The organism is Halorubrum sp. SD683 (assembly GCF_002135045.1).
GTDB classification, from domain to species: domain Archaea; phylum Halobacteriota; class Halobacteria; order Halobacteriales; family Haloferacaceae; genus Halorubrum; species Halorubrum ezzemoulense.
This window is the reverse complement of the sequence record NZ_NEWJ01000012.1, coordinates 1-54,213: the sequence shown is the minus strand read 5'-3', so window position 1 is coordinate 54,213 and position 54,213 is coordinate 1. Positions and strand designations below refer to the sequence as shown.

Sequence of the window (54,213 nt, the reverse complement as noted above, 5' to 3'; positions counted from 1 at the left end):
ACAGGCCGAGCGAGTCCACCTCGCCGCGGAGCTCGCGGCTGCGCGAGATCACGCCCTGGTAGATGTCGCCGTCGAGGACGTGTCGCTTGGCCGTGCGGACGGCCTCCTCGTACTCCCCGCGCGGGTCCGCGGACTCCTCGCGGACGCGCACGCCGTCGGGGTCCGGCGGCGCGGCCTCGCGCAGTTCGGTCGCGACGCGCTCGGCCTCCGCGGCGAGGTCGTCGTACACCGCGGCCGGGTCGTCGTCGACGCCGATCACCGGGGTGAACACGAGTTCGGCGCCGCCCTCCCGCTCGTCGAAGACGACGGTCCGGGTCGTGAGGGCGAACTCCGCGTCCGGGAACTCGGTCTCGGGGCGGTCGACACCGACCTCCTCTAACCAGAGGTCGTAGACCGCCTCGTACGCGAGGAAGCCGACGAACCCGCCCGAGAGGATCTGGCGGTCGGTGTCGGGGAAGCCGCGCAGGGCCACGTCGGGGAACGCGGCGCGGACGCGGTCGACCGCGTCGCCTTCGTCCGGGCCGAGGCCGGGCGCGGTCGTCGCGGCCCCCGCGTCGCCGTCGAGCCCGTCGCCGAGGAACTCGGCCGCCGGGCCGAGCTCGGTCACCTCCGTGCGATCCGGGTGGACGGAGACGACCGCCTCCGGGTCGTAGCCGACGAACGAGTAGCGGGCGTGCCGGTCCGCCTTCCCGCCGTTCGTGAACGCGCCGTCAGGGTCGCTGGAGGCGACCTTCTCGCCGGACTCCAGGAGGAACCCGTACGGCCCCTCGCCGACGAGGGTCGCGTACGCGCCGAGCGGGGTCACGTCGGCGTCGAGCGACGCGGACGCGCGGACGACGACCGGCTTCTCGGCGTCGGCGGCCAGATCGACGAACTCGGCCTTCGAGCGGTCGAGCGAGGGGGCCGCGTCGCTCATGCCAGCTCCATCTCCCGGCCCGCGTTGGCGACGAAGCGGGCCACCGCGTTGTGGTCCTTCCGGCCGCCCTCGATCTCGACGCCCGAGGCGACGTCGACCGCGAAGGGGTCGGCGACGCGGACCGCCTCGGGGACGGTGTCTGCCGTGAGCCCGCCAGCGAGCACGACGGGCGTGGTGAGTCGCTCGGCGAGCTCGCCGGTCGCGCGCCAGTCGTGCGTCTCGCCGGTGCCGCCCGCGCCCGAGTCGTCCGTGGAGTCGACGACGAAGGCGTCGACCGCGCCGTCGAACTCCTCGGCGCGGGCCGGGTCGTCGGCGTCGATCGTGAGCAGCACCTTGCGCTCCGTCTCCGCGCGGATGTAGCGGAGCTCGTCGACGGTCCACTCGCCGTGGAGCTGGATCGCGTCGGGCGCGGTCGTGCGGGCGAGCTCGACCGCGCGCTCGGCGGACTCGGGCATCGTCACGAGCGTCGCGGTGACGAACGCGGGCACGTCCGCGAGCAGCTCCGCCGCCTCGGCGGGGTCGACCTCGCGCGGCGAGTCGACCGGCACCTCCGTGATCACGCCCACCGCGTCGGCCCCCGCGTCGACCGCGGCGCGGAGGTCGGCCTCGCGCGTGATCCCGCAGATCTTCACCCGCGCCATCAGTCGTCGTCCTCCGCGGTCGTCGCGCCGTCCGCCGCTCCGCTCGTCCCCGCGTCAGCCGGGGGCGCCTCGTCGCCGTCGCAGAGGGCCGCGAACTTCTCGGCGGCCGCGCCGGAGTCGATCGCCTCCGCGGCGCGCTCGACGCCCGCGGCGAGGGTCTCGGCCTCGCCAGCGACGTAGACGGCCGCGCCCGCGTTCGCGAGGATCAGGTCGCGCTTCGGACCGGTGACCGAGCCGTCGACGATCCCGCGCAGGTCCGCGGCGTTCTCCGCGGGCGTCCCGCCGGCGACCGCCTCGATCGGGGCGCGGTCGAGCCCGAGGTCGGCGGGCTCGATCGTGAACTCCGTCACGTCCTCGCCGTCGACCTCGGCCGCGACCGTCTCGGAATGGATTCCGATCTCGTCCATGCCCGCGCCGTGGACGACGAGCGCGCGCTCGACGGGCATGTGCGCCAGCGACCGCGCGATGACGGGGACGAGGTCGGGGTCGTACACGCCGAGCACCTGCGCGTCGGCGCCGGCGGGATTGGTGAGCGGGCCGAGGACGTTGAAGATCGTCCGCATCCCCAGTTCCTTGCGCGGACCGATGACGGCCTTCATCGCCGGGTGGAAGACGGGCGCGAGCATGAAGCCGATCCCGTCGTCCTCGATCGCCGCCTCGACGGCTGGCGGCTCCGCCTCGACGTCGGCCCCCGCGACCTCCAGCACGTCCGCGCTGCCCGAGGAGGAGGAGACCGAGTAGTTGCCGTGCTTGGCGATCGGGACGCCCGCGCCCGCGGCGACGACGGCGGCGGTCGTCGACACGTTGATCGTGTCGTGGTCGTCGCCGCCGGTGCCGCAGGTGTCGACGAGCGGCTCGCGGTCGGGCTCGATCGTGCGCGCCGCGTCGCGCATCCCCTGCGCGAACCCGGCGATCTCGGCCTCGGTCTCGCCCTTCGCCCGGAGCGCGGCGAGCAGCGCCCCGATCTGGGCCTCCGTCGCCTCCTCGAAGACGAGCCGCGCGGCCTCGCGCGCCTCCTCTACGGTCAGATCCTCCCCGTCCGTCACGCGCTCGACCGTGTCGTTGAGATTCATTGTGTCCACCGATGTAGTATTCCGCGTTATGATGTACAAGTATGTACACTGTTTTAACGCTGTCGCCGAGACGTGAGACGGTAACACGCAGTCAACGGGGCCGAGAACGGCGAAAACGGGCCTTTGTCGTAGCAGCGACGGCGGTCGGCGCCTACTCGGCGTCGAGGGCGGTCGACCCGTCGGCCTCGACGACGACGACGGGGACCTCGGCGTCGCCGACGACCGTGTCGGTCGTGGAGCCGAACACGAACCGGCCGACGGTACCCGTCGTCGGCGCGCCCACGACGACCAGGTCGTAGTACGCGGACTGCTCGACGACCGCGCCCGCCGCGGTCCGGTCCTCGACGAGCCACCGGTCGGCGCGGTCGAACCCGGTGAGCCGGTCCTCGGCCGCGTCGAGGAGTCGTTCCCCCGCCGCGGCGTAGTCGGCGTCGGCCGCGCCGGCGGGGGCGACGGTCCCGGAGGCGTCGTCGTCGGGTGCCGCGTCGGCGAGCGCCGCGTCGGAGGGCACGACGTGGAACAGTTCGAGCCACGCGTCCGTGGCGTCCGCGATCTCCCGGGCGACGTCGACGGTGGCTCCGGAGTGCGGCCCGGCCCCGACGGCGACGAGGACCGAAGAGACCCGGTCGGGTCGCTCCGCGCGGTCGGCACCGTTCAGTGATACGTCGGCGGCGGTCGGAACCGCCCCCGCGTCGTCGACGGCGGGGCGGATCACGGGGTCGCCCACCGCGGGCGAGCCCGCGCGACCGGCGTCGCCGGCCGCGGTCGAACCGTTCGACTCGCCGCCGGAGGCGCCGTTTCGGGTGCCACCCTCTCGGGCGTTTCCGCCGTCGGCGTCGCTCCCGTTCATATTCGAACGTCTGACGCTCGTCAGATAAATCCCGTTGATTCCGCGTCCGCGGCCGGCTCGGTACGGTGCGTCGGGGCCCCCGACCGGAGCGGGCGGCGCCGGATCGGATCGACCGGACCGGACGAGATGCGACGGCATCGGCTGGGCCTCGGAGCGCGCTACTCCCGGAAGAACTCGTCGCGCTCGAACGGCTCGTCTTCGCCCTCCACCGCGAGGACGTCGAGCGCGGTCACCTCGGCGCCGACGCCGAGCAGGCCCGCGAGGCTCGGCTCGGTCCGGCCCTCGTCGCCGGAGATCAGCTCCTTGATGTAGAGGCCCCCCTCGCCGCGGATCTCGACGGTCGCGTGACGCGCGTCGTCGAGATCGGCCGTCGCTTCGTACACGTCGCGCTCGCGCGTGATGCTCGCGCGGCGGTGGTCGACCCGGTTCGGCGTGTACTGCTCGACGGTCGCCCCCTCCAGCGTGGCGACCGCGTCCGCGAGGGCGTCGGCGTCCACGTCGGCGTCGAACGTCACCGCGGCGCAGTACCGCTTCGCGGCGTCGTGCTCCTTGACGCGCTCGACCATCTCGTAGGTCGCGAGGCGGAGCCCCTCCACCTCGACCGCGCCGTCGGCGAAGGCGTTGATGTCCGACTGGAGGCGGTCGGTGTCGACCCGGCGACGGCGCGGCTCCTCCACTTCGACCACGAACGGGCGGCCGGTGCCGAGCATGAGCGCGTCGACGTCCTCGCGGCCCGCGCCGTGGAACGTCGCCTCCGTCCCGTCCATCACGTCCTCGACGACCGGCGCGGTGTACTCCTCGACGCTGTCGTCGTACAGGTAGCCGGAGCCGCCGCAGTGGTCGCAGGGGTCGGCCCCTTGCCGCCCGGAGCCCTTACACTCGCGACAGGGCCACTCGGTCTGGGGGATGTCCCGCTCCAGTTTCCTGTAGCGGCCGTAGACGAACGTGGAGTTCACCTTCGCGTCGATCTCGTCTTCGGCCAAGTCGATCGTGAACTGGACGTCGGGGCGGTCGAAGGAGACCTCGACGCCCGTGAGCCGCCCGAACCGCTTGCCGACCTCGCGGTTGAACTCCGACTTGAACGGCTCGCCCGCGTCCTCGTCGAGGCCGGCGTCGGCGCGGAGCAGCGCCTCGTTCTCCTCGATCAGCGGTGGCGGGCGCGTGCCGACGTTGTAGGTGGCGAACTCGACGCCCTCGACCGCCTCGGCGGCGCGGTCGGCCCAGTCGTCGAACGCGGCGCAGCGACCCTCGCACACCCAGCAGTCCGCGGTGTCGACCGCTTCGTGGTCCTCGTCGTCGCGCAACGCCAGCGACACGCGGAGCGCCGAGCCCCGGTCGGCGTTCGACAACCCGAAGCTCCGGTCGGCGACGAGCCGGCCGAGGCAGGCGTCGCACACCGGCCCGGTCTCTGTCGCGCGGGCCGCGACGTCGAGTACGTCCATACGCTCACCAGCGCGCCGCGTGGTAACTGTCTTACTACTCGGCGGGGCGGGCGGCGTGCCGATCCGTCGCGGCGGGGCGCACAGTCGGATCGTTCAATGTCGCCCGGACGGAGGGATTCGTATGGGAACGCCACTCGATCCGCGTGAGGAGCAGGTCGCCGAGGTCCTCGACCGGCTGTACGAGGAGTACCCCGACTCGACAATCTCGCTCAACTACTCGAATCGGCTGGAGCTGCTCATCGCGGTGATCCTCTCCGCGCAGTGTACGGACGAGCGCGTGAACAAGGTGTGCGCAGACCTGTTCGAGACGTACGAGACGCCCGAGGAGTACGCGAACGCGCCCCAAGAGGAGATGGCCGAGGCGATCAACTCGATCACCTACTACAACAACAAGGCGAAGTACATCCGCTCCGCGTGCGCGGACATCGCGGAGGAGCACGACGGCGAAGTGCCGGACGCGATGTCCGAGCTGACGGACCTCGCGGGCGTGGGTCGCAAGACCGCGAACGTCGTCCTCCAGCACGGCCACGACGTGGTCGAGGGGATCGTCGTCGACACCCACGTCCAGCGGCTCACGCGGCGGCTGGGGGTCACCGAGGAGGAACGGCCAGAGGCGATCGAACAGGACCTGCTGGACGTCGTCCCCGAGAGCGACTGGCAGCAGTTCACTCACCTCATGATCGACCACGGGCGCGCGACCTGTACCGCGATCAACCCCGACTGCGCCGACTGCGTGCTCGCCGACATCTGTCCCTCAGAGAAGGGGGACGCCGAGGTCGACCTCGCCAGCGGCGAGGCGTGGTGAGCCCGGAGAAGCGGTCCGATCGGATGACGTTCGGGGATTATATTTAAAGACCCGACAGATAGGGGGCCAGGTCGAATTCGTCTCGGCGAAGGGGAACCCGCTTTCCGGTTTATATACTCGTCCGGCGTATTCGCAAGTGAGGAGAGACACAATGTCCACGAAGACCACAAACGAGTTCGGCGGCGAGTTCGGCGGAATCACGTTATTGGGGAAGGCGCACTCGCTGTCGGCGCTGTTCATCGTCCTGCTGCGGGCGACCATCGGCGGGATGATCCTGTTCGCGGGCCTCGGAAAGGTCTCGGAGTGGCCGTTCGACGCCAGCGGCTACCTCATCCACGCGCCCGACGCGGCGAGCCCGGTCAGCGGCCTGTACGCCGCGATGGGGTCGACGCCGTGGTTCGTCGAGTTCGCGAACGTGTTCGTGCCCGCGACGCAGCTGCTGATCGGCACGGCGCTGATCCTCGGCGCGTTCGTCCGCCTGGCCGCGCTGGGCGGGGCAATACAGATGACGCTGTTCTACCTCGGCGGGTGGAGCGGCGACTTCCTCGCCCTGTTCGACTCGACGCTAGTGTACGCGATGGTGTTCCTCACCGTGGCCGCGTTCGGCGCGGGCCGCGTCCTCGGCCTCGACGCCTACATCGAGCAGATTCAGGTCGGCGGGCAGGCGCTCGTCGAGAAGGTCCCGGCGCTCCGGTACGTCCTCGGCTGAACGGGACGCGGGACCGAGCGTCGCAGCCCCCGGCGCGCGAACGCGCGCCGCCGACTCGTTTTCGATGCGCGGAGTGCGGTTCGGCCGATTCGATCTTCCCACTCGATTCACCTGCCCGAGCGCTCGTCGGAGAGCGACGGCGCCGCGCCTTCCGCCTTCCAATCCTTATAAGAGCGAGCGACCGGTACGGAGGGGTAATGGAACTCGGTTCGCGGGACGCGTTCTCCCGGATGGGGACGCTCGGCATCGAGGAGGAGTTCTACATCGTCGATGCCGAGGGCCGCCCGACGTCCGGGACCGACGACCTCGTGTACGGTCGCGACCCGCCCGCGGCGGTGCCGGAGGGGTTCGACCACGAGCTGTTCGAGTGTACGATAGAGGCCCAGACCGAAACGATCGAGGAGGGTGACGACCCCGCCGAGGCGCTCGCGACGGTCCGCGAGGCGCTCGTCGACCACGCCGCCGCCGACGGCTACCAGATCGCGGCCGCGGGGCTCCACCCGACGGCGAAGTGGCGCGAGCTCGACCACGTCCAGAAGCCGCGGTATCAGGCGCAGCTGGACCGCATCCAGTACCCCCAGCACCGCAACGTGACCGCGGGGCTCCACGTCCACGTCGGCGTCGACGACGCGGACAAGGCGGTCTGGGTCGCGAACCGGCTACGGTGGCACTGCCCGGTGCTGCTCGCGCTGTCGGCCAACTCCCCGTTCTGGAACGGGTCCGACACCGGGCTCGCCTCGGCCCGCGCCAAGGTGTTCGAGAACCTCCCGAACACCGGGATCCCCTCCGCCTTCGAGGACTTCGACGCCTTCCAGCGGTACGAGCGCCGGATGGTCGAGACGGAGTCCATCGCGGACCGCGGCGAGCTGTGGTTCGACGTGCGCCCCCACACCGGGCACGGGACCGTGGAGGTCCGCGCGCCCGATGTACAACGCGACCCGGCGATCACCCTCGCGCTCGCGGAGTACGTCCGTGCGCTGGTCGTCGACTACGCCGAGCGGTACGAGGACGGTGAGTCGCCCCGCTCCCTGCGCCGCGAACTCCTCGACGAGAACAAGTGGCGCGCGATCCGTCACGGCCACGACGCCGCGTTCGTCGACCGTGACGGCGAGGAAACGACCGCGCTCGGCGAGGTCGTCGACGCCGAGTGCGACCGGCTCGGGATTTCGGGGATCCGCGAGGTGTACGAGGCGGAGAGCGGCGCCGCGCGCCAGCGCCGGATCCGCGAGGAGTCGGGCGTGGACGCGCTGTGTTCGGACCTCCTCGTGAGACCCTGACGACGCTCAGGACGATCGGCGTCGAAGCGTTTCGTCGGAACGAAAGCGACGAGAAACCCTTTTGCCCGCGTGGCCCCCTGTTTCGGATATGACCACGGACGACACAGCCGCCGAGCCGGTCGACGACCCGGAGGAGTCGCCGACGGACCGGACGCGGGAGGAGCTTCGGAAGACGAAAGAGCGGCTCAGCGAGGGCGCCGACCAGGCGGTGAAGGGGTTCGACGACAACGTCGTCGACCTGCTCGCGTGGCTGCTCGACACCGAGACCCGAGCGCGCATCTACGTCTACCTGCGCGATAACCCCCACAGCACGAGCGACGAGGTCGCGGACGGGACCGGCCTCTACCCCAGCACCGTCCGCGAGGCGCTCGCCGAACTCCACGACGAGGGGACCGTCGAGCGCGGCAAGCGGAAGGCGGAGGGGGCGGGCAACAACCCCTACGAGTACGAGGCCATCGCGCCGAGCGAGCTGGTCCGCGGCGTCGTCGGCGACGTTCAGGCGGAGCTGAACGCCGTCTTCAATCTCGACCGGCGGCTCGGCGGCGAGTCGCCCGACGGCGACACCGAACCCGTCCAGATATCCGTCGACGCCGAGAGCGACGGCGGGGACGAGGGCGGCGACGCCAGCGTGGGCGAAGCCGACGACGGCGCGGAGGGCGACGGAGCGGACGACGAGACGGAGAACTGAGCCGGTCGACGACTCGGCCCCGCCGCCCGACTTCACCGGGCCGGGACGCGGTTCGGGACGTTTTAAGTTTGACCCGCGCAACGGAGAGGCATGAACGTCGCGCTGGGAGGTACGTTCGACCCCGTTCACGACGGCCACCGCAAGCTGTTCGAGCGGGCGTTCGAGCTGGGTGACGTCACCGTCGGTCTCACCTCCGACGAGCTGGCGCCGGAGACCCGCCACGTCGACCGGTACGTCCGCCCGTTCGACCGGCGCGAGCGCGACCTCGAAGCGGAGTTGGCGCCGCTGGCCGAGTCGCACGGGCGCGACTACGAGGTCCGCGAGCTGACGGAGCCGACCGGCATCGCGGTCGAGCCGGAGTTCGACGCGCTGATCGTCTCCCCGGAGACGAAGGCGGGCGGCGAGCGGATCAACGAGATCCGTCGCGAGCGCGGGCGCGATCCCCTCGACTTGGTCGTCGTCGACCACGTCGCGGCCGAGGACGGCGAGCGCATCTCCTCGACGCGGATCGTCGCGGGCGAGATAGACGAACACGGCAACCTCACCCCGGACCGCGAGGGGCGGGGGGCGACGCGACCGGAATGACCGACGCGAACGCGACCGAGGGCGACGCGGGCGGGGCCGATGGTGCCGCTGCCGGTCGCGCGGCGCTCCGGCGGATCGCGCTCGGCGAGACGGGCTTCGAGCGAGCGACGGTGTGGAGCGCGGTCGGGCTCGCGCTGTCGTACGTCGCCTTCGACGCGACGGCGGCGGTCGGCGTCGGCGCCCCGGCGACCACCGGCGTCCTCGCCGCGGTAGCGGCGGTCGGCGCGGTCGCGTTCGCCGCGACCGGAGGCGGCGCCCTCCCGACGGCCCTCCTCGCGTACGGGCCCTTCGCAGGGACCCTGCTGCGGGGGCTCGGACCGACGCCGTACGCGGTCCCGGGCGGCCTCGGCGGCCCGCCCCTCTCGGCGGTCACCGCGCCGCTCGCGCTCGCCGCCGCCGCTGCGGTCGCGGTCGGCTTCGCGGCGGCGGTGGTCGGGTTCCTCGTCGGTCGGATACGGGAGTGAGCGACTTCGTCCGGGCCGCACCGCTGTCGCCGCCGTTCAGTCCTCGATTTTTCCGTTCAACACCTTCGCGGCGACCAGTATCGGGTCCCACACCGGACTGAACGGCGGCGCGTACGCGAGGTCGAGGCGCTCTACCTCGGGAACGGTCATGTCCGCCTCGATCGCGGTCGCGAGCGTGTCGATCCGGATCGCCGCGCGGTCGGTGCCGACGACGCTCCCGCCGAGGAGTCGCCTCGTGTCGCGGTCGGCGACGAGCGTCACGTCGGTCTCGGCCGCACCGGGGTAGTAGCCGGAGCGCGACCCCGCGGTCACCGTCTCGCTGACCGGGTCGAACCCGGCCGCCTCGGCCGCCTCGGGGTCGAGGATCCCGACCCGGGCCCCCTCGGTGTCGAACGCCTTCACCGCCGCCGTGCCCGCGATGTCCCCGACCGGCGCGGGATCCCCCGCGACCGTCGCACCGATCGCGCGACCGGCGCGGTTCGCGGTGAGTCCGAGGGGCATCCAGTCGGGCTCGCCCGTCACCGCGTGGCGCGCGGTCGCGCAGTCGCCCGCCGCGTACACGTCCGGGAGGCTAGTCCGGCCGTGGTCGTCCACCCGGACCGCGCCGCCCGGTCCGAGGTCGACCCCGGTGCCGTCGAGCAGTTCGGTGTTCGGTCGAATCCCGACCCCGACGACGGCCATGTCGACCGGAACGCGGTCGCCGCCGACGTCGATCGCCTCGATCCGCTCGTCGCCGACGAGCGCCTCGACCGGGGCGTCGGTGCGAACGCTGACGCCCTCGGCCTCGAGCGCGGTTTCGACGCGGTTCCCGACCACCTCGCCGAACGGCGAGAGGAGGTGCCCGGACCGGTGGAAGACGCGGACGTCGACCCCGCGCTCCGAGAGCGCCTCGGCGACCTCGACGCCGACGTACCCGCCGCCGACGACCGCGGCGGTCTCGGGGGCCGGCATCGCCGCGTTGCGCTCGACGCGGTCGCGGTCGACCGCGCTCACGTCGACGCGGTCCGAGTCGTAGTCGTCGGGGTCCGCGACGTACGCGTCGATGGCGGCCGCCGCGTCCATGTCGTGAAGCGTGAACGCGCCGTCGAGGCCGCGCACGTCGAAGGGGCCGGAGTCGGCGCGCGCGCCGGTGGCGACGAGGAGGTCGCCGTACGCCTGCTCGACTCGATCACCGTCGGCCGTCTCGACCGTGACGCGCTTCGCGTCGGGGTCGACGGCGACCACCTCGCTGCCGCGTCGGAGGTCGATCCCCCGCTCGTCGACCTCGCTCGGCGACAGCGACAGGAGGTCCGACATGCGGTCGACGTAGCGGGCGATGAAGTACGGCATCCCGCAGTAGGCGTACGAGATCCAGCGACCCTTCTCGAAAACGACGATCTCTCGGTCGGGCGCCTCGCGACGGAACTTGCTGGCCGCGCTCAATCCAGCCGCGTCGGCGCCGACGACCACGAACGGATCGGTCATGACGTGACATCGACGGGACGGGTGAAAAAGTCACGCCGCGGGTGCGGCCGGGGCACGCGACCGGGAGAGCGCGGCTCGATCGCGCGGCCGTCGTCGATCAGTTGTCGCCGAGCAGTAATCTGTCAGTCGTCGTTGGCCAGCCGCGAGAGCGTCTCGCGGGCGTTCGCGACCGCCTTCTCCTTCTTCGCCGGGTACGCCTCGACTTTCGTGCGGACGGTGAGACCCGGGCCGAGGCGGACCTCGTCGCGGAACGCCGCCTGTTTGTCGAGGCGGAGGAACAGCGCGCAGTTGTCGTCGACCCGCTCGTCGAGCTCGTCGAGGACGCGGTCGAGGTCCTCCAGCTCGGCGAGCCGGTCTAACACGTGTCGCATCTCGTCGGCCCGCTCGACCCGCGCCGAGAGCACGACGATGCGGTCCCCGTGGTGCCCCACGTTCTCGACGCGGTCGAGTTCGACCTCGTCGGGGAGGAGGGAGTACAGCGCCTGCTCGACCCGTTTGACGTCTTCGGTGGCGTACGAGAACGCGCGGAGGTCGACGTAGTGGAAGGGGACTTTCGGCATGCGGGACGGGTGGGGGCGGCGTTACTCCTCGCTCTCGACGGCGTCGAGCGCGTCCTCGGGGACGCCCGTCTCCTGGCCGTCCTCGAAGCTGACCGTGTACGTCGCGTCGCCGAACATGGTCTCCATCACCTGCGTGATCGTGCCCGACTCGCCGTCGTACTCGCTGTGTTTGTCGTGGAGCACGACTTCGTCTTCCTTCTCGAAGCTCATGGCGTTTCGTTCCGCCGGGACGGTTAAAAGCGCGCGGATCCCGACTGAGAGGACGCGGACCGCGCGCGGGGGAACGGGCGGGACGGCGACCCGCGTCGCCTCACGTCACCGCGAGCAGCACCGCGCCGAACGCGGTCATCAGCGCGACCCCCACCGCGAGCCAGACGACGGCGCTGTCGGCGGCGAGCGCGACCCCCACTGCGGCGACGACCGCGATCAGCCCGAACGCCGCGCCCGCGACCCCGCCGCGCCGAACGAGTCGGCCGAGCGCGTTCACCGCGCGCTGCCCGGGCGGCACCTCCGGGGTCTGCTCCGGGGGGGCGGAGAGCGTCTCGTCGACGGCGACGGGCTCGCTCGGGGAGTCGGGCGACGGATCGACCCGCACATCGACGTAGCGCGTGTTCGACCCGTACCCGGTGACGATCTTCAGCTTGCCGCGGACCCGCTCGTCGACGTCGGCGGTCGACACGTGGACGTGACGGGTGGCCTCGTCGGCGACGAAGTGGTTCCCCTCGTCGAGCGTCGCCACCCGGTCCAGCTCGTCGTCGAAGTGAAGGTGGACGTGCGTCGAGCGGCCGCTGTTCTCGAGCACGACCGGGAACGGCCCGTCGGTGACGAACGAGTCCGGCGCGTCGATGTCGTGGACCGCCTCCCCGTTCAGTTCGACGTCGAGTGTCGGCACGGGTGGAACCACGACCCCGCACTAAAAAAAGATTCACACGAGCGAGGAGTTCGGGCGGCGGCGTCGACCGCCGGAGGCCGTCGTCGCGGTCGGCGCCTCGGGGCGGATCCGCTCCCGCCGCTCCGGAGCGGAACCCCCTACGCAGCCGCCTCCTCGCGCATGTCCGGCGGGAGGAGGTTCGGGATCCCGTCTTCGATGGGGTACGTCTCGCCGCACTCCGTACAGGTGAGCGTCCCGGCGAGGACCTCCTCGTCGTCCGCGTCGTCGACGTCGAGTTCGAGAGTCGCCTTGTCGAGCGGACAGCAGATCACGTCCATCAGGGATTCTTTCATATCGCTCGGTTGGGTCGGACCGATAAAAAAGCGTGCGGGTCCCGGCCGGCGCCCCGCGTCCGGAGCGTCGGCACGGTCCGGGCGGCCGCCCCGCCCGACCCGGATAACAACCTCTTTGGCGCCGCGCGCCGCCCTCGGTGACATGGGCATCCCGGCGGAGCGGATCGAGCGGCTGTTCGCGCTCGCTCGCGAGGCCGTCGTCGACGATGAATACGACCGCGCCCGCGGGTACGTCGCCCGCGCCCGCCGGATCGCCGAGCGCAACCGCTGCGGCGTTCCCGCCGAGCTCTCACGGCGCGCCTGCGACGACTGCGCCGTCTACCTCCGCCCCGGCAAGACGAGCCGCGTCCGGACGCGACCCGGGCGCGTGGTCGTCCGGTGTACGGAATGCGGGTCGACGGCGCGGTATCCGTACGGAGAAAGTGAGACGTGAGCAGTGGACGGCCGGATCGGAGGGGAGACGAGATGGAAACGACAGGACTGGCACTGGTCTGCTGGTACTCGGTTTGTGTCGTTCCCCCCTCGCCTACTTTTTTATCCAATAGAATAGACTTTCGCGACATGAGTCACAGCGTCGGACCAACCCGACACGTCCGTACTGGAATCCGGTACGCGGCGGTAGGGGTGGTGGTACTGGCGGCGTGGAACTTCTTCGCACCGTACGTGGGGGCGCCCTCGTGGGCACCGTACTTGGATATACTCCCAGTAGTGCTCGGACTAACCGAAGCGAACGGGGTCGTCAACGCAACGCACATCCTTGTCCTCGCCGTCGGCGCGGTAGTAATAATGAAGATATAGCCACCTCAGCGAAGGCCGGAGTTCCGGCCGTATGGACAGATTCAGCCCCGAGTCTCACGATTTTCCCGGGCGAGTGCGACGCTGTCGCGCGTAACCACCCTCGATATCTACTCCGCGCGCCCGCGGAGTTCGTCGAGCACCGAGATCGTTCCGTCCATGTACCCGTCGTCCACCACCTCGTCGGCGGCGTCGCGGGCGGCGGCGTCTGCGTTGGCGACCGCGTACGACTCGCCGGCGACGCCGAACGTCGACGCGTCGTTCTCGCTGTCGCCGATCGCGACGAACGCGGCGGGGTCGACGCCGAGCGCGTCGGCGACGACGCGGAGCGTGCGACCCTTGCTGACCCCCACCGACTTCACGTGGTAGGCGTAGCCGGTGTCGACGATCTCCACGTCGTCGCCCGCGGCCGCGGCGACCTCGCGGAGCAGCCCCACGTCGACGTCGGGTCCGAGCGCGACCTCCGTCTCGCGCCAGCGGTTCACCGTGTCGCCGTCGCCCCAGCCGATCGCTCCGCCGCGCTCGCGGAACGCCTCGACGACGGCCCACGCCGCGTCCGGGTCGCCGACGAGCGTCGTCTCGCCGCCGACGTACGCGACGCCGCCGTTCTCCGCGATCACGGTCTCCTCGCGGCCGAGGAAGTGCGCGAGCGCCACCGGGTACGGGAACGCCTTGCCGGTGGCGAACACGACCGGCGCGTCCCACCCGGGCAACAACTCGAAAACTCGCGGATCGATCCGGCCGCTCGGCGTCGTCAGCGTACCGTCGATGTCGAGCGCGAGGGGCGGAACCATACCATCGGGTCGGCGGCACGGCGACAACTGTCTTCCGTTCGAACGGAGGCAGGGCGGACCGGACGGCGGCCGCCCGCGCGGCGCCTACCCGGAGCGGGTGCGACGGTCGAACAGCTCGCTGAAGACGACCGTCGGGAACAGCGGGACGAGCCGGCTCGGCGGTCGGCCCTTACCGTCGGTCTCGCGGACGGTGACTCGTTCGAGCAGGCCGGCGTCGGCCAGCTCGTAGAGCACGCGCCTGACCGTCGACGCCGAGAGGTCGACGCCCGAGCGCGCCGCGATGGTCTCCGTCGCCACGCCGACGGTCGAGCGCTCGTCCTCGGAGAGCCCGGCGAGCTCGTAGAGGAGCCGCTGGCGGCTCTCGGGGAGCGCGAGCACACGCCCCAGCGCCACGCAGGGCCGGGGAACGCCGTCGACGCCAGCGTCGACGTCGCCGGATCGGATCGTCGACGCCCCCGACCGCTCCGCGTTGACCGCCGCGCCCATCACGGCGGCGAGGGCGTCGTGGGCGTCGCCCGCGGCCCACTCGACGACCTCGCGGATCTGGTCGTGGCTGAGCGCGTCTCGGCCGAGCCCCGTCGAGCACCGGCTCGTCAGCAGCTCGACGAGCACGTGTCGGCGGTACTTCGCGAACTCGACGGTCGTCTCCGGCTCCCAGCCGATCGCGTCCGGCGGATCGCGGCCGAGGAACGCGGGGACGAGCCGCTCGCCAACGTCGTTCAGCCAGTCGATCAGCGTCGCCGCCGTCGGCGTCTCGGCCTCGTTCGCGTGGTCGACGGCGACGACGAGGTCCGGACCGGTGCGCATCGCGTCGCGCAGGGAGGCGGCCAGCTCCTCGGTCCCGATCCCGTGGTCGGGAACGGAGTCGTCGCTCATGGCGGCCAGCATCGCGTGGTACAGTCGGAAGCGGGTCGACGCCCGCCGGGCGTCGACGTAGACGAACCCGGGGATCGTCGGTTCGACCGCCCGCGTCGTCGTCTGGATGGCCCGACGGGGGCCGCTGTGCGCCGCGAGCCGGTCGAACAGCGAGGAGACGACGGCGGACTTCCCGCTCCCCTTCGGGCCGTACACGTAGACGCTCGGCGGGAGCGACCCGGAGAACGCGGGCTCGAACACGTCGAGCAGGCGCTCGATGGCCGGGCCGCGGCCGACCGGCGAGTCGACGTGGGTGACCGGGGAGACGGCCTCGAAGTCGGCGAGAACGCTCATGCCCGCGTCGTAGCCGAGCCGTCGCTCGATCCGGTCGTCGATGTTCACGGGCCCCCCTCCGTGATCGCCGAACAAAACTGTCGCGACTCGCGGAGCGCGCGCGGCTGCGCGGTCGGGCGGGTTCGGCGCGCCGACCGGCCCGTTACCAGTGTTCGGGTTTGTATCGGTTGATGAGCGCCGTGGAGACGACAAAGACGACTCCGCTGATGAGGCCGGCTATCACGCCGACGACGAGCCGAACGGAGATCGTTCCCGCCGAGACCACCGCCGTCACGGCCGCGACGACTGCCATCACGACGAGGACGTTCCGCCGATCCCGCCGGTCGAGCCCGAGCCGGTCCAACATACCACCACCTCCTCGGCGCGGTGATTAAATACCCCACGTTCGCTCCGTGGCGAGGGCTCACCGGACGCGCGCCCTCGACGGCGCCGACCGCGGTCGCGGGAGCGAGCGCGGGACTCGCCCGATGGAAACCTATACCAGCGTCGGGCGAACTACGACTGGTATGTCGAACGACCCGGGCGTGGAGGCGCTCCACACGGTCGACGACCGGAGCAAAGTTGTCGCCGTCCTGACGACCGTGGCCGCGTTCGGTGCCGGCATGTTCACCGTCGGCGACATCGAGTTCGTCTCGATCGCCGCCGCCGCGATCGGGATCGGCGCCCGGTTCGGCTCGGTGTGGTGGGGCGCCCGGATCTTCGTCGACCGCGACTCGGCGGCGGTCGCCGACCAGCCGACTGCGGGGCGCTACCACCACGGCGCGGTCGGAGTCGCGCTCGTTCTGGCGGGCGCGCTCGCCCTGATCGCCCGGTATCTCGGCGTCGAGGTGACGACGGTCGCCGTCGCCGCGTCCGCGGTCGCCGCCGGCGCGTTCCTCGCCTTCTCCGCGTTGCTCCCGGACTGACGGTCGCACCGGGGCGCCGTCACCGAGACACCGGTCGCTGTCCGGGCGATTCCGACCGACCGCGGATGAGCGATGTGCCATAATAAAAGACCCCTGCCGAAAGTGAGGACGCGTTAGATCCCCGTGCCGGGGATCCAGACGGCCCAGTTGAGCAGTCCGGCGATGACGAGCAGGCCGAGCGTCAGCGACCAGACCACGATGGCGGCCGCCGGCGGGTCGAAGTGCGTGTCGGAGTGCGCGTAGAACACGCGCTGCGACGCCTCACCGACGACCGCGGCGAACACGCCGAACAGCGCGCCGAACAGCAGCGCGGGCGCGGCGCCGAACGCCAGCGGCGCGGTCAGGTCGGCCGCCGAGAGGTCCGTGAGCGTCGTGATGCCTCCCTGCCACACGGAGAGGAAGGCGGTCGACCCCGCCAGCGTCATGTGGTGGGTGACCGGGATCCGGTCGACGCCGAGGTTCAGGAACAGCAGCGACCCGGCACTGATCCCGAAGCCGGCGAACACGGCGATGAGGCCGTGCCCGCCGGTGATCATGTTGTACGTGATGACGGCCGAGGCGAGACCGGCGAAGAAGCCGATCGCCGCGACGTGCGACCACTTGTACATGTTCGGCAGCCACGGCTCGACGGCGAGGCGGTCCTCGCTGGCCTTGCCGCCGTCGCCCACCACTTCGCCGGGCTCGCGCATCTGCTCGCGCTCGAACGGCCCCATGTCGAAGTAGCCGTTCGCTTTGTCGCTCACCTTGCCGACGATGCTGTATCCGAACACCGCCCGAACGACGAGGGCGCTGATGACGATGCTCACCGGGATCGGGTCGACCGGGATCGCCAGCTGCCGGGAGAGCTGCTCGATGAGGACGCCGAAGACGCCGAAGACGGCCCCCACGGCGAGGATGTCGGGTTTACTCCCCAGCGCGAAGCCGATGTCCTTCGCGTTGTGGTAGTCGAATCCGGACTCCATATAGCCCTTGTTGGCAGCGTAACCGGCGGCCGCGACACCTCCCGCGAAGGAGATATGCGGGCCGAAGACGGGACCGAACCCGACGTCCACGCCGAATCCACCGCCGCCGAGCGACCCGCCGATCACGAGGAAGCCCGTGAAGATGAACGCCGGCAGGGCGCCGAGCGCCGCCCCGAAGGCGCCGCCCGCGAGCGCCCCGAGAAGGATCGCTGGATTGGTCAGGCTCTGGATCACGTCGGTCGGCGCGCCCGGGTCGTAGCCGACCTGTAGCACGGTGTCGGCCGCGACGGCCAGTTCCGGCAGCAGTTCGACGCTCATCTATTCGTCCTCCTCGTCGATCGCCCAGTTCTTCGAGCGCTCGACCGCGTCGTCCCAGCGGCCGTAGAGTTTGTCGACATCGGCCTGGTCCTTCTCGGGCGTGAACTCGCGGTCGATCTGCCAGTTGTCGCGCAGCTCGTCGACGTTGTCCCAGTAGCCGACCGCGAGCCCGGCGGCGTACGCCGAGCCGAGCGCGGTGGTCTCGTCGACCTCGGGCCGCGCGATGTCGGTCTGGATGATGTCGGACTGGAGCTGACAGAGGAAGTTGTTCTTCACCGCGCCGCCGTCGACGCGGAGCGTCGTGGTCTCCACGCCGGAGTCGGCCTCCATGGCCTCGGCGATGTCGCGGGTCTGGTAGGCGATCGATTCGAGCGTCGCCCGGACGATGTGCTCCTTGCTCGTGCCGCGGGTCATCCCGACGATGGTCCCGCGTGCGCGGCCGTCCCAGTGCGGCGCGCCGAGTCCCGTGAACGCCGGGACCATGTAGACGCCGTCGGTCGAGTCGACCGAGCGCGCCAGCTCCGCGGTCTGTGCCGCGTTGTTGATCAGGTCGACGTCCTCGAGCCACTCGATGGCGGCGCCGGTGATGAAGATGGACCCTTCGAGCGCGTACTGGACGGGCTCGCCGGACATCTGGAACCCGATCGTCGTCAGCAGTCCGTGGTCGGACTCGACCGCGTCGGTCCCGGTGTTCATCAGGTAGAACGAGCCGGTGCCGTAGGTGTTCTTCGCGTCACCCTCGTCGAAGCAGGTCTGGCCGAACAGCGCGGCCTGCTGGTCACCGAGCGCGCCGGCAACCGGGACCTCCTCGCCGAGGAAGCCGTCGGCGTCCGTGTGGCCGTAGTAGTCCTCGTCGGAGGAGGGGCGTACCTCGGGCACCATCTCCTTGGGCACGTCGAACTCGTCTAAGAGCTCGTCGTCCCACTCCAGTTCCCGGATGTTGTACAGCATCGTCCGGGAGGCGTTCGTGACGTCCGTGATGTGGTTGCCCGTCAGGTTGTAGATGAGCCACGAGTCGATGGTGCCCATCACGAGTTCGCCTGCGCGAGCGCGGTCGCGGAGGTCGCCGCCGCGCGAGCTCTGCATCTTGAGCGGCTCCGCGTTGTCGAGGATCCACTCGGTCTTGGTCGCCGAGAAGTACGCGTCGGCCTCGAGGCCGGTCTTCTCGCGGATCTCCTCGACCTTCTCGTCCTCTTGTAGCTCCTCGACGCGGTCGGTCGTCCGACGGTCCTGCCACACCAGCGCGTTGTGGACCGGCCGTCCGGAGTCTTTGTCCCAGACGATGGTCGTCTCGCGCTGATTGGTGATGCCGATGGCCTCGAGCTGATCGGCGTCGAGCCCGGCCTCGGCGAGCCCGTCGAGGACGACTTCTTGAGTGTTCTCCCAGATCTCGATCGGGTCGTGTTCGACCCAGCCCGGGTTCGGGTAGATCTGTTCGTGCTGTTCGTAGGCGTTCGCGACGACCTGGCCCTCATGGTCGAACACCATGAATCGAGTCCCGGTCGTCCCCTGGTCTATCGCACCGACGTACTGTGTCATGTTGTGGATCCCTCCTGTGGCGCTGGTCCGCGTGCGTCGGCGACCGGCTCGGCCTCGTCGTCGAGGGCGAATCCGGGGTCGCGTTCGCCGTCACGGCGTCCGACCGTCGAGGCCGACCCGTCCGGAGCCGGACCGAAACGGCCGGAAGACGCACCGCCGCCGCCGCGACATATCTTCACGGAAGCTACCACGCCGATCGTGAACATAATGTACTACCATAATAATCTTCCTGTTGAAATCCGGACATCGGCGCGAATGAAAAAGTCTAGTATATAAATAAATCGGCGCTGGCAGGGATTACACTACTTGAATATCCGTGATAGTTATGCGTGGGGCACCTCGGGAGGTAAAGTAAAGTGGTCGGGGTCCAAGTGGCTCGCATGGACAGACAAGTGGACGTCGTCGTCGTCGGTGGGGGCTCGACGGGGTGCGGCGTCGTCAGGGACCTGGCGCGACGGGGGCTCGACGCGGTCCTCGTCGAGAAGGGGAACCTGACGCACGGCACGACCGGACGGATGCACGGGCTCCTCCACAGCGGGGGCCGCTACGCGGTCTCGGACCAGAAGAGCGCGGAGGAGTGTATCGAGGAGAACCGAGTTCTCCGCGACATCGCGGCCCACTGCGTCGAGGAGACGGGGGGAATGTTCGTCAAGCGACCCGAGGACTCCGAGGAGTACTTCCAGGAGAAGCTGGAGGGATGTAAGGCGTGTAACATTCCCGCCGAGGTGATCGACGGCGAGGAGGCGCGCCGTCGCGAGCCGTACCTCGCGCGCGATGTCGAGAAGGCGATCGCCTTACCAGACGGCGCGATCGACCCGTTCCGGCTCTGCGTGTCGAACGCTGCGGACGCCCGCGAGCATGGCGCGCGAATCGAGACCCACGCACCGGTGACCGACGTGCTCGTCGAGGACGGCGAGGTCGTCGGCGTCGAGATCGAACACGAGACGGGACCGGGGAAGCGCGTCCACCGCGAGCCGGGGACGACCGAGGAGATCCGCGCGCGGCACGTCGTCAACGCGACCGGCGCGTGGGCGGGGAACGTCGGCGAGATGGCTGGCGTCGACGTGGAGGTGCGCCCCTCGAAGGGCGTGATGACGGTGATGAACACCCGGCAGGTCGACACCGTGATCAACCGCTGTCGGCCGAAGGGCGACGCCGACATCATCGTCCCCCACGAGACCGCCTGTATCCTCGGCACGACCGACGAGGAGGTCGACGACCCCGAGGACTACCCCGAGGAGGACTGGGAGGTCGACCTGATGATCGAGACGCTCTCGGAGCTCGTGCCGGCGCTCGAAGACGCCCGCACGCTCCGCTCGTTCTGGGGGGTCCGCCCGCTGTACGAACCCCCGGGGACCGGCACCGAGGACCCGACCGACATCACGCGCGACTACTTCCTCCTCGACCACGGCGACCGCGACGACCTTCCGGGGATGACGACCATCGTCGGCGGGAAGCTCACCACCTACCGGATGATGGCCGAGTCCATCTCCGACCACGTCTGCGAGACGCTCGGCCACGAGGCGACCTGCGACACCGCCGAGGCGCCGCTGCCGGGATCCGAAGACCCGGCGCGCATGGAGGAGCTGATGGACGAGTTCGGGCTCCGGTCGCCCGTCGCGCGGCGCTCGGGCCAGCGGCTCGGCTCCCGGGCCGACGACGTGCTCGACGAGTACGACCCGAACCCGATCGTCTGTAACTGCGAGAGCGTGACCCGCGCGGAGGTCCAGGACGCTGTCGACGACGCCGGCTCCGACCTCAACGCGGTCCGGCTGCGGACCCGCGCCTCGATGGGGAACTGCCAGGGCGGCTTCTGTACGCACCGCATCGCGTCGGAGCTCGCCGAGGAGTACCCCGAGCCGGTCGTCCGCGACGCGGAAGACGAGCTGTACCAGGAGCGCTGGAAGGGCCAGCGCCACGCGCTGTGGGGCGAACAGCTCTCGCAGGCGATGCTGAACCACCTGCTCCACGCGACCACGATGAACCGCGACGGCGACCCCGCGAACCTCGACGGCGAGGTGGACTTCGGCGCGTTCGACGCGGGCGCCGACGCGCCGGGCGCCGACGGCTCCGGCGGCGACACGGGGACCGCGGCCGCAGACGGTGGCCGCGCAAGCGACGACGCGGCGACCGACGGGGGCCGCGCAAGCGACGACGCGGCGACCGACGGGGGCCGCGCAAGTGACGACGCGGCCACCGACGGAGGGCGCTGATGGCGATAAACAGCGACGTGCTCGTGATCGGCGGCGGCCTCGCCGCGATCACGGCCGCGGTTTCGGCCGCCCGCGAGGGCGCGGACGTGCGGCTCGTCTCGCACAAGTCGAGCACGCTGCGGCAGGCCTCCGGGCTGATCGACGCGCTCGGCTACGTCCCGGCGACCGAGCCCGCGAACCCGCTCCGGGACGGGCCGCCGACCGCGGGCCGGAACCTCGACCGCGACGAGTGGCCGGACCCGGAGGGGCCGCTCGCCGACCCGTTCGAGGGGATCGACCGGCTCCCCGAGTCGCACCCGTATCGGGTCGTCGGGAGCGACGCGCTCCGGGAGGGGCTCGACCTCTTCGACGACCTCGCGGGCGACGCGTACCGCGGCGGCCACACCGACCGCAACGCCCTCGTCCCGACGTTCGGCGGCGCGGTGAAGCCGACGGCGCGCTACCCCGCGGCCGCCGAGGCGGGGCTCGCGAGTGACGACCGCCCGATGCTGGTCGTCGGGTTCCGGTCGCTCACGGAGTACGACGCGCGCGCCTTCGCGGGGCGGCTCGAGGCCGCGGGCGTGCCGTTCGACGCCGCGGGCGCGGAGGTCGAGTTCGCGGAGGCGTTCCGCGCCGACGCGAAGATCACCCGGCTCGCGAAGGCGCTCGACCACGACGAGGAGATAGACGGCGTCCCCGCCCGCGAGGCGCTCGCGAAGGCGGTCGCGCCGCACCTCCACGACGTGGTCGACGAGGCAGGCGGCGTCGACCGCGTCGAGCGGGTCGGCTTCCCCGCGTTCCTGGGCGACGACCGGGGCGAGGAGGTCCGCGAAGAACTCGCTGACCGGCTCGGCGCCGACGTGTTCGAGATCCCGATGGGCCCGCCGAGCCTCCCCGGCCTGCGGCTCGAAGACCGCCTGTTCGACGCGCTCGACGCCGAGGGCGTCCGGTTCGAGACCGGGAACCCCGTCGTCGGCGTCGAGTCCGCGACCGACGGTCGCGTGGAGACGGTCGCGGTCGATCGGAAGGGTCGCACGGCGCCGTACGGCGCCGACGCGTTCGTGCTGGCGACCGGCGGGCTCGTCGGGAAGGGGCTCGACTCCGACCGGGAGGGGGTCCGGGAGCCCGTCCTCGACCTCCACGTCGACCAGCCGGACGACCGGTACGAGTGGTTCGTCGACGACGCGTTCGGCGACCAGCCGTACGCGCGGTTCGGGGTCCGGCCCGACGAACGGTGTCGCCCCACGGACGCCGAGGGAACGGTACAGTACGAGAACGTGTTCGCGGCCGGCGGCGTCGTCGGCGGCGCGGACGCGGCGCGGGAGAAGTCCGCGAGCGGGGTGTCGCTCGCGACCGGCCTCGCGGCCGGGCGACAGGCGGCGACGGAGGCGAACCAATGACACGACACACGGACGACGACGGAGACGCGGGGGAGTCGAACGAGGCGACCGAGTCGAGCGACGGCGGCTACGAGGGGCCGACGCCGGGCGTCCCGGAGTCCGGCCGCGACGAGCAGCCGTCGGTGTTCGTCCCCGACGAGGGGGAAGTCGCGGAGACGGACGCGACCGCGGGCGACCGCGCCGCAACCGACGGCGGCGTCGAAAGCGCCTCGGCCGGAGCGGATTCGACCGAGCTCGACCCGGACGCGTACGACCCGGTCGACGTGTTCCCCGGCGGCGACCTCGACCTCCGCGAGGGGGCCGACTCCTGTTACAAGTGTACGAGCTGCGATACCTCCTGCCCGGTGGCTGAGGTCGACGACGAGTTCCCCGGGCCGAAGTTCCAGGGCCCCGAGCAGTGGCGGCTCAAACGGAAGGACGACCACGACATCGACGAGTCGATCACCTCCTGTTCGAACTGTATGCGCTGTGACGACGCCTGCCCCTCGGGAGTGCCGCTCTCCCAGATGCACAACGAGGCCCGCGGGCAGTTCGTCGAGCGCCAGATGGAGAAGCTCTCCGTCGAGTACATCCGGAATCGGGTGTTAGCGAACTACCGCACCTCGGCGAGCCTCGCGAGTATGTTCCCCCGGACCGCATCGTTCGCGATGAACTTCGGCCCCGCGCGGTGGGCGATGGAGAAGGTTATGGGGATCCCGAAGGAGCGCGACTTCCCCGAGTTCGCCACGGAGACGTTCCGCGAGTGGTGGAAGGCGCGCGGCGGCGCACAGGTGGAGAACCCCGACAAGCGCGTGGCGTACTTCCACGGCTGCTACTCCAACTACAACACGCCCGAGGTCGGCAAGGCGTTGGTCTCAGTCTACGAGCACTTCGGCTACGAGGTGATGGTCCCGCCCCAGAAGTGCTCGGGCACGCCGATGTTCGCGAACGGGATGCTGAAGGACGCCCGCCGCCACGCGGAGACGAACGTCGAGAACCTCGTCGAGGCCATCGCCGACGGCGCGGACGTGATCGCCTCCTGTACCTCCTGTTCGCTGTCGCTGCGCCAAGAGTACCCCGAGCTGTTCGACCTCCACGGGATCGACGACGTCGCCGAGCACACCTTCGAGGCGCTGGAGTACCTCCGCATCCACGAGGACCTAGAGGAGGCGCTCGACGAGGCCGGCGGGCTCGACGACGAGCGCGCCTTCGCGTATCACGCGCCGTGTCACGCCCGGAATCAGGGGCTTTCCCGGCAGGCAGTCGAGACGTTCCGCGACGTCGACGGCGTGAAGATGGAGGACGTCGGCGACTCCTGTTCCGGCATCTCCGGCACCTACGGCTGGAAGGAGGAGAAGTACGAGAAGTCGATGGAGATCGGCGCGGAGATGTTCGAGCACATGGAGGACGCCGAGGGCGAGGTCGGGATGACCGAGTGCCCGACCTGCGCGATGCAGATGGAACACGGGACCGGCTACGAGATCGAACACCCGCTCCAGCTGCTCGAGGACGCGCTGGGAGCGTAAGGTCCCGTCGCTCCGCCCCCGCGCCGGACCCGACTCGGCACGTCGCGGTTTCCCCGCTCACCGGTGGTTATCGGACGCGATAACTGTGCGAGAATCCTTATGAGGAGGACACGCCCACACCGGTACACGTGACACTCGAACAGTTTCTCGATCGCTTCGACGGCCCCGAGCGCTCCGTCGTCATCGTCAACCGGACCGACCCGGACCCCGTGCTGAACATGCTCGTGGACACGTTCGGCGACGACGCGGTGGGAGTGGTCGACGGCCGCGTGATCACCGGCTCGGGCGATCGACGAGTCACCGACGGCGCGGGGCCAGCCGGAGCCGCGAGCCGCGAGCGGACGCACGGTCTCACCGCCCGAGAACTGGCGACGACCGGCGTGCTCGACGATGACACCGGGACCGTCCCCTCCCTCGACGTCGAGGTGCTTCGCCGCCACGACGACGTTCCGTTCGACGGCGGCGACCCCGACGAGATCGAGAACCTCGTGCTGCTCATGGAGGGCGGCGAGGTGGTCGCCGGCTCGACGCTCGCCGAACTCGGCGACGCGGTGCTCTTCGTCAACTCGGACCTGTACGTCACCGGCAGCCGGTCCCTCGGCGACGTCGATCTCCCGTCGGTGATAAGCGGCCTCGGCGACGCGACGTTCACGCTCCGCGGGTATCCCGAATCGAACCGACAGAAGCTGCTCCTCATCACCATCTCGCGGTTCATCGAGCGCGCGGCGTGGGCCGCCGGCGACGGCACCCTGCGCTCGTCGTTCCAGCGGCTCTCGCGGATCGACGACGAGGTCGGCACGCGGAACGTCTACGAGCGCGTCACCGAGACCGCCGTCGACACGCACCTCTACGGGGTCCCCGACAGGCTCCCGGCGGACCTCGACGCCGTGATCCACGCCGGGAACGACCCGGACTTCACAGATAGCTGGTTCGTGGTGTACCGGCCGCCGGAGGGACCGCACTCGGCCGCGAGCGACCCGAGTAGCGACCTCAAGCGCGGTGTCGAGGGCGGCGTCGGACTCCTCGCGGTCGAGACGGAGCCGCGAGTCTGGCGCGGGCTGTGGACGTTCGACGCCGACCGGATATCGCGGGTGAACCGGTACATCGAGCGGAACCTATAGCCTCGGTTACCATTTCTCACCGCGGGAGCCGCTCGTATCCAACCCGTGCGTTCATATTCTCGGAGCGGTGACGGGCGGCCATGTTCACGGAGCGGTCCGGTCTCCTCGACGACGGACGCCCGATGCGCGGATACGGGGTCGCGGTGACGCCCGGCCGCGACGGACCGCTCGTCTTCGTCGCCGGCTACGGCGAGCCGAATCGGCTGTACGCCCGGAAGGACGGCCGCTACGTCGACACCGCCTGCGGGATCGTCGCCGACGGGACGCGCCACGGGATGGGCGTGTGCGCGGCCGACCTCGACGCCGACGGCTGCGAGGAGGTGTACGTCCACAACTGCGCGCGCGGCGTCGACGGCGGCGACCCCGACCTCCTCTTGAGCCGACTGGAGGCCGACCGGTACCGCTGGACCGACGTGTTCGCGCGGGAGGTGAACGCCGACCGCCTCGACGTCCGTGCGGGCCGGTCGGTCGCGGCGCTCGACCGACTGGGGACCGGCCGGTACGGCGTCGCGGTCTCGGGCTACGCCGCCCCGCTCGCGTTCTACGAGCTCGGCGACGACGGCGAGGTGACCGACATGGCCGAGGCGGTCGGGCTGGAGGTCGACGGCGGCTGTCGGTCGCTGCTCGCGGTCCCGTACCGCTCCCGCGAGGGCGACCTGTTCGCGGGCGTCGAGGGGGGACCGAACCGGCTGTTCAGCAACCGCGACGGCCACTACGACCGCACGGACGGCGGTCCCGCCCTCTCCGATCCCAGCGGCGACACCCGCGGCGCGGCGGTCGTCGACGAGGGCGGGACGTTCGCGCTCGCGGTCGGCAACGAGGCCGCGCCCAGCCGCCTCCTGCGCTGTTCGCCGGCGGGCGGCTACGACGACGTGGCCCCCGCCCCGCTCCGCGAGGTGGGCGCGGTCCGGACGGTCGTCGCCGCGGACTTCGACAACGACGGGCGCGAGGAGCTCTTCTTCAACGTCTGCGGCGCGGAGAACCGGCTGTTCGAGCGCGTCGACCGCCCGGGCGAGCCGCCGGGGTGGGAGCCCGTCCCGCTCGGGCCGGCCGCGGAGCCGGACGGGTTCGGCACCGGCGCGGTCGCGGCCGACGTCGACGGCGACGGGGCCCTCGAACTCCTCGTCGTCCACGGCGAGGTCGCCGCGCAGCCGGTGACGGTGTACGGCGCCACGGACGCGCCCGACGCCGGCTGGCTCCGCGTGCGCCCGACGACGCGGCAGGGCGCGCCGGCGCGCGGCGCGGTCGTCACGCTGGAGACCGCCGACGGCGTCCAGCGGCGGGCGATCGACGCGGGCGGCGGCTGTCTCTGTCAGACGGAGCCGGTCGCGCACTTCGGGCTCGGCGGCGCGAAGCCGCTGCGCGTGGACGTGCGGTGGCCCGACGGCCGCGAGCGGACCGTCGTCGGGCCGAGCCCCGACCGAGAGATCACCGTCGAACACCCGTCGCGCAGGGCGACCGACCGCGACGCACGAACGAGGCGGTAGCTGCCGGACCCGTCCCGCCGAGGGTCGGGCGTCGTCGTGGCCAGAACTGCCGCCCTTCGCGGGTTCAAGTGCCCCCGGACGTACGGGGAGGTATGGTAGATCCGACCTCGGACCTCGAGGAGGACGTCGACGAGGAGTCCGCGCCCGGGTGCGCCACGTGCGGCCAGCCGGCGCTGGGGAGCGGTCGTCGAACGATCACGTGGGTCGACGGCGACGACATCGTCCACCGACACTTCTGCTCGGAGTCGTGCCGCGAGGAGTGGGACGACGAGCGGCCGTCTGCGGGAGGGTAGCCGGGTCGGCGCGGGGGCGCCGCGACCGGACGCCGCGGTTCATTGCGGCGAAGACGGCGGCGGGAGGCTTTTTGCCCGCGGGGGTGGTAGCGTCCGGTATGATATCGCTCGACGAGGCCGTGACGGCCCGACTGGAGTCACACGGGGAGCGCTTCGAGGTCCTGATCGACCCCGACGCCGCGCTCGCGATCAAGCGCGGCGAGTTCGACGGTGACTTAGAGGAGGTCATCGCCGCGGAGGACGTCTTCGAGAACGCCTCGCGGGGCGACCGACCGGCAGAGGAGGATTTAGAGACCGTCTTCGGCACCACTGATCCGCTCTCGATCATTCCGGAGGTCGTCGAGCGCGGGGAGATACAGATCACCGCCGAGCAGCGCGCGGAGATGCAAGAGCGGAAGCACAATCAGCTGGTGACCACCATCACGCGCAACGCCGTGAACCCGCAGATGGACGACTCGCCGCACCCGCCCGAGCGGATCGAGCGCGCGCTGGATGAGGCCGGGTTCCAGATCGACCCGATGGAAGCGGTAGAGAACCAGGTCGACGACGCGCTCGACGCGCTGCGACCGGTGATCCCGATCCGGTTCGAGGAGGTGACGATGGCGGTCCAGCTCCCGGCCGACTACGCCGGGTCCGGACAGGCGCAGATCCGGGAGTTCGGCGATCTTGAGCGCGAGGAGTGGCAGAACGACGGCTCCTGGGTTGGGGTACTCACCTTCCCGGCCGGGCTCCAGAACGACCTCTACGACCTCGTCAACGAGGTCACTTCGGGCGAGGGCGACGCCCGCGTGATCAAGGACAAAGACGAACTCCGGACCCGGTAACGGGTCCTGACGGCCCGGCGACGGCGACCGCGCCCGGAGAGCGACCGCAACGCCGACCGCGCTCGCGACACCGACCACGACGCGGACCGCGACTCTGCCCGTCGCCGCAGTTTCACCGCCTCCGAGAGGTTGATGTCCGCGGGGCGCGGTCTCGTATCGCATGCACCCACGCGCGGCGGAGTTCGAACGGCGGGCTCGGGAGCGGTACGGCGTCGAAATCGACGTGCTGGAGTTCGACGCCGGCACGGAGACAGCGGCCGCGGCGGCCGACGCGCTCGACCGCGAGACGGGCGCGATCGCGTCGACGATCGTCGTCTCGCTCTCCGGCGGCGACCGAGACGGAAGCCTCGTCGCCGCGATCACGAGCGGCGCGAACCGGCTTGACCTCCACGCCGTCGCCGACCACTTCGACGCCGACGGCGCCGAGATGGGCGACCCGGGGCGCATCCGCGAGGTCGTCGGCTGGAGCATCGGCGGCGTGCCGCCGATCGGCCACGACGCCGCGCTCCCGACGGTGTTCGACCCGACGCTCACCGAGTACGACACCGTGTACGGCGCCGCCGGGACGCCGAGCGCGGTGTTCGCGGTCGACCCCGAGACGCTCGCCGACCTCGCGGACGCCGCGGTCGTCGACCTCACCGAATGAGGCGGCGTCGCGCCGGGCCCGACGCCGCTCCGACTCCGGCGTTGTTAATCGACGGTCGGTTTCGGGGGCGAGATTATTAAGACTGAGTTATGAAATAATAACTTTTTTCTATTAATCTACGCTACAGATCGGTATGACTCACTCACGGCGGTCGGTGCTGCGGCGCGGTGCCGGGTTGGCGGTCGCGGGAACGGCGGCGTCGCTCGCGGGGTGTGCCGGGAACGGTGGCGGCGGCTCCGAGGGGTTCGAGTCCGGGTACGCCGCGTTCTTCACGCTCAACGACTGGGCCAACGAGGTCGCGGGCGACAACGCGAGCTTCGAGGACCCGGTCGACGTGGGCCAGCTCGGCCACGGGTGGACGCCCGACGGGACCCTCGCGGCGGACGTCGCGGCGACGGACGCGTTCGTCTACCTCGACGGTCCGGAGTTCGCGTGGGCGCAGGACCTGGCGGCGACGCTGGAGAGCGACTACGACACGGTCGCCACGGTCGACGTGCTTGACGGGCTCGAAGGCGATCTGCTCGAGTGGAACCACTCTCACGGGGAGAGCCACGACGGGGAGAGCCACGACGAGGAGGGCCACGACGAGGGGGACCACGACGGGGAGGGCCACGATGAGGGAGACCACGACGGGGAGGGCCACGATGAGGGAGACCACGACAACGGGACCCGGTACGACCCCCACGTCTGGACGGACCCGGTCCTCGCGGCCGAGATGGTCGACACGATCGCGACCGGGCTGGGCGAGGCGGACCCGGACAACGCCGAGGCGTACGCCGCCAACGCCGAGGCGTACGCCGCGGATCTGGACGCGATCGACGACGCCTTCCGGTCGATCGCCGAGGACGCCGCGCGCGACGTGGCGGTGTTGGCGGGCCACAACTCTTTCCAGTACCTGGAGGCGCGCTACGGGTTCCGGCTCCGCTCGCCGGTGGGCGTCTCGCCGCAGAACGAGCCGACGCAGTCGGAGATCGCCGACACGATCGACCTCGTCGACGCGGAGGGGATCGACGTGGTGCTGTACGACCGGTTCCAGTCGCCGCGGCTCGCCGAGTCGATCGTCGAGAACAGCGGCGCGACGGAGGCGGTCCCCGTCACGCCGGCCGGGGGGACGACGCGGGAGTGGAACGACGCCGGGTACGGCTACCTCGAACAGATGACCGAGATCAACGTCCCGGCCTTCGAGCGGGCGTTCGAGGCGCAGTGACCGGCACGGTCGCCGGCGCGCCGAGCGACGCCCCGACCCGGCGGCGCGGCGACGGAGTAAAAGAGCTAAACGTGCGGCCGGTCCAGATGGGGCACACGAAGTGACCGCGATCGTCGACCTCGACGGCGTGACGTTCTCCTACGGCGACACCGTCGCCGTGAGAGACGTCTCTCTCACCGTCGAGGAGGGCGACTTCCTCGGGCTCGTCGGACCGAACGGCTCCGGGAAGACGACGCTGCTCCACCTCATGCTCGGCCTCCACGAGCCCGACGAGGGGTCCGTCGAGCTGTTCGGCCGGCCGGTCGACGAGTTCGACGACGGCGGCCGGATCGGCTACGTCTCCCAGAAGGCGACGAGCCGCGGCGGCGCGATGCCCGTCACCGTCCGTGAGTGCGTCACGATGGGGCGGTTCGCGCACGCCGGGCGAGGGCGGCTCTCCGCGGCCGACCGCGCCGCCGTCGCGGACGCCATCGAGACGGTCGGGGTCGGGGACCTGGCCGACCGGCTCGTCTCGGAGCTGTCCGGCGGGCAGAAGCAGCGAGCGTACATCGCTCGCGCCCTCGCGAGCGACGCGGACCTGCTCGCGCTCGACGAGCCGACGGTCGGCGTCGACGCCGAGTCGCGCGACGCGTTCTACGCCCTCCTCGACGAGCTCAACGAAGACGGGATTACGATCATCCTCATCGAACACGACATCGGCGTCGTCACCGACCGCGCGGACCGCATCGCCTGTATCAACACCGAGCTGTACCACCACGGGGACACGGAGTCGTTCGTCGAGAGCGACGCCCTCGCGGAGGCGTACGGCGCGACCGGACAGGTCGTCCACCACCACCACTGATGACCGGGGAGACATCGGCCGACCGGGAGCGGGAGCGTCCGCGTCCGGACCGGACCGGCCGCGAACGAGGACTCCGCCGGACCGCGGAGCTCGCCGGGATCGGGCTCACGGGCGTCGTCGCGGCGGTCATGCTCTCGTTCCTCCTCCTCTACTGGACGCAGGACCTGCCGGTGGCGAGCGAGCTGTACGCCGCGTTCCGCTCGATGGGGCGCGCGATGGACGCCGCGTTCGGGACGAACGTCTTCCGACACCCGATCATGTGGCAGTCGATGGCGGTTGGCGTGCTCGTCGGGGTGGTCGCCCCGCTCGTCGGCTCCTTCCTCGTCCACCGCGAGATGGCGCTGATCGGCGAGACGCTCGCGCACACCGCGTTCGCCGGGGTCGCCGTCGGGATCCTCGTCACCTCCTCGACGGGGTGGAACGGCTCGCTGCTGCTCGTCGCGCTCGCGGTCGGCATCCTCGGGGCGCTCGGGGTCCAGTGGCTCACCGAGCGCACCGACGCGTACGGCGACGTACCCATCGCGATCATGCTCAGCGGGAGCTTCGCGGTCGGGACTCTGATCATCAGCTACGGCGACGGGCTCACCGGCGTGAACATCCAGGGGTACCTGTTCGGGAACCTCGCGGTCGTCACGCCGGAGGGCGCGCGCCTCATGGGGGCGCTCTCGCTGATCGTCGTCGCAGGCGTTGCGCTGACGTACAAGCAGCTCCTCTTCATCACCTTCGACGAGCAGGCCGCGCGGGTCGCCCAGCTGAACGTCACCGGCTACAACACCCTGCTCGTCGTGCTGACCGCGGTCGTCGTCGTCGGCGCGATGCAGGTGCTCGGCGTCATCCTCGTCGCGGCGATGCTCGTCGTCCCCGTCGCGGCCGCCTCGCAGGTGGCCCGGAGCTTCCGCGAGACGATGTACCTCGCCGTCATCTTCGGCCAGCTGTCGGTGATCGGCGGCTTCGCCGTCTCGATCGGACTCGGCCTCCCCTCCGGGGGGTCGATCGTCGTCACGGCCATCGCGGTGTACCTCGGCAGCATCGTCGGCTCCGGCTCCTCGGTGAAGGCGATCTCGTCGCACGGTTGACGGGTCGGACCGGCGGGCTCGGAGGCCGCAGGCGGCGGTCGTGCGCGGCTCGCGTCCGGTTTCCACAGACCCTTATGTCGCGGCCGCGACCGACGGATATGGGAGAGACAGAAACCTACACGGTCACCGGTCCCGACGGTGACGAGGAGTCGTTCGAACTGCCCGCCGGCCTCGTCGACGTGCTCAGCGAGCAGGGCGAGGCCGCGACCGCCGTGGTCTCAGACGTCGTCGTCCAGGCGATGGCCCAGCAGGCGCACGTCATCGTCCACCACAGCGAGGGCGACGTGCCCGAGGACATCGCGGAGATGAACGAGACGGCCGCGGAGCTGTTCGAGGAGCGGTTCGGGCAGTCGCTCGAAGACGCGCTCGGCCACTCGCACTGAGCGGGTCCGACGCGCCCCGGCACCCGAACGAGTTCGTCCGACCGGCCGCTTAAGCCGGTCGAGTCCCTACATTTTCGTATGTCTACTGACCCGGACGGCGCGGACGCGCCGGTGCTGATCTTCGACGGCGACTGCCCGTACTGCTCGGTCGCCGCCGTCGCGCTCCGCCGGCTCGAGGGCGTCGTCGCGGTCCCGTGGGAGGCCGACCCGGTCGGCCCGTTCCTCGACGCGCAGTTCGGCTCGCGCCCGTTCGCGATGGTGCTCGTCGACCCGGTCGAGCGGCGGGTGTACGCGGGGCGGTCGGCCGCCGAGGAGCTGGCCGACCGCGCGGGAACGCCGGGCATCGTCGGCGGGCTCGTGCGCGACAACTACGACCGCATCGCCGACGTCGTCGGGACGCTGTCCGGCCGGGGCCGCGACCCCGCGGACGTCCACGACACCTACCGACTGGACGACGACGCGGGCGAGATGGTCGGGTCGCTCCGGGCGGCCGCCGACGAGGCGCCGACCGCGCTGTCGTGAGCGCGACCGGGACCGGGTCGCGGCCGGCGGGGAACGGATGACCGACGCCGACGGCGGCAGCTACACCCTCATCGTCGCCCTTGCGGCCGACGCCACGCTGTCGGCGGGCGCGCTCGGCGAACACCGTCTCCCGGCCGGCGCGTACGCGTACACGGGCAGCGCGCTCGGCGCCGGCGGGTTCTCGCGGGTCGACAGGCACCGGCGGACGGCGCGGGGCGACCACGACGTCCGCCACTGGCACGTCGACTACCTGCTCGGTCACCCGGCCGCGCGGATCGACCGCGTCGTGCGGAGCCTCGGCGTCGACGTCGAGTGTCCGGTCGCGGAGCGCCTACCCGCCGGCCCGGTAGACGGGTTCGGCGCCTCCGACTGCGACTGTCCGAGTCACCTCGCGGCAGGCGACGGGTCCGAGGCGGCCGAGGTGAGCGGACCCGACCGCGACGCGCTCGACGGCCTCGCGGAGCGCGCGCTGGCGGCGCACGAGGCCGCGGTCGCGGCCGCCGCCGACCCGGACGCGACCGTCGAGGTCGTCGCGGGCTCGGGAGAGTAACGGGCCGTGCGGTCGGCGGTCGTGCCGGTTCACGGGGCTGGAGGTCGTGTCGGTCTGCGCGGTCAGAGGTCGTACCGGTTCACGACCTGTCGCAGCTGCTCCTCGCGCCCGTTCATAGCGTCCTCGCGGAGCGCTTCCTCGTCGGCGGTCGGACAGTCGAGGTCGGGGACCGGCGTGGGGCGCCCGTCGTCGTCGAGCGCGACGAACGTGAAGTAGGAGGTGGTGGTCCGGCGCGTCTCGTCCGTGCGGGGATTCTCCGCGCGCACGTCGACCTTCACGTCGACGCTCGTCCGGCCGGTGTTGAACACGTATCCCTCGACGATCGCGACCTCGCCCATCTCGATCGGGGAGATGAAGTCGACGTGGTCCATCGACGCGGTGACCACCTGTCGGTTCGAGAACCGCATGCCGGCGATGGCGCCGCAGATGTCCATCCAGTGGAGCACGGCGCCCCCGAGCGCCCGGCCGAGGTTGTTCGTGTCGTTCGGGAGGAGCATCTCCGTCATCTCCGTGTGCGAGGAGGCGAGCGTCGCGGTCTCGTCCATGCCCGTGGTGGGAGATGCGGCAACTTGAACGACGGGCTTCGGCGCGGGCCCGCCGCCCGCCGAGTCCGGGGCCCCGGGCTCAGCGCTCCTCCGATGGGTCGCCGTCGCCGCTAAACTGGACCGAGTCGGGCGGTCGCCCCGCTTCGTCTATCACCTCGTCGGTGACGACGATCGGACAGTCGAGGCGCACGGCGAGCGCGAGCGCGTCGGAGGGACGGGCGTCGAAGACGAACCGCTCCGGCTCGCCCTCCTCGTAGCGCTCGGCGTCGACCTTCGCGTAGAAGGTGCCGTCGCGGAGGTCGTCGACGCGGACGCGGTCGATGGCGCCGCCGAACTCCGTGAGGATGTCAACGAGCAGGTCGTGCGTGAGCGGTCGGTCGAACGGTTCGCCCTCCAGCGCCATACCGATCGATCGGGCCTGGTCGCCGCTGACGAATATCGGGACGTACTCGTCGCGCGCGGAGAGGATCACCGCCGGGACGTCGCCGCTCGGCGCAGACCCCGCACCGACCCCGACGACCTCGGCTTCGTGTTCCATATCGGAACGTGGTGACGGCCGCTTGAATAGCTGTCCCACGCGCGTCCCGTTCGGTCCGCGACCCCCGCCGCCCTAGCTCGACGCTCGGTACCAGTACGCCCACGCCAGCGTGAAGACGAGCGCGGCGGCGACGAAGAAGACGACCCCCGGCTCGACGAGCGAGACCGCGTACTCCGCGAGCGGGTGGCCGACGAGGTCGACCGCACTGTCGGCGCCGTCGGCGGCGGTGTTCTGGTCGGGGACGCTCTCTATCGAGGGGCCGTCGGTGCTGGCCGTCCCAACGTCGTCACCGCCCGAGGCGCTCGTCCGCGGGTCCGCGAGCGAGCCGACTGCGAGGAGCCGCTGGGCGGCGACCGCGGCGAGTCCGATGATCCCGTACCCGCCGAGCAGACGCATGAGCGCGGTCTTGATCCCCGTCGACTCCTCGGAGCCGCCAGCGAACAGCACGAGCGGCTCGTCCGCTGCGGCGTACACGTCCATCTCGCGGCCCTTCTCCGAGTAGGCGGTGTCGACCACCTCCACGAGGTCGGCCTCGTCGAGCCGGGAGAGGTGGTACTGGACGTTCTGGAGCGAGGTGTCGACCTCGTCGGCGATCTCCGACTTCGTCGCCGGGCGGTCGTGGAGCGTCGAGAGGATCGCGCGCGCCGTCTCGGAGCCGAGGGCCGCGATGAGGTCGTCGGCCTCGTCGTCGTCGACGCCGACGACCCGGGGCTCGCGCTCCTCTGGCGTCGCGTCCGGCAGGGAGGGCAACAGCCGGGACATACGACATCCTGTGGCGCGTGAGGATACAAACTTGTTGGATCGTTGGGGACGGGTCGACCCCGCCCGAGCGGGAGCCGGGACCGACGCACAAACCCTAAACGCGGTGACCGAGTACGTCGGGTGATGACAGAGACGTCACGGGGGACCGACGACGAGGCACCCCCGTCGACCGACAGACCGCCGCGCACCGACGGCGGCGACCTCGACCGGGAGCCGGGCGGCGGACCCGCCGCCGACGGCGAGGGGAGCGTGACGGTCGTCGGGACCGCGCACGTGTCGGAGCGCTCCGTCGACGAGGTCGAGGAGACGATAGAGCGGGAACGCCCCGACGTCGTCGCGGTCGAGCTCGACGAGGGGCGCTACCGCCAGATGAACGGCGAGACGCCCGACGACCTCGACGCCGGCGACCTGCTCAGGGGGAACACGGTGTTCCAGTTCCTGGCGTACTGGATGCTCTCGTACGTCCAGACCCAGCTCGGCGAGCGGTTCGATATCGAGCCGGGCGCCGATATGAAGGCCGCCGTTGACATCGCCGAGTCGCTCGGCATCGACGTCGCCTTGGTCGACCGCGACATCCAGACCACGATCCAACGCTTCTGGGCCCGCATGACGATCACGGAGAAGCTCCGGCTCGTCGGCGGGCTCGCGTTCGGCGTCAGCGACCCGCGGGTCGCCGGCGCGATCGGCGGGCTCCTGGTCGGGATCCTCGCCGGGCCGGCCATCGGCCTCTTCGGCGGCGCCGTCGGGATCACCGACGCGATCCTGACGAGCGTCGCCGCGGGCGTCCTCGTCGCGCTCGGCGTCGGGATCGCCGTCGACCAGGTCGGCTCGCTCGCGCTCTCCCCGGACCAGCGGCTCTACGCCGCGGTCGGCACCGGGCTCTCGACCGGCGTCGCCGCCGGGGTCACCGGGGCCGCGAACGGACCCGTCTCGGCGTACCTCGGCGGGTTCCCCGTTGCGGCGATCGGGGGCTTCGGGATCGGGATCGGCCTCGGTCTCGTCGTCGGCGCCGTCCTCGCGATCGCGGTCAGCGGGTTCGGCGGCGGCGAGGTGGACCCGGAGGCCGGGGGTATCGAGGAGCTGGACGCCGCGGACCTCACCGACACGGACGTGGTGACGATGATGATGGAGGAGTTCCGGCAGTTCTCCCCGGGCGGCGCGGAGGCGCTCATCGACGAGCGCGACGCGTTCATCGCCCACCGGCTCGTCGCGCTCCGCGAGGCCGGGCACGACGTGGTCGCCGTCGTCGGCGCGGGCCACCAGGCGGGGATCGAGCGGTACCTCGCCGAGCCCGCGACCCTCCCGGCGATGGACGACTTGGTCGGCGAGGAATCGGGACGCGGGCTCCCCTGGAAGAAGGCGATCGGCTACGCGATCACCGTCGGCTTCGTCGGCTTCTTCCTCCTGCTGGCGCTCGGCGGCGCCGGCAACGCGTTCCTGCTCCGGCTGTTCGGCGCGTGGTTCCTGATCAACGGCGTCTTCGCCTTCGCCTTCGCGAAGGTCGCCGGCGCACGCTGGCTCTCGGCGGGCGTCGGCGGCGCCGTCGCGTGGATGACCTCGATCAACCCGCTGCTCGCGCCCGGCTGGTTCACCGGCTACGTCGAACTGCGGAGCCTGACCGTGAACGTGGCGGACATCGGCGCGCTCAACGACCTGCTCGGCGACGAGACGCGGTCGGTCGGCGAGTTAGTCTCCGCGATGCTCGACGTGCCGCTGTTCCGGCTCATCGTCGTCGTCGCGATGACGAACGTCGGTAGCATCGTCGCGAGCTTCCTCTTCGCGGCGTACGTCATCCCGGCGATGTTCGGCGCCGAGGTCGGCGGCGTCGACGAGGTCGGGCGGCTGCTCGTCGAGGGCGCGGTCAACGGCGCCGACCTCGTGCGCGGCGCCGTGGGGGGGATCGCATGAGCGGCGGCGCGACGTTCTCGGGGCGGCGAATCGCGGGGCTCTACTTCAGCGGCGCGGAGCTCCGCGACCTGCTCGTCGCGTGGCTCGCCTTGGGCGTGGCGTTCACCCTGTTCTTCGTCGGCGGCTCGGCCGGGATCGGTCGCATCCTCGCCGCGGGCGTGATCCCGCCGCTGTTCGTCGGGCTCGCGACCGCTGGGGTCGCCTTCCTCCTCCACGAGGTCGCGCACAAGGTCGTCGCGGTCCACTACGACCAAGTCGCGGAGTTCCGCGCGGACAACAGCATGCTGTTCCTTGCCGTGATGAGCTCGCTACTCGGGTTCATCTTCGCCGCGCCCGGCGCCGTCCACCACCGCGGGCGGCTGACGCCGCGGGAGCACGGGCATATCGCGCTCGCCGGCCCGGCCGTGAACCTCGGGCTGATGGCCGTGTTCTTCCCGCTGTTCGCGCTCGGCGGGCTCCTCGGCAGCGAACTCGTGACGATCCTCGGCGCGCGCGGCATCGCGATCAACGCGTTTCTCGCGGCGTTCAACCTCGTCCCGTACGGCCCGCTCGACGGGAAGACGGTGCTGTCGTGGAGCAAGCCGGTCTGGGCGGCCGTCTTCGTCCCCTCGGTCCTGCTCGCCGTCGGGCTCGTCTTCGTCGTCGGGCTCGGCTTCGGCGGCCCGTTCTGAGCCGCGGTCGGGCGACCGCCGCGCGTCCGGCGGCTTCGCCCGGAACGGTGCGTTTTTGCTCCGCCGGCGTGCCTCCACACACATGACCGAGGGCGACGGGAGCGGCGGCGGGGGACCGGACGGCGACGACGAACTCACCTACGCGGACGCGGGCGTCGATATCGACGCGAGCGAGGCCGCCACCGCCGCGCTGATCGGCGCGGTCGGCTCGGACTCCGACGCGGACGGCTCGGGGAGCGACTACGCGGGCCTCCTCGATATCGGCGACCGCTACCTCGCGCTCGCGACCGACGGCGTCGGGACGAAGCTCCTCGTCGCGGAGGCGCTCGGCGACTACTCCACGGTCGGTATCGACTGTATCGCGATGAACGTCAACGACCTCGTCGCGGCCGGGGTCCGCCCCGTTGCGTTCGTCGACTACCTCGCTGTCGACGAGCCGGACGAGCGGTTCGCCGAGCAGGTCGGCGAGGGGCTCGCTCGCGGCGCCGAGCTGGCGGACATCGAACTCGTCGGCGGCGAAACGGCCGTGATGCCGGATGTCGTCCGCGGGCTCGACCTGGCCGGTACGTGCGCGGGCCTCGCCGCGAAGGACGGCGTGTTCGACGGCCGCGCGGAGCCGGGCGACGCGCTCGTCGGCTGGCGCTCGTCGGGGATCCACTCGAACGGGCTCACGCTGGCGCGCGAGGCCGTCACGCGCGACCACGCCTACGCGGACCCCTGCCCGTTCGGCGACTACGAGACGCTCGGCAACGCGCTGCTCGAACCGACCGCGATATACACCGACCTGCTCGACCCGATGCGCGACCACGGCGTCCGCGGCGCCGCCCACGTGACGGGCGGCGGCTGGACGAACCTCGACCGCCTCGGCGATCACCGCTACGTCGTCGACGACGCGTTCGACTCGCAGCCCGTCTTCGAGTTCGTCCGGTCCGAGGGGAACGTCTCCGACGAGGAGATGTACCGCACGTTCAACATGGGGACGGGGTTCGTCGCCGCGGTCGACGCCGACGCCGCGGACGCGCTGGCCGACGCGACCGACGGTCGCGTGATCGGCCGCGTCGAGGACGGCGCGGCGGACGCCGGAGGCGACGGCGGGGCGAGCGTCGCGATCCGCGGGCTGGAGTTGTGAGCGGTCGCGTCCGAGGTACCGGCGATCGTTGCGGCCGCCGCGGAGCGGCGGCGGGGCGTGCCGCCGACTGACCCGTTATGACCGGCCACCGCGTAGGCCGAGTCAATGACGGACGGGGCCGTATCGGAGGAAGAGAGCGGGACCGAAGCCGACGGCTCCGAGGACGACGGGGACGGACGGGCCGAAGAGTCGGCGCACGTCGAGGACGTGCCGGACGGCGCGGGGTGTACGGAGATCTGGGAGCAACTGTCGGAGCGGCGCGAGGAGTGAGCTACTGCGACAACTGCGCCGCAATGTCCGCCTCCGTGATGATTCCGACCGTCTCCCCGCCGTCGGTGACCATCACCGCCTTGTAGTGGTCGAGGAGGTTCCGGACCTCGTCGACGGTCGCCGACGGCGCGACCGTCGGGAACGACTCGCTCATCACCTCGCTGACCGGGTGGTCGCCGACGTTCTCGCCGGCGTGGACCACGTCGCCCTGGCTGATCGACCCGACGGGCACGCCGTTCTGGAGAACGGGGAGCTGCGAGTACGCCTCGGCCTCCATCAGATCGACCGCCTCGCCCACGGCGTCGTCGGGCGCGACGCTGATCACGGTCTCGTTCATCAGGTCGGCCGCGCGCACGACCTCGCCCTCCGCCTCTTGGAGGGCGTTGACGATCCGGCGCAGCGTCGAGAGCCGCGGGTCGACGTCGCCGCCCTCGATCCGCGCGATGAGTGGCTGGGAGACGTCCGCGGCGTCGGCGAGTTCGCTCTGGGTCAGCTCCAGCGCGGTCCGGCGCTCGCGGAGGTCCTGTGGCGTCGGCAGTTCCATGCCGGCTAATTACTTAGGGTTATTAGAAAAGCTTTCGGCACCGACCGGGCACCGGGATCGCTCCCGGCAGATCCGCCCGACGCCCCGCGTCCGTGCCTATCGCTCCGGCTCTTCGTCCTCGTCCGCGTCGGTCTCGAAGACGTCGATGACTTCGAGGGGAACGTCGCGGAGGGCGCCGCCGACCTCGCTTTTCGCGATCCGTTCCGCGTGCTCCTCGCTGTCGGCGTTGAACACGTCGATCTCTAGGAGCAGCCCTACGAGGGCCGTGTTCGCCGCGAGGAACGCGGCGTCGAACGGCTCGCCGCAGGCCGGACAGCCGGTGACGCCGGGCTCGACCTCGACGTACTGCTTGTCCGTCTCGTTGAGTCGCTTGCCGGCTTCGCTGACCGCGACGCCGATGGCGTCGTCGGTCTCCTCGACGTCACGGACCAACCAGGCGGCTTCCATCGCGACTTCGTAGTTGCTCATACGCGGTTGGAGAAGCCGCAGGGTTTCTTGTCTTGTGGTTTGGCCGCGGTCGAAAACGAGCCGTCGATCGCGCGGAACCGGCGGCGAGACGCACCCTACAGGCGGTCGACGATCGCCGCGGTGACCTCGTCGGTCGTCGCCGAGCCGCCGAGGTCGCCGGTGCGCGGGCCGTCGGAGAGGACGCCCTCGACCCCGTCGCGGACCCGCTGCCCCGCCTCGACGTGGCCGAGGTACTCGAGCAGCATGGCCGCCGAGAGGACCGCCGCGGTCGGGTTGGCGACCCCCTCGCCCGCGATGTCCGGGGCCGTGCCGTGGACCGGCTCGAACAGCGCGTTGTCGTGGCCGATGTTCGCCGACGGGAGCAGACCGAGGCCGCCGACGAGCCCGGCCGCGAGGTCGGAGAGCACGTCGCCCGCGAGGTTCGGGCAGACGATCACGCCGTACTGGCCCGGGTCGAGCGGGAGCTTCGTCGCGAACGCGTCCATCAGCTCCTCGTCGGCGTCGACGCCGCGCTCGTCTGCGACCGCCGCGACCTCGTCGCGGAACCGGCCGTCCGTCTCGCGCATCACGTTCGCCTTGTGGGCGACGGTGAACCCCTCCTCTGGGTCCCCGGCGGGGCCGCGCCCGTCCTCGACAAAGTCACAGGCGTACTCGGCCAGCTCGCGCGAGGCCGACGACGTGACGACGCGCGTCAGCGTCGAGAGGTCCTCCGAGAGGCGGTCCTCGTGGCCCGCGTAGACGCCCTCGGTGTTCTCGCGGAGGAACACCACATCCGTCTCCGGCCGGAGCGCGTCGACGCCCGGGAGCGCCTTCGCGGGCCGGACGTTGACGAACGAGTCCACCGCCTCGCGCAGCGGGAGGATCACGTCGGCGGCCGTCTCGCCCGCCGCGCCGAACAGCGTCGCGTCCGCGTCGGCCACCAGGTCGTACGTCTCGTCGGGGAGCGCCTCGCCGGTCGCGTCCCGGGTCGCGTCGCCCGCGTCCCCGCGGACGAACTCGAAGTCGGGGTCGAGCGCGTCCAACACCTCGACGGCGGCCGGCACGACCTCGCGGCCGATGCCGTCGCCCTCGATGACGACGATCTCGTCGGTCATCCGGCTCAGTCGTCCCCCTCGACGTACGGCAGGTCGGCGACCGTCTCGTCGACCTTGCTCCGGTTCGAGTACATCAGCGCGGTCGTGTCCCAGATTCCCTCGACCAAGGCCTCGCGCATCGCGTCGTCGACCTCGACATCGATGACGGTGTCGCCATAAGTGACCGTCTCCCCTTCCACGTCGACCTCGATGTCGCCGTCGGGGTTCGCCTCGATCCACTCTTGGAGCTCGACCACGGTCTCGTGGTCGGCGGTGACCGCGGGGATGCCGAGCGACTTACAGTTGTCGCGGAAGATCTCGGCGTAGGACTCGCCGACGACGCCGTCGACGCCCCACCGCATCATCGCCTGCGGCGCGTGCTCCCGGGAGGAGCCGCAGCCGAAGTTGGAGTTAACGACCGCGATCGACGCGCCCTCGAAGCGGTTGAGCGGGTGGTCGTTGAACTCCCCGTCCTCGTCGCGCCGGGCGTCGTAGAAGAGGTAGTCCGCCATGTTGTCGAACGTGACCTCCTTCATGAACTGCGCCGGCAGGATCTGGTCGGTGTCGACATCGTCGCCGGGGATCGGGACGCCCGTGCCCGAGACCTCGGTGATGTGTTGGTCGTCGCCCGCGTTGGCGTCGGGGGCCATCAGTCGGCCACCTCCTCGACGCCGCCCGCGCCGCCGGTCGGCCCGTCGTCCAGGTAGTCGCGCGCGTCGACGACCTCGCCCTCGACGGCCGCGGCCGCGACCATCGCGGGGCTCATCAGCACCGTCCGCCCCTCCTTCGAGCCCTGCCGGCCGACGAAGTTGCGGTTCGACGATGACGCACACACCTCGCCGGCGCCGAGCTGGTCGTCGTTCATCGCGAGGCACATCGAGCAGCCGGCGCGCCGCCACTGGAAGCCGGCCTCGATGAACGTCTGGTCGATGCCGCGCTCCTCGCACTGGGCGCGGACCGTCTCCGAGCCGGGCACGGCGAGCGCGCGCACGTCCTCGTCGACGCTGTGGTCCTCTAGGATCCGCGCCGCTTCCTTGAAGTCCGAAAGGCGGCCGTTCGTACAGGTGCCGAGGAACGCCACGTCGACGTCGTACCCGAGCATCGACTGCCCGGGCTCGACCTCCATGTGGTCGATCGCCTTCTCGGCGGCCTCCCGGTCGGTCCGCTCCTCGAAGTCGTCCGGGTGCGGCACCGCCTCGTCGATCCCGACCACCTGCCCGGGGTTGATCCCCCACGTGACCAGCGGGTCGAGTCCGTCGGCGTCGACCGTGACCACGTCGTCGTACTCGGCGTCGTCGTCGGAGGCGATCGATTCCCAGTACCGCTTCCGCTCCTCGAACGCCTCGCCCCCGGGGACGTACTCGCGGCCCCGCAGGTACTCATAGGTGGTCTCGTCGGGGTTGATGTACCCCGCGCGGGCGCCGCCCTCGATGGACATGTTACAGACGGCGAGCCGTCCCTCCATGTCGAGCGCCTCGATTGCGGGGCCGCCGTACTCGTACACGTGGCCGACGCCGCCGTCGACGCCGAGGTCCTTGATCACTTTCATGATCACGTCCTTGGCGTAGACGCCCTCGCCGAGCTCGCCCTCGACTTCGATCCGGCGGACCTTCTGCTTGTCCGCGGCGATACAGCCGGTCGCGAGCACGTCGCGGATCTGGCTGGTCCCGATGCCGACGCCGATGGAGCCGAACGCGCCGTGGGTCGCCGTGTGGCTGTCGCCGCACGCGACCGTCATCCCCGGCTGCGAGAGGCCGAGTTCGGGGGCGACGACGTGCGTGATCCCCTGCTTCCCGGAGTCGAATCCGAAGAAGGTGATCCCGCTCTCGCTCGTGTTGCGTTCGAGCGCCGAGAGCATCTCCTCGGCCTGGTCGTCGGCCAGCGGGCGCTCGCGCTTGTCCGCCTCCGTCGGCGCGATGTGGTCGGTGGTCGCGAACGTCCGCTCCGGGTACGCCACGTCGAGGTCGCGCTCGCGCAGCATCCCGAACGCCTGCGGGCTCGTCACCTCGTGGACGAGGTGGAGCCCGACGAACAGCTGGTCCTGCCCGTTCGGCAGCTCCGTCACCTTGTGGCGCTCCCACACCTTGTCGTACAGCGTTCCCTCGCTCATCGGGCGTCACCCCGGACCGCCGCGCAGTCGGAGGACCGACCGCTCACCGCTACGCCCATCAGGCGGTCACCTCGGCGCTCTCCTCCTCCTCGTCGCCCTCGGCCGACTCCTCCCACGCGAACAGGCCGCGCAGCTCCTCGCCGACGGCCTCGATCTCGTGGGTCTTCTCCGCCTCGCGGAGCTGGGTGTAGGAGGGGCGGCCCGCCTGGTTCTCCGCGATCCACTCGCGGGCGAACTGGCCGTTCTGGACCTTCTCCAAGACCTCTTCCATGTTCTCGCGGGCGTGTTCGTCGACGACCACGTCGCCCTGCGTGAGGCCGCCGTACTCGGCGGTGTCGGAGACGGAGTCCCACATCCCGCCGAGCCCGTCCTCGTACATCAGGTCGACGATGAGTTTGAGTTCGTTGAGGCACTCGAAGTACGCCATCTCGGGCGAGTACCCGGCGTCGACAAGCGTCTCGTACCCCTGTTTCACCAGCGAGGTGACGCCGCCGCAGAGCACCGCCTGCTCGCCGAACAGGTCGGTCTCCGTCTCCTCGCGGAACGACGTCTCGACGACGCCGGCGCGGGTACAGCCGATCGCGGCCGCGTACGCGAGCCCCTCGTCGTGGGCGTCGCCGGTGGCGTCCTGGTACACCGCCAGCAGGCCGGGCGTCCCCTGGTCATTCTCGTAGTTGCGGCGCACGAGGTGGCCCGGCGACTTCGGCGCGACCATCGTCACGTCGACGTCCTCGGGCGGTTGGATCTGGTTGTAGTGGATGTTGAACCCGTGCGCGAACTGGAGCGTGTCGCCCGCGTCCAGGTTCGGTTCGATCGCGTTCTCGTACACGTCCGGCTGAACCGTGTCGGGGACGAGGACGCTCACCACGTCGGCCGCGGCGACGGCGTCCGCGGGGGCCTCCACGCGGAGCCCGTCGCCTTCGGCGGCGGCCCGGGAGGAGCTGCTCTCGCGGAGGCCGACGATCACGTCGACCCCGCTGTCGGCGAGGTTCTGCGCGTGCGCGTGGCCCTGCGAGCCGTAGCCGAGGACGGCCACCGTCTTGTGCGCGATCGCCTCCTCGTCGGCGTCTTCGTCGTAGTATACTGTCGAGTCGAACGTCTGCGTGTCGTCTTCGGTCATGTGTATCGTTGTGAGTTCCTGTGTGGTCGCGTGTCAGTCGTCGTGCGTGGTCGGTTCGGCGGCCGTGCCGGGCTTCTCGCCGGGCGCCGTGGGGGTGTTACCCCGAGCGAGGGCTGTCGGCCCCGTCCGCGCGATCTCGACGATACCGAACCGGTCGAACGCGCCGATCGCGTTGTCGATGCTTGCCTTGTCGCCGGTGAGTTCGACGGTGATCGTCTCGGGGCCGGCGTCGACCGTCCGGCCGTCGTACATCTCGGCGACCGCGTGGACCGCCGCGGGGTCGTCGGCCTCGATCTTCAGCAGGACGAGCTCCGAGGTGACCGCGTCGCCGGCGACCTCGCCGACCGAGATGACCGGCTTCAGCTTCGACATCTGCTTTTCGATCTGGTCGATCCCGGGGTCCGTCTCCTCGACGACCATGGTGATCCGCGAGTGACCGTCGACGGTCGTCGGCCCCACGGTGAGGCTCTCGATGTTGAACTGGCGGCGGGAGACGAGGCCGGAGACGCGCGCCAGCACGCCGGGCTCGTCCTCGACGAGTGCCGAGATGACGGCGCGGTGCGACTCGTGTTCGGCCTCGACGACGGGGTCGATCCGGATCCCCTCGAGGTTCCGGCGCCCCTCCGGGTGGTTGCGCTCGTTCGGACCGGGCTGTTCGCCCGGGAGCGGCCGGGAGTCGGCGCCGGGCGCGACGGGCGACCCGCCGTCGGCCGCCGCGGACGCCTCATCGCGCCCGGTGTGCGGCTCCCCGTCGGACGCCGCGGTGTCGTCGCTCATAGCTGGTCCTCCGCGGCCGCGAACTTCCCGTTCGCACCGCCGCTCGGCACCATCGGCAGGACGTTCTCCGCGGGGTCGACGTGGAAGTCGACCACGGCCGGCCCGTCATAGTCGAGGGCTTCCTCGACCGCGGGCGCGACCTCGTCGTAGTCGTCGACGCGGAGACCGAGCGCGCCGAACGCCTCCGCGAGCTTGTCGAACTCGGGCATCCACGTGTAGTCGGAGGCCATGTGTCGGCCCTCGTAGAACGCGTCCTGCCACTGGCGAACCATCCCGATGTACTCGTTGTTGAGCACGGCGATCGTGATGTCGAGCTCCTCGCGGACCGCGACCGACAGCTCCTGCATCGTCATCAGGAAGGAGCCGTCGCCGTCGAAACACACCACGTCGCGGTCCTCCTCGCCCATCGTGTCGGCCGCGACCCGCGCGCCGACCGCGGCGGGCACGCCGTACCCCATGGTCCCCAGCCCGTGGGAGGAGACCCACGTCCGCGGCTCCGTGTACGTCCAGAACTGCGAGGCCCACATCTGATGCTGGCCGACGCCGGTCGTGACGATCGTGTCATCGTCGGTCGCCTCGTCGAACGCCTCGACGACGAACTGGGGCTTCAGCGGCTCGTCCTCGGGCGTCGCGTACGTGAGCGGGTACGTCTCCCGCCACTCGTCGCACCGGTCGCGCCACGCCTCGGCGTCGGGCGCGTCGCGGACCGCGGCGGTCAGCTGGTCGAGGACGCGCCCGGCGTCGCCGATCAGCGGGTAGTCGGCGTGGACGTTCTTCGAGATCTCCGCGGGGTCGATGTCGACGTGGATCACCTCGGCCTCGGGCGCGAACGTGTCGATCCCGCCCGTGAGCCGGTCGTCGAACCGAGTGCCGACCGCGATCAGGCAGTCGGTGTGGGTGATCGCCAGGTTCGCGTAGCCGGTTCCGTGCATCCCCGCCCACGAGAGGCAGAGGTCGTCGTCCTCGGGGAACGAGCCGATCCCCGGCATCGTCGTCGTCACCGGGATCCCGTAGCTCCGGGCGAACGTCCGCGCCTCGTCGCTCGCGTCCGCCTTGATGACGCCGCCGCCGAACAGACAGACGGGGCGCTCGGCGGCCTCGATGGCGCGCGCTGCCTCCTCGACCGACTCCGCATCGGCGTTCGGGTCGGGGTCGGTCCCCGCGGGCGGCGTCGCCGGACCGGGCGTCCGGTCGGTCTCGTCCTGCGTGACGTCCTTCGGGAGGTCGACGAGCGTCGGCCCGGGGCGCCCCGCGCGCGACAGCTCGAACGCCTCGCCAACGGTGTCGCCGACGGTGTCGGCCCCGCTCGCGAAGTAGTTGTGCTTCGTGATCGGGCGCGTGACGCCGACCGTGTCGGTCTCCTGGAACGCGTCGTTGCCGACGAACTCCGTGGGCACCTGCCCGGTCAGCGCCAACATCGCGTCGGAGTCCATGTCGGCGTCGGCGATGCCGGTGACGAGGTTCGTCGCGCCGGGGCCGGACGTGGCCATACAGAGCCCGGGTTCGCCCGCGACGACGCCGTACGCGTCGGCGGCGTGCGCGGCGCCCTGCTCGTGGGCCATCGTCACGTGCCGGACGGAGGAGTCGTACAGGGCGTCGTAGACAGGCATGATCGCGCCGCCCTGAACGCCGAAGGCGGTCTTCGCGCCCGCGGCCTCGAGGGCGGCAACGACTGACTCGGCGCCCGTCGAGACGGGCCCCGCCGTCTGGTGTTCGTCCGGTTCGGTCGGCTCCTCGGTCGCGGCCGCCGTCGAGCCGTCGTCCGACTCGTCCGCGTCGGATCGCGGCTGTGCTGCTGTGTCGCTCATTGTCGTGGTTGGTGTGGCATCTGGTGGGTCGTCGTGTGGGTCGCTGCGAACGCGCGACGGGCGGGCCCGCGCCGCGTCCCTCGGGGGCGCGGCTTCGCGCGTCGAGAACGGCTCGGCCGCCGACGTTCGGCGGCGCGTCGCGTCGGTGAGGAAGGGGTAATGTAGGGGCTTATACCCCTACAATGATCGGCGCGACGGCTCCGGACGCGGTAGCGCGTTCCGCGAGCGCGGTGTGCCGTCGCATCTCGCCCGAAGCAACGCGGCCGGGGTATAAATTCCTGTCGGGCGTCCGGAGCGGAACGCCGTCGGGACTGCTCCCGCGACCGCCCTCGCGGTCGCTCGGGGGGCGCTCCGGTCGGGGAGTGGGTCATCAGACCCGGACCTCCTCCTCGCGCGTGACGTTCGCCTCCTCGGCGAACCGCTCGACGTCGCCCGCGGTCACCTGCCGCTTGCCGGCGCCGTACTCCTTGACCCGCTTCGTGATCGTCCGGACCTCGGAGTCGGTCGGGTCGAAGCCGGCCTCCACCAAGTGCTTGCGCACGCTGTGGGTGCCGGTGTGTTTGCCCAGCACGAACTCGCGCTCGGCGCCCACCATCTCCGGAGTCATCACGCCGGTCTCGAACGTGTCGGCGTTCTCGATGACGCCCGCGGCGTGGATGCCGGACTCGTGGGCGAACGCGTTCCGGCCGGTGATCGGCTTGTTCGCGGGCACCGGGATGTCCGAGGCCTCCTCGACGATCCGGGCCAGCTTGGTGATCTGGGTCGTGTCGATGCCGGTGTCGACGCCGTACACCGACTCGACGGCCATGACGACCTCCTCGTAGGCGGCGTTGCCGGCGCGCTCGCCGATGCCGTTGACCGACACCTGCGCCTGCTCCGCGCCGTTCTCGAAGCCCGCGACGGCGTTGGCCGCGGCCATCCCGAAGTCGTCGTGGGTGTGGACATCGACGCGGGCGTCGGTGGCCTCGACGACGGCGTTCACCGTCTCGCCGAAGCTGGTCGGCATCCCGACGCCGCAGGTGTCGGGGATGTTGATCCAGTCGGTGCCGGCGTCGGAGACGGCCTCGACGATGTCGATCAGGTAGTCCGGGTCCGTTCGAGTGGCGTCCATCGGCGAGAACATACACTCGACGCCGGCGTCTTTCACCTTCTCGACCGCGTCGACCGCGCGCCCCTTCGCCTCCTCGCGGGTCGCGTGCATCGAGTCCTCCAGCTGGACATCACTGGTGGAGACGAACACGTGGACCATCTCGACGCCGGAGTCGATGGCGGCGTCGATGTCGCCGTCGACGACCCGGGCCAGTCCGCAGACGGTGGTGTCCGTCGCGGCGGCGATGTCGCTGACGGCCTCGAACTCCGCGTCCGAGTTGACCGGGAACCCCGCCTCGATGACGTGGGTGTCCATGTCGTCTAGCGTCGCCGCTATGCGGCGTTTCTCGTCGTAGCTGAACGATGTCCGTGGTGACTGTTCTCCGTCTCGCAGGGTCGTGTCGAAGATCCTGACAGGACCGATATCGACGTTAGAAGCTATCGTGCCCTGGAAGAACTCGATCCGCCGGGGTGTCCGACGAAGCCTCCGTGATGTCTGTCATCGATTCACGACAAGACAGTCGAGTACTTAATCGTTTGGACAATCGCAAAATCGGTGCGGACCGGCAGTTCGGAGCCGAAGAGGCGAAGAGCAGTAGATCGCATGACTGCGGCGGTGTCAATACACCTTAAGGAGGTAATACACACACCGGGGATCCGGCACGTATTCCGATTCGGAAGTCAGTTAATAAGTGGTCTCGACGTTCGTTTCGTTCGTACTGCGGGCGGCCGGCGGTTCACGCGCGAGACGAGTCAGCGAGTCTCACGGCGCTATCTCCACCGTGATCGGCGGTCGGTCCGCACCGATATCCGGGTCGACCGGCGGACGCGCCGCTACCGACCGAGCGCGTCGGTCACCTCGCGCCGGAGCGCGACGAGGTCGGGGTCCGCCCGCTCGCGGGGCCGGTCGATTTCGACATCGACGACCGACGCCACCCTCCCGGGCTGCCCGCCGAGCACGACGACGCGGTCCGCGAGGTAGACGGCCTCCTCCACGTCGTGCGTGACGAGGACGACGGTCGTCCCGCGCGCGTCCCAGACGTCGAGCAGGTGGTCCTGCTGGTCCGCCTTCGTCAGCCGGTCGAGCGCGGAGAACGGCTCGTCGAGCAGCAGCACGGCGGGGTCGTAGGCGAGCCCCCTCGCGAGCGACACGCGCTGAGCCATCCCGCCGGAGAGCTCTTCCGGGCGGCTCCTGGCGAACCCGTCGAGCCCGACCGTCTCGATCAGGTCGTCGACGCGCTCGCGAGCCGCCGGGGTGTCCGGGTCGACGTCGGCCGGGAGTCCGACGGCGACGTTCTCCCGGACGTCCGCCCAGTCGAGCAGCCGCGGTTCCTGGAACACCATCCCGACGGCGTCGCTGCCCCCCTCCCTGACGTCCGCGCCGTCGACGGCGACGCGCCCGGCGAACTCGGCTTCGAGTCCGGAGAGCACGCGGAGCAGCGTCGACTTCCCGCACCCGGAGGGGCCGACGACCGCGACGAACTCGCCGTCCGCGACCGCGAGGTCGACGCCGTCGAGCGCGACCGTGTCCCCGTACCGCTTCCGGAGGTCGTCCACCGCGAGGACGGGGTCAGCGTCCGACGACACGGTCTCTCACCTCTCTGACCGCGACGTCCGAGCAGTTGCCGAGGAACGCGAACAGCAGGATCGACCCCACGATGATGTCGGGCCGCGCGAGGGTCCGCCCGTCGCTCAGCAGGAATCCGATGCCCTGACTCGCCGCGATCAGCTCGGCGGCGACGACGAACATCCACGCCAGTCCGACGCCGCCGCGGATCCCAACGAGCAGGTCCGGGAGCGCGGCCGGGAACACGACCCGGCGCAGCGACTCGACGCGCCCGAGGTCGTACACCTCGGCGACCTCCAACAGCTCCTCGTCGACCGCGGCGATGCCGGTCGAGAGGTTGAGGTACACCGGGAAGAACGCGCCGACAGCGATGAGCAGCACCTTCGCGCTTTCGCCGATGCCGAACCAGAGGAGGAACAGCGGCACCCACGCCAGCGACGGGATGTTCTTCAGGCTCTGGAGGAGCGGGTCGAGGAGGTCGCTCGCGGTCCGCGAGAGCCCGGTGGCGGTCCCGAAGACGGTTCCGACGACGATGCCGAGGCCGGCACCGAGAACGACGCGCTGGACCGTGATCGCGACGTGGCCCCACAGCTCGCCGGTGGCGGCCATCCCGTAGAGCGTCTCCGCCACGCGCAGCGGGGTCGGCAGCTGGTACGCCGCGATGATCCCGGTCGCGACGACGAGGTGCCAGACGACGACGAGCGCGGCGGGGACGAGCAGCCCGAGCAGGGGCCGGAACCGGCTGGCAGCGGGGAGGGGAACCGGGCCGAGGCTGCGAGACTCGGCGCCGCCGGCCGACTCGCCGGCCGTCGACCCACGGCCGGAGTCGGAGTCGCGGGACACCCCGGACTCCCGGCGGGTGTCGGCGGCCATCTCAGACGACCTCGCTCGCGAACTCGGAGTCGATCAGGTCGTCGACGTTGCCGGCGGGGTCGGCGTCGTCGGTCACGAGCCCCTCGCGTTCGAGAATCGGCGAGAGGTCCGCGAGCAGTTCGCGGTGGGGCTCGCCCGGGATCGGCTCCGAGAGGTCGTTCCGCTGGGTGAACACGCGCTCCGCGACCGGCTCGGACATCTCGGAGGCGTCGGCGAGGATCCCGGCGGTCGCCGTCGGGTTCCCGATCGCCCACTCGCGGCCCCGCTCGTAGGCCTCGATCACGCGACGCGCGTCCTCGGGCCGGTCGGCGAGGAACCCGTCGAGGAAGTTCAGGAACCCGTACGTGTTGTACCGCGGCTCGCGGAAGAACAGCTCCGCGCCGTCGTGTTCGAGCTCCAACTCGGCCATGTGCGGGTCGAGTCCGGCCCACGCGTCGACCTCTCCCCGGACGAGAGCGGACTGTCCCTCGGGGTGCTGGAGGTTGACGACCTCGACGTCCTCCTCGCTCAGCCCGGCGTCGTCGAGCGCCTGAAGCAGGAAGAAGTACGGGTCCGTCCCGCGGGTGGCGGCGACGCGGCTCCCTTCGAGGTCTTCGACCGATTCGATCCCGGTCTCCTCGAACGTGACGAGCGCCGTCCACTCCGGCTCCGAATAGACGTACGGCGTCGTTATCGGCACGCCGTTCGTGCGGGCCATCAGCGCCGCGATTCCGGCGGTCGAGGAGACGTCGGCCTCGCCGCTCTGGGCGTACTCGTTCGCTTGGTTGCTCCCGAGGCTCAACACCCACTCGACGTCGGTTCCGGTGTCGGCGAACGCCGCTTCGAGCCACCCTTTCTCGCGCAACACGAGACTGACCGGGTTGTAGTACGCGTAATCGACCGTCACTGTGCCCGAGTCGCCGCCTCCGCCCGCGCAGCCGGCGAGCAGCGAACCGCCGATCGCCGCGCCGGTGCCGCGGAGGAACTGTCTTCGCTCCATCGTACCTCCGCATACCGGTGCCACTCATAAGCCAATATGGCTATGGAGAATATTTAATTGCGTCTATGATGTTTTGGAGTTATTCATTGCCGGGTCGTGCGTCGTGGTGGCACGGGCGTCGACGGTCGCGACACGGATGCTGACGGGCGGACGGGCGCTTTCGACAGATGGGCGATCGGGAACGGAGCCGCTCGTCTCGCGTTCCGGGTCCCGGATCATGCTGCCGGTTGCTCGCGCTGTCCGCTCGGGGGAGATCAGAGAACGACGGCGGCAGCGTGCCGAGAGAGTCGGCGTTCCGGCTACATCCCCATATCGGCGGCGGCGTCCGGCACCGGGAGGTCTGGGACGGCGGCGCCGAGCAGCTCGGCCGCGTGGTCGAGCGCCATGTCGAACCCGTAGTAGCGCTCCAGTTCGTCGCCGTCCGGACCGGTCCGGACCTTCAACATCGCGTATCCGTCGGCGTTCTGCGCGACGGTCGCCTCCCGACCGTCCCGCGAGAAGGTGAGCCGTCGCTCGCCGTCGGTCTCCTCGTACCGCGCCTCGATGCCGTTCGCCGACGCGGCCTCCGTGTCGGTCATACAGGCGTTACGGGCCGGTCCCTGTCGAACCTGTCGGTCGCCGAGACCGGGCGATCGGTCGCGAGCCGTCCGGTGCCGTGGCCCCGGTGCCGGGCGGCCTGCGGCCGCGGAGCTAGCGCGGGTCCCACCCGTTGAACTCGCTCCCCGACTCCAGTTCGGGGTCGAACGCGTCGATGACGCCGCCGAGCGTGTCGTACCCTCGGCGACCACGGCGATGTCGACGATCGCTTCGTCGTCGGTCCCGACCCCGCGGGCGATGGTACCGCGTTGGTGCTACTCGTACCGGTTGCCGATCTCGCTCGATACCGCCAAGATGACCAGTTCACGCTCCCGTTCGGTGAGCCGGCTGTCGGTCCACAGCGACTCGGGGAACGACCAGAGGCCGGCGAGCACCGCGGGGTTGTTGCCGAGCGACCGGCACACGTGAAGCGGTTCCCCTGAAGCGACGACCCCGAGAGCTCCCCGTACTCGTCCGGCACGTCAGACGCCTCTGCGTAGGGAACGCGGGCCATGGCGAAGGGCTCGCACCCGCGAGGCATAGGTGTACGCCACTCGGTACCGTTCGCTGCGACCGGTTCGGGCCGGTCCGCGGGGATCCGCGATAGCAAGCTTAAGGGACGCCACGCGCCAATCGGCGGCAATGAGTACCGAGGTGACCCGTCGGCGCGCGTGGGTTATCGCCGCTCGGCCGCAGACGCTCCCTGCCGCGGCCGCACCGGTGATCGTCGGCGTCGGGCTCGCGCTCGCCGACGGGGTGTTCGCCCCGCTGCCCGCGCTCGCGGCGCTCGTCGGCGCGGCGCTGATCCAGGTCGGCACGAACTTCGCGAACGACTACTACGACGCGATCCAAGGGGCGGACACCGACGACCGCGAGGGGTTCACGCGCGTCGTCGCCAGCGGCCTCATCGAGCCGGCCGAGGTGAAGCGGGCGATGTGGCTCACCTTCGCGGCCGCGATCCTCGTGGGGACCTACCTCGTCGCCGTCGGCGGCGTCCCCATCCTCGTGATCGGGCTCGCCTCCGTGGCGGCCGGGATCGCCTACACCGGCGGGCCGTACCCCCTCGGCTACCACGGGCTCGGCGACCTCTTCGTGTTCGTCTTCTTCGGCGTGATCGCGGTGACGGGGACCTACTACGTTCAGGCCGCCGCGCTGCTCGCAGGGTGGTTCCCGGCGGGGCCCCCGGAGGGCACCGTCGCGCTCGCGGCGGTGGTCGCGAGCCTCCCGATCGCCGCGCTGTCGACAAACATCCTCGTCGTCAACAACCTCCGCGACCGCGAGGAGGACGCCTCGACGGGCAAGCGCACCCTCGCCGTCCGGTTCGGCTACCGGTTCGCTCGCGCCGAGTACCTCGCGCTGCTCGCCGTCGCGTACCTCGTCCCCGTCTGGTTCGCCGCGCGCGGCGACGGGCTCGCGACGCTGCTCCCGCTCGTCACTCTCCCGCTCGCGGCGACCGTCGCGCGGACGGTGCTCACCGAGACCTCGGGCGAGGCGCTCAACCCCGCGTTAGAGTCGACCGGCAAACTGCTCGCGGCGTACGCCGTCGCGTTCGCCGTCGGGTTGGCGGTGTGACCGACGACGACCCTCGCGGCGAGGCCTCGGTCACGGTCGTGCGCCACCGCCCATTCGCGCTCGACCTGACCCGACCGCTCGGAACCGCACGCGGCGAGATCCGTCGCCGGGAAGGGTTCGTGATCACGGCTAGACGCGGCGGCGACGAGTCAGGCGCGGTCGGCCTCGGCGAGGCGACTCCGCTCCCAGGGTGGACGGAGTCGCGCGACGCCTGCGCGGCGGCGCTCGGCGACCTCGAAGCCGGGAACATGTCCGAACCGGTCCCGGGAGTTCCGGACGCGGAATCGACGCCAGCCGCGCGACACGGCGTCTCGCTCGCGCTCGCCGACGCCGCAGCTCGCGACGCGGGACGGCCGCTCGCGGAGCAACTCGCCGTCGAGGCCGGCGTGACCGCGACGCCCGCTGACGCCGTCCCGGTCAACGCGACCGTCGGGGACGGCGGGCCGGCGGAGACCGCCGCCGAGGCGACGCGTGCGGTCGAGGAGGGGTTCGACTGCCTGAAGCTGAAGGTCGGCGCCCGCGACGTCGACGCCGACGTCGAGCGCCTCCGCGCGGTCCGCGACGCGG

General features: G+C 70.9%; 61 protein-coding genes (1 of these 61 only partly in view). 29 read left to right on the top strand and 32 right to left on the bottom strand.

The window, feature by feature from the left end; translation table 11 throughout:
• The 5 genes from trpE to B9G49_RS05615 all read right to left on the bottom strand — a co-directional run.
• Window positions 1-916, bottom strand: part of the annotated coding region (trpE, locus tag B9G49_RS05635) for an anthranilate synthase component I (protein WP_086215717.1) (this coding region is incomplete at its 3' end). 644 nt of the annotated region lie to the left of the window's left edge; 916 of its 1,560 annotated nt are in view.
• On the bottom strand, window positions 913-1,557 hold the full coding sequence (locus B9G49_RS05630) for a phosphoribosylanthranilate isomerase (RefSeq protein ID WP_086215716.1): 645 nt from the start codon (window positions 1,555-1,557) through the stop codon (window positions 913-915). The genes trpE and B9G49_RS05630, both read right to left, overlap by 4 nt.
• Window positions 1,557-2,630, bottom strand: a complete 1,074-nt coding sequence (trpD, locus tag B9G49_RS05625; RefSeq protein WP_049929811.1) for an anthranilate phosphoribosyltransferase — start codon at window positions 2,628-2,630, stop codon at window positions 1,557-1,559. Before trpD ends, B9G49_RS05630 begins: the two co-directional genes overlap by 1 nt.
• A gap of 151 nt (window positions 2,631-2,781) precedes the next feature.
• Window positions 2,782-3,480, bottom strand: coding sequence for a universal stress protein (locus B9G49_RS05620; RefSeq protein ID WP_086215715.1), 699 nt, complete (start codon window positions 3,478-3,480; stop codon window positions 2,782-2,784).
• 158 nt (window positions 3,481-3,638) lie between these two features.
• A complete protein-coding gene (locus B9G49_RS05615) occupies window positions 3,639-4,922 on the bottom strand; it encodes a tRNA pseudouridine(54/55) synthase Pus10 (RefSeq protein WP_086215714.1) in 1,284 nt (427 codons plus the stop codon).
• A gap of 121 nt (window positions 4,923-5,043) precedes the next feature.
• Between B9G49_RS05615 and nth the strand changes: the two genes are divergently transcribed.
• The 6 genes from nth to B9G49_RS05585 all read left to right on the top strand — a co-directional run bounded on the left by nth (window position 5,044) and on the right by B9G49_RS05585 (window position 9,450).
• Window positions 5,044-5,727, top strand: coding sequence for an endonuclease III (gene nth, locus B9G49_RS05610; RefSeq protein ID WP_086215713.1), 684 nt, complete (start codon window positions 5,044-5,046; stop codon window positions 5,725-5,727).
• A gap of 151 nt (window positions 5,728-5,878) precedes the next feature.
• The gene (locus B9G49_RS05605; protein ID WP_086215712.1) at window positions 5,879-6,436 is read left to right on the top strand and encodes a DoxX family protein; all 558 of its coding nucleotides are present in this window, start codon (window positions 5,879-5,881) and stop codon (window positions 6,434-6,436) included.
• A gap of 197 nt (window positions 6,437-6,633) precedes the next feature.
• Window positions 6,634-7,713 carry a glutamate--cysteine ligase gene (locus tag B9G49_RS05600; protein ID WP_086215711.1) on the top strand — a complete coding sequence of 360 codons (1,080 nt, stop codon included), beginning with the start codon at window positions 6,634-6,636 and terminating at the stop codon, window positions 7,711-7,713.
• Window positions 7,714-7,801: 88 nt separating this feature from the next.
• Complete coding sequence (locus B9G49_RS05595; protein ID WP_049929819.1) at window positions 7,802-8,401, top strand: winged helix-turn-helix domain-containing protein; 600 nt, start codon at window positions 7,802-7,804, stop codon at window positions 8,399-8,401.
• Window positions 8,402-8,491: 90 nt separating this feature from the next.
• Complete coding sequence (locus B9G49_RS05590; protein ID WP_049929820.1) at window positions 8,492-8,986, top strand: phosphopantetheine adenylyltransferase; 495 nt, start codon at window positions 8,492-8,494, stop codon at window positions 8,984-8,986.
• On the top strand, window positions 8,983-9,450 hold the full coding sequence (locus tag B9G49_RS05585; protein ID WP_086215710.1) for a hypothetical protein: 468 nt from the start codon (window positions 8,983-8,985) through the stop codon (window positions 9,448-9,450). Before B9G49_RS05590 ends, B9G49_RS05585 begins: the two co-directional genes overlap by 4 nt.
• Before the next feature lie 36 nt (window positions 9,451-9,486).
• Here B9G49_RS05585 and B9G49_RS05580 read toward each other — a convergent pair whose 3' ends face one another.
• From B9G49_RS05580 to B9G49_RS05560, 5 genes are all read right to left on the bottom strand, one after another.
• Window positions 9,487-10,914 (bottom strand): FAD-dependent oxidoreductase, encoded by a 1,428-nt coding sequence (locus B9G49_RS05580; protein WP_086215709.1) that lies wholly within the window; start codon window positions 10,912-10,914, stop codon window positions 9,487-9,489.
• Window positions 10,915-11,036: 122 nt separating this feature from the next.
• On the bottom strand, window positions 11,037-11,474 hold the full coding sequence (locus B9G49_RS05575; protein ID WP_086215708.1) for an RNA-binding protein: 438 nt from the start codon (window positions 11,472-11,474) through the stop codon (window positions 11,037-11,039).
• Window positions 11,475-11,495: 21 nt separating this feature from the next.
• The gene (locus B9G49_RS05570; RefSeq protein ID WP_006113388.1) at window positions 11,496-11,684 is read right to left on the bottom strand and encodes a hypothetical protein; all 189 of its coding nucleotides are present in this window, start codon (window positions 11,682-11,684) and stop codon (window positions 11,496-11,498) included.
• A gap of 100 nt (window positions 11,685-11,784) precedes the next feature.
• Entirely contained in the window at window positions 11,785-12,366 is a 582-nt protein-coding gene (locus tag B9G49_RS05565; RefSeq protein ID WP_198943817.1) for a hypothetical protein, read from the bottom strand.
• A gap of 137 nt (window positions 12,367-12,503) precedes the next feature.
• A complete protein-coding gene (locus tag B9G49_RS05560) occupies window positions 12,504-12,698 on the bottom strand; it encodes a methytransferase partner Trm112 (RefSeq protein WP_004596226.1) in 195 nt (64 codons plus the stop codon).
• Window positions 12,699-12,840: 142 nt separating this feature from the next.
• On the opposite strand from B9G49_RS05560, the gene B9G49_RS05555 reads away from it, so the two are divergent.
• Window positions 12,841-13,131, top strand: coding sequence for a ribonuclease P protein component 4 (locus B9G49_RS05555; protein ID WP_086215706.1), 291 nt, complete (start codon window positions 12,841-12,843; stop codon window positions 13,129-13,131).
• A 128-nt stretch (window positions 13,132-13,259) separates the two neighbouring features.
• On the top strand, window positions 13,260-13,496 hold the full coding sequence (locus tag B9G49_RS16155; RefSeq protein ID WP_137690319.1) for a hypothetical protein: 237 nt from the start codon (window positions 13,260-13,262) through the stop codon (window positions 13,494-13,496).
• 107 nt (window positions 13,497-13,603) lie between these two features.
• Here the strand turns inward: B9G49_RS16155 and B9G49_RS05550 are convergent, their stop codons facing one another.
• The 3 genes from B9G49_RS05550 to B9G49_RS05540 all read right to left on the bottom strand — a co-directional run bounded on the left by B9G49_RS05550 (window position 13,604) and on the right by B9G49_RS05540 (window position 15,842).
• Window positions 13,604-14,287, bottom strand: a complete 684-nt coding sequence (locus tag B9G49_RS05550) for an HAD-IIB family hydrolase (RefSeq protein WP_086215705.1) — start codon at window positions 14,285-14,287, stop codon at window positions 13,604-13,606.
• Window positions 14,288-14,371: 84 nt separating this feature from the next.
• Window positions 14,372-15,544, bottom strand: a complete 1,173-nt coding sequence (locus tag B9G49_RS05545) for a Cdc6/Cdc18 family protein (RefSeq protein WP_049929831.1) — start codon at window positions 15,542-15,544, stop codon at window positions 14,372-14,374.
• A 94-nt stretch (window positions 15,545-15,638) separates the two neighbouring features.
• Complete coding sequence (locus B9G49_RS05540; protein WP_086215704.1) at window positions 15,639-15,842, bottom strand: hypothetical protein; 204 nt, start codon at window positions 15,840-15,842, stop codon at window positions 15,639-15,641.
• A gap of 160 nt (window positions 15,843-16,002) precedes the next feature.
• On the opposite strand from B9G49_RS05540, the gene B9G49_RS05535 reads away from it, so the two are divergent.
• Window positions 16,003-16,401, top strand: a complete 399-nt coding sequence (locus B9G49_RS05535; protein WP_049929835.1) for a hypothetical protein — start codon at window positions 16,003-16,005, stop codon at window positions 16,399-16,401.
• A 113-nt stretch (window positions 16,402-16,514) separates the two neighbouring features.
• Here B9G49_RS05535 and B9G49_RS05530 read toward each other — a convergent pair whose 3' ends face one another.
• Together B9G49_RS05530 and glpK are read right to left on the bottom strand one after the other, a co-directional pair.
• Entirely contained in the window at window positions 16,515-17,681 is a 1,167-nt protein-coding gene (locus tag B9G49_RS05530; RefSeq protein WP_080508546.1) for a hypothetical protein, read from the bottom strand.
• On the bottom strand, window positions 17,682-19,220 hold the full coding sequence (glpK, locus tag B9G49_RS05525; protein WP_049929837.1) for a glycerol kinase GlpK: 1,539 nt from the start codon (window positions 19,218-19,220) through the stop codon (window positions 17,682-17,684).
• 380 nt (window positions 19,221-19,600) lie between these two features.
• On the opposite strand from glpK, the gene glpA reads away from it, so the two are divergent.
• From glpA to B9G49_RS05455, 14 genes are all read left to right on the top strand, one after another.
• Window positions 19,601-21,433 carry an anaerobic glycerol-3-phosphate dehydrogenase subunit GlpA gene (gene glpA / locus B9G49_RS05520; RefSeq protein WP_086215703.1) on the top strand — a complete coding sequence of 611 codons (1,833 nt, stop codon included), beginning with the start codon at window positions 19,601-19,603 and terminating at the stop codon, window positions 21,431-21,433.
• Complete coding sequence (gene glpB / locus B9G49_RS05515) at window positions 21,433-22,812, top strand: glycerol-3-phosphate dehydrogenase subunit GlpB (protein WP_086215702.1); 1,380 nt, start codon at window positions 21,433-21,435, stop codon at window positions 22,810-22,812. Before glpA ends, glpB begins: the two co-directional genes overlap by 1 nt.
• Window positions 22,809-24,317: an anaerobic glycerol-3-phosphate dehydrogenase subunit C gene (locus B9G49_RS05510; protein WP_086215701.1), complete on the top strand. Its 1,509-nt coding sequence runs from the start codon at window positions 22,809-22,811 to the stop codon at window positions 24,315-24,317. The genes glpB and B9G49_RS05510 overlap by 4 nt, the downstream gene beginning before the upstream one ends.
• 128 nt (window positions 24,318-24,445) lie before the next feature.
• Window positions 24,446-25,438, top strand: a complete 993-nt coding sequence (locus B9G49_RS05505; protein WP_086215700.1) for a hypothetical protein — start codon at window positions 24,446-24,448, stop codon at window positions 25,436-25,438.
• Window positions 25,439-25,518: 80 nt separating this feature from the next.
• On the top strand, window positions 25,519-26,925 hold the full coding sequence (locus tag B9G49_RS05500) for a CRTAC1 family protein (RefSeq protein ID WP_086215699.1): 1,407 nt from the start codon (window positions 25,519-25,521) through the stop codon (window positions 26,923-26,925).
• Window positions 26,926-27,017: 92 nt separating this feature from the next.
• Window positions 27,018-27,218, top strand: coding sequence for a hypothetical protein (locus B9G49_RS05495; RefSeq protein ID WP_049929846.1), 201 nt, complete (start codon window positions 27,018-27,020; stop codon window positions 27,216-27,218).
• Between the two features lie 98 nt (window positions 27,219-27,316).
• Complete coding sequence (locus B9G49_RS05490; protein ID WP_049929848.1) at window positions 27,317-28,042, top strand: ribosome assembly factor SBDS; 726 nt, start codon at window positions 27,317-27,319, stop codon at window positions 28,040-28,042.
• Between the two features lie 160 nt (window positions 28,043-28,202).
• Complete coding sequence (locus B9G49_RS05485; RefSeq protein WP_086215698.1) at window positions 28,203-28,688, top strand: YbaK/EbsC family protein; 486 nt, start codon at window positions 28,203-28,205, stop codon at window positions 28,686-28,688.
• Between the two features lie 133 nt (window positions 28,689-28,821).
• Entirely contained in the window at window positions 28,822-29,895 is a 1,074-nt protein-coding gene (locus tag B9G49_RS05480) for a metal ABC transporter solute-binding protein, Zn/Mn family (RefSeq protein WP_086215697.1), read from the top strand.
• Window positions 29,896-29,995: 100 nt separating this feature from the next.
• Entirely contained in the window at window positions 29,996-30,736 is a 741-nt protein-coding gene (locus tag B9G49_RS05475) for a metal ABC transporter ATP-binding protein (RefSeq protein ID WP_086215696.1), read from the top strand.
• A complete protein-coding gene (locus tag B9G49_RS05470) occupies window positions 30,736-31,812 on the top strand; it encodes a metal ABC transporter permease (protein WP_086215695.1) in 1,077 nt (358 codons plus the stop codon). The genes B9G49_RS05475 and B9G49_RS05470 overlap by 1 nt, the downstream gene beginning before the upstream one ends.
• A gap of 98 nt (window positions 31,813-31,910) precedes the next feature.
• Complete coding sequence (locus B9G49_RS05465) at window positions 31,911-32,195, top strand: hypothetical protein (RefSeq protein WP_049929859.1); 285 nt, start codon at window positions 31,911-31,913, stop codon at window positions 32,193-32,195.
• A gap of 78 nt (window positions 32,196-32,273) precedes the next feature.
• The gene (locus B9G49_RS05460; protein ID WP_049929861.1) at window positions 32,274-32,717 is read left to right on the top strand and encodes a hypothetical protein; all 444 of its coding nucleotides are present in this window, start codon (window positions 32,274-32,276) and stop codon (window positions 32,715-32,717) included.
• Between the two features lie 37 nt (window positions 32,718-32,754).
• Entirely contained in the window at window positions 32,755-33,267 is a 513-nt protein-coding gene (locus tag B9G49_RS05455) for a DUF123 domain-containing protein (RefSeq protein WP_086215694.1), read from the top strand.
• Window positions 33,268-33,329: 62 nt separating this feature from the next.
• Here the strand turns inward: B9G49_RS05455 and B9G49_RS05450 are convergent, their stop codons facing one another.
• The 3 genes from B9G49_RS05450 to B9G49_RS05440 form a co-directional block, all read right to left on the bottom strand.
• Window positions 33,330-33,812 carry an acyl-CoA thioesterase gene (locus tag B9G49_RS05450; protein ID WP_049929865.1) on the bottom strand — a complete coding sequence of 161 codons (483 nt, stop codon included), beginning with the start codon at window positions 33,810-33,812 and terminating at the stop codon, window positions 33,330-33,332.
• A 79-nt stretch (window positions 33,813-33,891) separates the two neighbouring features.
• Complete coding sequence (locus tag B9G49_RS05445) at window positions 33,892-34,350, bottom strand: bifunctional nuclease family protein (RefSeq protein ID WP_049929866.1); 459 nt, start codon at window positions 34,348-34,350, stop codon at window positions 33,892-33,894.
• A gap of 72 nt (window positions 34,351-34,422) precedes the next feature.
• Window positions 34,423-35,112 (bottom strand): winged helix-turn-helix domain-containing protein, encoded by a 690-nt coding sequence (locus B9G49_RS05440; RefSeq protein ID WP_086215693.1) that lies wholly within the window; start codon window positions 35,110-35,112, stop codon window positions 34,423-34,425.
• A 123-nt stretch (window positions 35,113-35,235) separates the two neighbouring features.
• On the opposite strand from B9G49_RS05440, the gene B9G49_RS05435 reads away from it, so the two are divergent.
• The 4 genes from B9G49_RS05435 to B9G49_RS16690 all read left to right on the top strand — a co-directional run bounded on the left by B9G49_RS05435 (window position 35,236) and on the right by B9G49_RS16690 (window position 39,090).
• A complete protein-coding gene (locus B9G49_RS05435; protein WP_086215692.1) occupies window positions 35,236-37,020 on the top strand; it encodes a TraB/GumN family protein in 1,785 nt (594 codons plus the stop codon).
• Window positions 37,017-37,691, top strand: coding sequence for a metalloprotease (locus B9G49_RS05430; protein WP_086215691.1), 675 nt, complete (start codon window positions 37,017-37,019; stop codon window positions 37,689-37,691). The genes B9G49_RS05435 and B9G49_RS05430 overlap by 4 nt, the downstream gene beginning before the upstream one ends.
• A gap of 82 nt (window positions 37,692-37,773) precedes the next feature.
• Window positions 37,774-38,820: a phosphoribosylformylglycinamidine cyclo-ligase gene (gene purM / locus B9G49_RS05425; protein ID WP_086215690.1), complete on the top strand. Its 1,047-nt coding sequence runs from the start codon at window positions 37,774-37,776 to the stop codon at window positions 38,818-38,820.
• Between the two features lie 105 nt (window positions 38,821-38,925).
• Entirely contained in the window at window positions 38,926-39,090 is a 165-nt protein-coding gene (locus tag B9G49_RS16690; protein ID WP_198943816.1) for a hypothetical protein, read from the top strand.
• A gap of 1 nt (window position 39,091) precedes the next feature.
• On the opposite strand, the gene B9G49_RS05420 is transcribed toward B9G49_RS16690, so the two are convergent.
• The 14 genes from B9G49_RS05420 to B9G49_RS16970 form a co-directional block, all read right to left on the bottom strand.
• Window positions 39,092-39,634 carry a CBS domain-containing protein gene (locus tag B9G49_RS05420; RefSeq protein WP_049929872.1) on the bottom strand — a complete coding sequence of 181 codons (543 nt, stop codon included), beginning with the start codon at window positions 39,632-39,634 and terminating at the stop codon, window positions 39,092-39,094.
• 96 nt (window positions 39,635-39,730) lie between these two features.
• Window positions 39,731-40,102 (bottom strand): DUF555 domain-containing protein, encoded by a 372-nt coding sequence (locus tag B9G49_RS05415; protein ID WP_006113355.1) that lies wholly within the window; start codon window positions 40,100-40,102, stop codon window positions 39,731-39,733.
• A 95-nt stretch (window positions 40,103-40,197) separates the two neighbouring features.
• Window positions 40,198-41,196: an isocitrate/isopropylmalate family dehydrogenase gene (locus tag B9G49_RS05410; protein ID WP_086215689.1), complete on the bottom strand. Its 999-nt coding sequence runs from the start codon at window positions 41,194-41,196 to the stop codon at window positions 40,198-40,200.
• A 5-nt stretch (window positions 41,197-41,201) separates the two neighbouring features.
• A complete protein-coding gene (gene leuD / locus B9G49_RS05405; protein ID WP_049929874.1) occupies window positions 41,202-41,825 on the bottom strand; it encodes a 3-isopropylmalate dehydratase small subunit in 624 nt (207 codons plus the stop codon).
• The gene (gene leuC / locus B9G49_RS05400) at window positions 41,825-43,285 is read right to left on the bottom strand and encodes a 3-isopropylmalate dehydratase large subunit (protein WP_086215688.1); all 1,461 of its coding nucleotides are present in this window, start codon (window positions 43,283-43,285) and stop codon (window positions 41,825-41,827) included. Before leuC ends, leuD begins: the two co-directional genes overlap by 1 nt.
• A gap of 58 nt (window positions 43,286-43,343) precedes the next feature.
• Window positions 43,344-44,405, bottom strand: coding sequence for a ketol-acid reductoisomerase (ilvC, locus tag B9G49_RS05395; protein ID WP_086215687.1), 1,062 nt, complete (start codon window positions 44,403-44,405; stop codon window positions 43,344-43,346).
• 33 nt (window positions 44,406-44,438) lie between these two features.
• Window positions 44,439-45,182, bottom strand: coding sequence for an acetolactate synthase small subunit (gene ilvN / locus B9G49_RS05390; protein ID WP_086215686.1), 744 nt, complete (start codon window positions 45,180-45,182; stop codon window positions 44,439-44,441).
• The gene (gene ilvB, locus B9G49_RS05385) at window positions 45,179-46,990 is read right to left on the bottom strand and encodes a biosynthetic-type acetolactate synthase large subunit (RefSeq protein ID WP_086215685.1); all 1,812 of its coding nucleotides are present in this window, start codon (window positions 46,988-46,990) and stop codon (window positions 45,179-45,181) included. Before ilvB ends, ilvN begins: the two co-directional genes overlap by 4 nt.
• A 370-nt stretch (window positions 46,991-47,360) precedes the next feature.
• A complete protein-coding gene (locus tag B9G49_RS05380) occupies window positions 47,361-48,521 on the bottom strand; it encodes a LeuA family protein (RefSeq protein ID WP_179235213.1) in 1,161 nt (386 codons plus the stop codon).
• A 392-nt stretch (window positions 48,522-48,913) separates the two neighbouring features.
• On the bottom strand, window positions 48,914-49,666 hold the full coding sequence (locus tag B9G49_RS05375; RefSeq protein WP_086215683.1) for an ABC transporter ATP-binding protein: 753 nt from the start codon (window positions 49,664-49,666) through the stop codon (window positions 48,914-48,916).
• The gene (locus B9G49_RS05370; protein ID WP_086215682.1) at window positions 49,650-50,519 is read right to left on the bottom strand and encodes an ABC transporter permease; all 870 of its coding nucleotides are present in this window, start codon (window positions 50,517-50,519) and stop codon (window positions 49,650-49,652) included. Before B9G49_RS05370 ends, B9G49_RS05375 begins: the two co-directional genes overlap by 17 nt.
• Before the next feature lies 1 nt (window position 50,520).
• Window positions 50,521-51,498 (bottom strand): aliphatic sulfonate ABC transporter substrate-binding protein, encoded by a 978-nt coding sequence (locus B9G49_RS05365; RefSeq protein ID WP_049929884.1) that lies wholly within the window; start codon window positions 51,496-51,498, stop codon window positions 50,521-50,523.
• Between the two features lie 299 nt (window positions 51,499-51,797).
• Entirely contained in the window at window positions 51,798-52,076 is a 279-nt protein-coding gene (locus B9G49_RS05360) for a hypothetical protein (RefSeq protein ID WP_086215681.1), read from the bottom strand.
• A gap of 273 nt (window positions 52,077-52,349) precedes the next feature.
• On the bottom strand, window positions 52,350-52,499 hold the full coding sequence (locus B9G49_RS16970; RefSeq protein ID WP_233125168.1) for a carboxymuconolactone decarboxylase family protein: 150 nt from the start codon (window positions 52,497-52,499) through the stop codon (window positions 52,350-52,352).
• Between the two features lie 217 nt (window positions 52,500-52,716).
• Here B9G49_RS16970 and B9G49_RS05350 point away from each other — a divergent pair, with 217 nt between their 5' ends.
• Together B9G49_RS05350 and B9G49_RS05345 are read left to right on the top strand one after the other, a co-directional pair.
• On the top strand, window positions 52,717-53,646 hold the full coding sequence (locus B9G49_RS05350) for a 1,4-dihydroxy-2-naphthoate polyprenyltransferase (RefSeq protein WP_086215680.1): 930 nt from the start codon (window positions 52,717-52,719) through the stop codon (window positions 53,644-53,646).
• Window positions 53,643-54,213 (top strand): enolase C-terminal domain-like protein (locus tag B9G49_RS05345; protein ID WP_343124397.1); only part of this gene is annotated, 571 nt, incomplete at its 3' end. The genes B9G49_RS05350 and B9G49_RS05345, both read left to right, overlap by 4 nt.

What these genes read in the sequence shown, in the direction of transcription:
- B9G49_RS05630 (WP_086215716.1), bottom strand. Translation starts at nt 1,557, where the DNA reads ATGGCGCGGGTGAAGATCTGCGGGATCACGCGCGAGGCCGACCTCCGC.
- trpD (WP_049929811.1), bottom strand. Translation starts at nt 2,630, where the DNA reads ATGAATCTCAACGACACGGTCGAGCGCGTGACGGACGGGGAGGATCTG.
- B9G49_RS05620 (WP_086215715.1), bottom strand. Translation starts at nt 3,480, where the DNA reads ATGAACGGGAGCGACGCCGACGGCGGAAACGCCCGAGAGGGTGGCACC.
- B9G49_RS05615 (WP_086215714.1), bottom strand. Translation starts at nt 4,922, where the DNA reads ATGGACGTACTCGACGTCGCGGCCCGCGCGACAGAGACCGGGCCGGTG.
- nth (WP_086215713.1), top strand. Translation starts at nt 5,044, where the DNA reads ATGGGAACGCCACTCGATCCGCGTGAGGAGCAGGTCGCCGAGGTCCTC.
- B9G49_RS05605 (WP_086215712.1), top strand. Translation starts at nt 5,879, where the DNA reads ATGTCCACGAAGACCACAAACGAGTTCGGCGGCGAGTTCGGCGGAATC.
- B9G49_RS05600 (WP_086215711.1), top strand. Translation starts at nt 6,634, where the DNA reads ATGGAACTCGGTTCGCGGGACGCGTTCTCCCGGATGGGGACGCTCGGC.
- B9G49_RS05595 (WP_049929819.1), top strand. Translation starts at nt 7,802, where the DNA reads ATGACCACGGACGACACAGCCGCCGAGCCGGTCGACGACCCGGAGGAG.
- B9G49_RS05590 (WP_049929820.1), top strand. Translation starts at nt 8,492, where the DNA reads ATGAACGTCGCGCTGGGAGGTACGTTCGACCCCGTTCACGACGGCCAC.
- B9G49_RS05585 (WP_086215710.1), top strand. Translation starts at nt 8,983, where the DNA reads ATGACCGACGCGAACGCGACCGAGGGCGACGCGGGCGGGGCCGATGGT.
- B9G49_RS05580 (WP_086215709.1), bottom strand. Translation starts at nt 10,914, where the DNA reads ATGACCGATCCGTTCGTGGTCGTCGGCGCCGACGCGGCTGGATTGAGC.
- B9G49_RS05575 (WP_086215708.1), bottom strand. Translation starts at nt 11,474, where the DNA reads ATGCCGAAAGTCCCCTTCCACTACGTCGACCTCCGCGCGTTCTCGTAC.
- B9G49_RS05570 (WP_006113388.1), bottom strand. Translation starts at nt 11,684, where the DNA reads ATGAGCTTCGAGAAGGAAGACGAAGTCGTGCTCCACGACAAACACAGC.
- B9G49_RS05560 (WP_004596226.1), bottom strand. Translation starts at nt 12,698, where the DNA reads ATGAAAGAATCCCTGATGGACGTGATCTGCTGTCCGCTCGACAAGGCG.
- B9G49_RS05555 (WP_086215706.1), top strand. Translation starts at nt 12,841, where the DNA reads ATGGGCATCCCGGCGGAGCGGATCGAGCGGCTGTTCGCGCTCGCTCGC.
- B9G49_RS16155 (WP_137690319.1), top strand. Translation starts at nt 13,260, where the DNA reads ATGAGTCACAGCGTCGGACCAACCCGACACGTCCGTACTGGAATCCGG.
- B9G49_RS05550 (WP_086215705.1), bottom strand. Translation starts at nt 14,287, where the DNA reads ATGGTTCCGCCCCTCGCGCTCGACATCGACGGTACGCTGACGACGCCG.
- B9G49_RS05540 (WP_086215704.1), bottom strand. Translation starts at nt 15,842, where the DNA reads ATGTTGGACCGGCTCGGGCTCGACCGGCGGGATCGGCGGAACGTCCTC.
- B9G49_RS05535 (WP_049929835.1), top strand. Translation starts at nt 16,003, where the DNA reads ATGTCGAACGACCCGGGCGTGGAGGCGCTCCACACGGTCGACGACCGG.
- B9G49_RS05530 (WP_080508546.1), bottom strand. Translation starts at nt 17,681, where the DNA reads ATGAGCGTCGAACTGCTGCCGGAACTGGCCGTCGCGGCCGACACCGTG.
- glpK (WP_049929837.1), bottom strand. Translation starts at nt 19,220, where the DNA reads ATGACACAGTACGTCGGTGCGATAGACCAGGGGACGACCGGGACTCGA.
- glpA (WP_086215703.1), top strand. Translation starts at nt 19,601, where the DNA reads ATGGACAGACAAGTGGACGTCGTCGTCGTCGGTGGGGGCTCGACGGGG.
- glpB (WP_086215702.1), top strand. Translation starts at nt 21,433, where the DNA reads ATGGCGATAAACAGCGACGTGCTCGTGATCGGCGGCGGCCTCGCCGCG.
- B9G49_RS05510 (WP_086215701.1), top strand. Translation starts at nt 22,809, where the DNA reads ATGACACGACACACGGACGACGACGGAGACGCGGGGGAGTCGAACGAG.
- B9G49_RS05500 (WP_086215699.1), top strand. Translation starts at nt 25,519, where the DNA reads ATGTTCACGGAGCGGTCCGGTCTCCTCGACGACGGACGCCCGATGCGC.
- B9G49_RS05495 (WP_049929846.1), top strand. Translation starts at nt 27,018, where the DNA reads ATGGTAGATCCGACCTCGGACCTCGAGGAGGACGTCGACGAGGAGTCC.
- B9G49_RS05490 (WP_049929848.1), top strand. Translation starts at nt 27,317, where the DNA reads ATGATATCGCTCGACGAGGCCGTGACGGCCCGACTGGAGTCACACGGG.
- B9G49_RS05485 (WP_086215698.1), top strand. Translation starts at nt 28,203, where the DNA reads ATGCACCCACGCGCGGCGGAGTTCGAACGGCGGGCTCGGGAGCGGTAC.
- B9G49_RS05480 (WP_086215697.1), top strand. Translation starts at nt 28,822, where the DNA reads ATGACTCACTCACGGCGGTCGGTGCTGCGGCGCGGTGCCGGGTTGGCG.
- B9G49_RS05470 (WP_086215695.1), top strand. Translation starts at nt 30,736, where the DNA reads ATGACCGGGGAGACATCGGCCGACCGGGAGCGGGAGCGTCCGCGTCCG.
- B9G49_RS05465 (WP_049929859.1), top strand. Translation starts at nt 31,911, where the DNA reads ATGGGAGAGACAGAAACCTACACGGTCACCGGTCCCGACGGTGACGAG.
- B9G49_RS05460 (WP_049929861.1), top strand. Translation starts at nt 32,274, where the DNA reads ATGTCTACTGACCCGGACGGCGCGGACGCGCCGGTGCTGATCTTCGAC.
- B9G49_RS05455 (WP_086215694.1), top strand. Translation starts at nt 32,755, where the DNA reads ATGACCGACGCCGACGGCGGCAGCTACACCCTCATCGTCGCCCTTGCG.
- B9G49_RS05450 (WP_049929865.1), bottom strand. Translation starts at nt 33,812, where the DNA reads ATGGACGAGACCGCGACGCTCGCCTCCTCGCACACGGAGATGACGGAG.
- B9G49_RS05445 (WP_049929866.1), bottom strand. Translation starts at nt 34,350, where the DNA reads ATGGAACACGAAGCCGAGGTCGTCGGGGTCGGTGCGGGGTCTGCGCCG.
- B9G49_RS05440 (WP_086215693.1), bottom strand. Translation starts at nt 35,112, where the DNA reads ATGTCCCGGCTGTTGCCCTCCCTGCCGGACGCGACGCCAGAGGAGCGC.
- B9G49_RS05435 (WP_086215692.1), top strand. Translation starts at nt 35,236, where the DNA reads ATGACAGAGACGTCACGGGGGACCGACGACGAGGCACCCCCGTCGACC.
- B9G49_RS05430 (WP_086215691.1), top strand. Translation starts at nt 37,017, where the DNA reads ATGAGCGGCGGCGCGACGTTCTCGGGGCGGCGAATCGCGGGGCTCTAC.
- purM (WP_086215690.1), top strand. Translation starts at nt 37,774, where the DNA reads ATGACCGAGGGCGACGGGAGCGGCGGCGGGGGACCGGACGGCGACGAC.
- B9G49_RS16690 (WP_198943816.1), top strand. Translation starts at nt 38,926, where the DNA reads ATGACGGACGGGGCCGTATCGGAGGAAGAGAGCGGGACCGAAGCCGAC.
- B9G49_RS05420 (WP_049929872.1), bottom strand. Translation starts at nt 39,634, where the DNA reads ATGGAACTGCCGACGCCACAGGACCTCCGCGAGCGCCGGACCGCGCTG.
- B9G49_RS05415 (WP_006113355.1), bottom strand. Translation starts at nt 40,102, where the DNA reads ATGAGCAACTACGAAGTCGCGATGGAAGCCGCCTGGTTGGTCCGTGAC.
- B9G49_RS05410 (WP_086215689.1), bottom strand. Translation starts at nt 41,196, where the DNA reads ATGACCGACGAGATCGTCGTCATCGAGGGCGACGGCATCGGCCGCGAG.
- leuD (WP_049929874.1), bottom strand. Translation starts at nt 41,825, where the DNA reads ATGGCCCCCGACGCCAACGCGGGCGACGACCAACACATCACCGAGGTC.
- leuC (WP_086215688.1), bottom strand. Translation starts at nt 43,285, where the DNA reads ATGAGCGAGGGAACGCTGTACGACAAGGTGTGGGAGCGCCACAAGGTG.
- ilvC (WP_086215687.1), bottom strand. Translation starts at nt 44,405, where the DNA reads ATGACCGAAGACGACACGCAGACGTTCGACTCGACAGTATACTACGAC.
- ilvN (WP_086215686.1), bottom strand. Translation starts at nt 45,182, where the DNA reads ATGAGCGACGACACCGCGGCGTCCGACGGGGAGCCGCACACCGGGCGC.
- ilvB (WP_086215685.1), bottom strand. Translation starts at nt 46,990, where the DNA reads ATGAGCGACACAGCAGCACAGCCGCGATCCGACGCGGACGAGTCGGAC.
- B9G49_RS05370 (WP_086215682.1), bottom strand. Translation starts at nt 50,519, where the DNA reads ATGGCCGCCGACACCCGCCGGGAGTCCGGGGTGTCCCGCGACTCCGAC.
- B9G49_RS05365 (WP_049929884.1), bottom strand. Translation starts at nt 51,498, where the DNA reads ATGGAGCGAAGACAGTTCCTCCGCGGCACCGGCGCGGCGATCGGCGGT.
- B9G49_RS05360 (WP_086215681.1), bottom strand. Translation starts at nt 52,076, where the DNA reads ATGACCGACACGGAGGCCGCGTCGGCGAACGGCATCGAGGCGCGGTAC.
- B9G49_RS05350 (WP_086215680.1), top strand. Translation starts at nt 52,717, where the DNA reads ATGAGTACCGAGGTGACCCGTCGGCGCGCGTGGGTTATCGCCGCTCGG.